60 protein-coding genes, 2 tRNA genes and 1 pseudogene (1 of these 63 running past the window's edge) are annotated in these 54,035 nt (G+C 61.4%); 50 read left to right on the top strand and 13 right to left on the bottom strand.

Annotated features, from left to right (window positions below; genetic code table 11):
* From C8N42_RS10725 to C8N42_RS10695, 7 genes are all read left to right on the top strand, one after another.
* A protein-coding gene (locus C8N42_RS10725; RefSeq protein ID WP_107816570.1) for a TRAP transporter small permease crosses the window boundary here: on the top strand, positions 1 to 181 show its 3' end. 305 nt of this gene lie to the left of the window's left edge; 181 of the gene's 486 nt are visible here — the last part of the coding sequence; its start codon lies off the left edge, out of view; it ends in the stop codon at positions 179 to 181.
* Positions 181 to 1,482 carry a TRAP transporter large permease gene (locus tag C8N42_RS10720; RefSeq protein ID WP_107816569.1) on the top strand — a complete coding sequence of 434 codons (1,302 nt, stop codon included), beginning with the start codon at positions 181 to 183 and terminating at the stop codon, positions 1,480 to 1,482. The genes C8N42_RS10725 and C8N42_RS10720 overlap by 1 nt, the downstream gene beginning before the upstream one ends.
* Positions 1,483 to 1,501: 19 nt before the next feature.
* Positions 1,502 to 2,515, top strand: a complete 1,014-nt coding sequence (locus C8N42_RS10715; protein ID WP_107816568.1) for a TRAP transporter substrate-binding protein — start codon at positions 1,502 to 1,504, stop codon at positions 2,513 to 2,515.
* A 109-nt stretch (positions 2,516 to 2,624) separates the two neighbouring features.
* Complete coding sequence (locus C8N42_RS10710; RefSeq protein WP_107816702.1) at positions 2,625 to 3,617, top strand: VOC family protein; 993 nt, start codon at positions 2,625 to 2,627, stop codon at positions 3,615 to 3,617.
* Between the two features lie 2 nt (positions 3,618 to 3,619).
* Entirely contained in the window at positions 3,620 to 5,113 is a 1,494-nt protein-coding gene (gene mhpA / locus C8N42_RS10705) for a bifunctional 3-(3-hydroxy-phenyl)propionate/3-hydroxycinnamic acid hydroxylase MhpA (protein WP_107816567.1), read from the top strand.
* 3 nt (positions 5,114 to 5,116) lie between these two features.
* Positions 5,117 to 5,959, top strand: coding sequence for a fumarylacetoacetate hydrolase family protein (locus C8N42_RS10700; protein ID WP_107816566.1), 843 nt, complete (start codon positions 5,117 to 5,119; stop codon positions 5,957 to 5,959).
* 49 nt (positions 5,960 to 6,008) lie between these two features.
* Complete coding sequence (locus C8N42_RS10695; protein ID WP_107816565.1) at positions 6,009 to 6,797, top strand: DNA-binding transcriptional regulator; 789 nt, start codon at positions 6,009 to 6,011, stop codon at positions 6,795 to 6,797.
* A 12-nt stretch (positions 6,798 to 6,809) separates the two neighbouring features.
* On the opposite strand, the gene C8N42_RS10690 is transcribed toward C8N42_RS10695, so the two are convergent.
* Complete coding sequence (locus C8N42_RS10690; RefSeq protein WP_107816564.1) at positions 6,810 to 7,349, bottom strand: carboxymuconolactone decarboxylase family protein; 540 nt, start codon at positions 7,347 to 7,349, stop codon at positions 6,810 to 6,812.
* Between the two features lie 158 nt (positions 7,350 to 7,507).
* Here C8N42_RS10690 and C8N42_RS10685 point away from each other — a divergent pair, with 158 nt between their 5' ends.
* Positions 7,508 to 8,107, top strand: coding sequence for a glutathione S-transferase family protein (locus C8N42_RS10685; RefSeq protein WP_107816563.1), 600 nt, complete (start codon positions 7,508 to 7,510; stop codon positions 8,105 to 8,107).
* A gap of 334 nt (positions 8,108 to 8,441) precedes the next feature.
* Here C8N42_RS10685 and C8N42_RS21380 read toward each other — a convergent pair whose 3' ends face one another.
* Both C8N42_RS21380 and C8N42_RS10680 read right to left on the bottom strand, forming a co-directional pair.
* The gene (locus tag C8N42_RS21380; RefSeq protein ID WP_146168258.1) at positions 8,442 to 8,630 is read right to left on the bottom strand and encodes a hypothetical protein; all 189 of its coding nucleotides are present in this window, start codon (positions 8,628 to 8,630) and stop codon (positions 8,442 to 8,444) included.
* Between the two features lie 225 nt (positions 8,631 to 8,855).
* Positions 8,856 to 8,945: transfer RNA gene (locus C8N42_RS10680), tRNA-Ser, on the bottom strand.
* 207 nt (positions 8,946 to 9,152) lie between these two features.
* Between C8N42_RS10680 and C8N42_RS10675 the strand changes: the two genes are divergently transcribed.
* The 8 genes from C8N42_RS10675 to C8N42_RS10640 all read left to right on the top strand — a co-directional run bounded on the left by C8N42_RS10675 (position 9,153) and on the right by C8N42_RS10640 (position 16,054).
* Positions 9,153 to 10,046 carry a DUF2059 domain-containing protein gene (locus C8N42_RS10675; RefSeq protein ID WP_107816562.1) on the top strand — a complete coding sequence of 298 codons (894 nt, stop codon included), beginning with the start codon at positions 9,153 to 9,155 and terminating at the stop codon, positions 10,044 to 10,046.
* Between the two features lie 248 nt (positions 10,047 to 10,294).
* Positions 10,295 to 10,882 (top strand): 50S ribosomal protein L21, encoded by a 588-nt coding sequence (locus tag C8N42_RS10670; protein WP_107816561.1) that lies wholly within the window; start codon positions 10,295 to 10,297, stop codon positions 10,880 to 10,882.
* Positions 10,883 to 10,904: 22 nt separating this feature from the next.
* Positions 10,905 to 11,174 carry a 50S ribosomal protein L27 gene (rpmA, locus tag C8N42_RS10665; protein WP_066701542.1) on the top strand — a complete coding sequence of 90 codons (270 nt, stop codon included), beginning with the start codon at positions 10,905 to 10,907 and terminating at the stop codon, positions 11,172 to 11,174.
* Between the two features lie 307 nt (positions 11,175 to 11,481).
* Positions 11,482 to 12,030, top strand: a complete 549-nt coding sequence (locus C8N42_RS10660) for a GNAT family N-acetyltransferase (protein ID WP_170109271.1) — start codon at positions 11,482 to 11,484, stop codon at positions 12,028 to 12,030.
* A 39-nt stretch (positions 12,031 to 12,069) separates the two neighbouring features.
* Positions 12,070 to 12,579 carry a GNAT family N-acetyltransferase gene (locus C8N42_RS10655; protein ID WP_107816559.1) on the top strand — a complete coding sequence of 170 codons (510 nt, stop codon included), beginning with the start codon at positions 12,070 to 12,072 and terminating at the stop codon, positions 12,577 to 12,579.
* Positions 12,580 to 12,645: 66 nt separating this feature from the next.
* Entirely contained in the window at positions 12,646 to 13,692 is a 1,047-nt protein-coding gene (gene obgE, locus C8N42_RS10650; RefSeq protein ID WP_107816558.1) for a GTPase ObgE, read from the top strand.
* Complete coding sequence (gene proB / locus C8N42_RS10645; protein WP_107816557.1) at positions 13,680 to 14,792, top strand: glutamate 5-kinase; 1,113 nt, start codon at positions 13,680 to 13,682, stop codon at positions 14,790 to 14,792. The genes obgE and proB overlap by 13 nt, the downstream gene beginning before the upstream one ends.
* Entirely contained in the window at positions 14,789 to 16,054 is a 1,266-nt protein-coding gene (locus C8N42_RS10640) for a glutamate-5-semialdehyde dehydrogenase (protein WP_107816556.1), read from the top strand. The genes proB and C8N42_RS10640 overlap by 4 nt, the downstream gene beginning before the upstream one ends.
* A gap of 233 nt (positions 16,055 to 16,287) precedes the next feature.
* Here C8N42_RS10640 and C8N42_RS10635 read toward each other — a convergent pair whose 3' ends face one another.
* Positions 16,288 to 16,899, bottom strand: a complete 612-nt coding sequence (locus C8N42_RS10635; RefSeq protein ID WP_107816555.1) for a histidine phosphotransferase family protein — start codon at positions 16,897 to 16,899, stop codon at positions 16,288 to 16,290.
* A 53-nt stretch (positions 16,900 to 16,952) separates the two neighbouring features.
* On the opposite strand from C8N42_RS10635, the gene C8N42_RS10630 reads away from it, so the two are divergent.
* From C8N42_RS10630 to C8N42_RS10615, 4 genes are all read left to right on the top strand, one after another.
* On the top strand, positions 16,953 to 17,129 hold the full coding sequence (locus C8N42_RS10630; protein ID WP_107816554.1) for a DUF3553 domain-containing protein: 177 nt from the start codon (positions 16,953 to 16,955) through the stop codon (positions 17,127 to 17,129).
* A 266-nt stretch (positions 17,130 to 17,395) separates the two neighbouring features.
* Positions 17,396 to 18,175: an L-ornithine N(alpha)-acyltransferase gene (gene olsB / locus C8N42_RS10625; protein WP_107816553.1), complete on the top strand. Its 780-nt coding sequence runs from the start codon at positions 17,396 to 17,398 to the stop codon at positions 18,173 to 18,175.
* On the top strand, positions 18,172 to 19,029 hold the full coding sequence (gene olsA, locus C8N42_RS10620; protein WP_107816552.1) for a lyso-ornithine lipid O-acyltransferase: 858 nt from the start codon (positions 18,172 to 18,174) through the stop codon (positions 19,027 to 19,029). The genes olsB and olsA overlap by 4 nt, the downstream gene beginning before the upstream one ends.
* 9 nt (positions 19,030 to 19,038) lie before the next feature.
* On the top strand, positions 19,039 to 19,398 hold the full coding sequence (locus C8N42_RS10615) for a nuclear transport factor 2 family protein (RefSeq protein WP_107816551.1): 360 nt from the start codon (positions 19,039 to 19,041) through the stop codon (positions 19,396 to 19,398).
* Between the two features lie 34 nt (positions 19,399 to 19,432).
* Here the strand turns inward: C8N42_RS10615 and C8N42_RS10610 are convergent, their stop codons facing one another.
* Positions 19,433 to 20,059: a thiamine phosphate synthase gene (locus C8N42_RS10610; protein WP_107816550.1), complete on the bottom strand. Its 627-nt coding sequence runs from the start codon at positions 20,057 to 20,059 to the stop codon at positions 19,433 to 19,435.
* A 111-nt stretch (positions 20,060 to 20,170) separates the two neighbouring features.
* Here C8N42_RS10610 and C8N42_RS10605 point away from each other — a divergent pair, with 111 nt between their 5' ends.
* Positions 20,171 to 20,917 carry an RNA methyltransferase gene (locus C8N42_RS10605; RefSeq protein WP_107816549.1) on the top strand — a complete coding sequence of 249 codons (747 nt, stop codon included), beginning with the start codon at positions 20,171 to 20,173 and terminating at the stop codon, positions 20,915 to 20,917.
* A 33-nt stretch (positions 20,918 to 20,950) separates the two neighbouring features.
* On the opposite strand, the gene C8N42_RS10600 is transcribed toward C8N42_RS10605, so the two are convergent.
* A complete protein-coding gene (locus tag C8N42_RS10600) occupies positions 20,951 to 21,328 on the bottom strand; it encodes an SH3 domain-containing protein (RefSeq protein ID WP_107816548.1) in 378 nt (125 codons plus the stop codon).
* 159 nt (positions 21,329 to 21,487) lie between these two features.
* Positions 21,488 to 21,892: an SH3 domain-containing protein gene (locus C8N42_RS10595; RefSeq protein ID WP_107816547.1), complete on the bottom strand. Its 405-nt coding sequence runs from the start codon at positions 21,890 to 21,892 to the stop codon at positions 21,488 to 21,490.
* 178 nt (positions 21,893 to 22,070) lie between these two features.
* Here C8N42_RS10595 and ctaA point away from each other — a divergent pair, with 178 nt between their 5' ends.
* Positions 22,071 to 23,213, top strand: coding sequence for a heme A synthase (gene ctaA, locus C8N42_RS10590; protein WP_107816546.1), 1,143 nt, complete (start codon positions 22,071 to 22,073; stop codon positions 23,211 to 23,213).
* A gap of 15 nt (positions 23,214 to 23,228) precedes the next feature.
* Positions 23,229 to 24,713: a carboxypeptidase M32 gene (locus C8N42_RS10585; protein WP_107816545.1), complete on the top strand. Its 1,485-nt coding sequence runs from the start codon at positions 23,229 to 23,231 to the stop codon at positions 24,711 to 24,713.
* Between the two features lie 94 nt (positions 24,714 to 24,807).
* Here C8N42_RS10585 and C8N42_RS10580 read toward each other — a convergent pair whose 3' ends face one another.
* The 3 genes from C8N42_RS10580 to C8N42_RS10570 are packed head-to-tail and all read right to left on the bottom strand — an operon-like array spanning position 24,808 to position 26,922.
* Positions 24,808 to 25,986, bottom strand: a complete 1,179-nt coding sequence (locus C8N42_RS10580; RefSeq protein ID WP_107816544.1) for an HD domain-containing protein — start codon at positions 25,984 to 25,986, stop codon at positions 24,808 to 24,810.
* Between the two features lie 7 nt (positions 25,987 to 25,993).
* Complete coding sequence (locus tag C8N42_RS10575; protein WP_107816543.1) at positions 25,994 to 26,263, bottom strand: hypothetical protein; 270 nt, start codon at positions 26,261 to 26,263, stop codon at positions 25,994 to 25,996.
* Positions 26,264 to 26,268: 5 nt separating this feature from the next.
* On the bottom strand, positions 26,269 to 26,922 hold the full coding sequence (locus C8N42_RS10570; protein ID WP_107816542.1) for an alpha/beta hydrolase: 654 nt from the start codon (positions 26,920 to 26,922) through the stop codon (positions 26,269 to 26,271).
* Between the two features lie 354 nt (positions 26,923 to 27,276).
* Here C8N42_RS10570 and iscR point away from each other — a divergent pair, with 354 nt between their 5' ends.
* From iscR to C8N42_RS10485, 17 genes are all read left to right on the top strand, one after another.
* Positions 27,277 to 27,738, top strand: a complete 462-nt coding sequence (iscR, locus tag C8N42_RS10565; protein ID WP_107816541.1) for a Fe-S cluster assembly transcriptional regulator IscR — start codon at positions 27,277 to 27,279, stop codon at positions 27,736 to 27,738.
* 36 nt (positions 27,739 to 27,774) lie between these two features.
* Complete coding sequence (locus C8N42_RS10560) at positions 27,775 to 28,824, top strand: cysteine desulfurase family protein (protein WP_245890054.1); 1,050 nt, start codon at positions 27,775 to 27,777, stop codon at positions 28,822 to 28,824.
* 49 nt (positions 28,825 to 28,873) lie between these two features.
* Positions 28,874 to 30,403 (top strand): Fe-S cluster assembly protein SufB, encoded by a 1,530-nt coding sequence (sufB, locus tag C8N42_RS10555; protein ID WP_107816540.1) that lies wholly within the window; start codon positions 28,874 to 28,876, stop codon positions 30,401 to 30,403.
* 2 nt (positions 30,404 to 30,405) lie between these two features.
* Positions 30,406 to 30,699 carry a hypothetical protein gene (locus C8N42_RS10550; RefSeq protein ID WP_107816539.1) on the top strand — a complete coding sequence of 98 codons (294 nt, stop codon included), beginning with the start codon at positions 30,406 to 30,408 and terminating at the stop codon, positions 30,697 to 30,699.
* A gap of 79 nt (positions 30,700 to 30,778) precedes the next feature.
* Positions 30,779 to 31,090, top strand: coding sequence for a heavy metal-binding domain-containing protein (locus C8N42_RS10545; RefSeq protein ID WP_107816538.1), 312 nt, complete (start codon positions 30,779 to 30,781; stop codon positions 31,088 to 31,090).
* Positions 31,091 to 31,104: 14 nt separating this feature from the next.
* Positions 31,105 to 31,317, top strand: coding sequence for a hypothetical protein (locus C8N42_RS10540; protein ID WP_107816537.1), 213 nt, complete (start codon positions 31,105 to 31,107; stop codon positions 31,315 to 31,317).
* Complete coding sequence (locus C8N42_RS10535; protein WP_107816536.1) at positions 31,317 to 31,940, top strand: hypothetical protein; 624 nt, start codon at positions 31,317 to 31,319, stop codon at positions 31,938 to 31,940. Before C8N42_RS10540 ends, C8N42_RS10535 begins: the two co-directional genes overlap by 1 nt.
* A 90-nt stretch (positions 31,941 to 32,030) precedes the next feature.
* A complete protein-coding gene (locus C8N42_RS10530) occupies positions 32,031 to 32,585 on the top strand; it encodes a hypothetical protein (protein ID WP_107816535.1) in 555 nt (184 codons plus the stop codon).
* Between the two features lie 96 nt (positions 32,586 to 32,681).
* Complete coding sequence (locus C8N42_RS10525) at positions 32,682 to 32,951, top strand: hypothetical protein (RefSeq protein WP_107816534.1); 270 nt, start codon at positions 32,682 to 32,684, stop codon at positions 32,949 to 32,951.
* Positions 32,952 to 33,086: 135 nt separating this feature from the next.
* Positions 33,087 to 33,848: a Fe-S cluster assembly ATPase SufC gene (sufC, locus tag C8N42_RS10520; RefSeq protein ID WP_107816533.1), complete on the top strand. Its 762-nt coding sequence runs from the start codon at positions 33,087 to 33,089 to the stop codon at positions 33,846 to 33,848.
* Positions 33,848 to 35,143, top strand: a complete 1,296-nt coding sequence (sufD, locus tag C8N42_RS10515) for a Fe-S cluster assembly protein SufD (protein ID WP_211309175.1) — start codon at positions 33,848 to 33,850, stop codon at positions 35,141 to 35,143. The genes sufC and sufD overlap by 1 nt, the downstream gene beginning before the upstream one ends.
* 1 nt (position 35,144) lies before the next feature.
* The gene (locus tag C8N42_RS10510) at positions 35,145 to 35,627 is read left to right on the top strand and encodes a YIP1 family protein (RefSeq protein WP_107816532.1); all 483 of its coding nucleotides are present in this window, start codon (positions 35,145 to 35,147) and stop codon (positions 35,625 to 35,627) included.
* A gap of 1 nt (position 35,628) precedes the next feature.
* On the top strand, positions 35,629 to 36,846 hold the full coding sequence (locus C8N42_RS10505) for a cysteine desulfurase (RefSeq protein ID WP_107816531.1): 1,218 nt from the start codon (positions 35,629 to 35,631) through the stop codon (positions 36,844 to 36,846).
* A gap of 267 nt (positions 36,847 to 37,113) precedes the next feature.
* Positions 37,114 to 37,190 (top strand) — tRNA-Arg (locus tag C8N42_RS10500).
* A gap of 681 nt (positions 37,191 to 37,871) precedes the next feature.
* Entirely contained in the window at positions 37,872 to 39,098 is a 1,227-nt protein-coding gene (gene dcm / locus C8N42_RS10495; protein ID WP_054303649.1) for a DNA (cytosine-5-)-methyltransferase, read from the top strand.
* A gap of 31 nt (positions 39,099 to 39,129) precedes the next feature.
* On the top strand, positions 39,130 to 39,567 hold the full coding sequence (locus C8N42_RS10490; protein WP_281261414.1) for a very short patch repair endonuclease: 438 nt from the start codon (positions 39,130 to 39,132) through the stop codon (positions 39,565 to 39,567).
* Positions 39,498 to 40,934, top strand: a complete 1,437-nt coding sequence (locus tag C8N42_RS10485; RefSeq protein WP_107816529.1) for a type II restriction endonuclease — start codon at positions 39,498 to 39,500, stop codon at positions 40,932 to 40,934. Before C8N42_RS10490 ends, C8N42_RS10485 begins: the two co-directional genes overlap by 70 nt.
* Positions 40,935 to 41,232: 298 nt before the next feature.
* On the opposite strand, the gene C8N42_RS10480 is transcribed toward C8N42_RS10485, so the two are convergent.
* Both C8N42_RS10480 and C8N42_RS10475 read right to left on the bottom strand, forming a co-directional pair.
* Positions 41,233 to 41,850 carry a plasmid pRiA4b ORF-3 family protein gene (locus C8N42_RS10480; protein WP_107816528.1) on the bottom strand — a complete coding sequence of 206 codons (618 nt, stop codon included), beginning with the start codon at positions 41,848 to 41,850 and terminating at the stop codon, positions 41,233 to 41,235.
* Positions 41,851 to 41,865: 15 nt separating this feature from the next.
* On the bottom strand, positions 41,866 to 42,183 hold the full coding sequence (locus C8N42_RS10475) for an H-NS histone family protein (protein ID WP_107816527.1): 318 nt from the start codon (positions 42,181 to 42,183) through the stop codon (positions 41,866 to 41,868).
* Between the two features lie 361 nt (positions 42,184 to 42,544).
* Here C8N42_RS10475 and C8N42_RS10470 point away from each other — a divergent pair, with 361 nt between their 5' ends.
* The 9 genes from C8N42_RS10470 to C8N42_RS10430 all read left to right on the top strand — a co-directional run bounded on the left by C8N42_RS10470 (position 42,545) and on the right by C8N42_RS10430 (position 49,590).
* On the top strand, positions 42,545 to 43,507 hold the full coding sequence (locus C8N42_RS10470; protein ID WP_107816526.1) for an ArdC family protein: 963 nt from the start codon (positions 42,545 to 42,547) through the stop codon (positions 43,505 to 43,507).
* Positions 43,504 to 43,899: a DUF2958 domain-containing protein gene (locus C8N42_RS10465; RefSeq protein ID WP_107816525.1), complete on the top strand. Its 396-nt coding sequence runs from the start codon at positions 43,504 to 43,506 to the stop codon at positions 43,897 to 43,899. Before C8N42_RS10470 ends, C8N42_RS10465 begins: the two co-directional genes overlap by 4 nt.
* Positions 43,900 to 44,013: 114 nt before the next feature.
* Positions 44,014 to 44,502: a RadC family protein gene (radC, locus tag C8N42_RS10460; RefSeq protein ID WP_107816524.1), complete on the top strand. Its 489-nt coding sequence runs from the start codon at positions 44,014 to 44,016 to the stop codon at positions 44,500 to 44,502.
* A gap of 116 nt (positions 44,503 to 44,618) precedes the next feature.
* Entirely contained in the window at positions 44,619 to 46,745 is a 2,127-nt protein-coding gene (locus C8N42_RS10455; RefSeq protein WP_107816523.1) for a ParB/RepB/Spo0J family partition protein, read from the top strand.
* A gap of 96 nt (positions 46,746 to 46,841) precedes the next feature.
* On the top strand, positions 46,842 to 47,147 hold the full coding sequence (locus tag C8N42_RS10450; RefSeq protein WP_107816522.1) for a hypothetical protein: 306 nt from the start codon (positions 46,842 to 46,844) through the stop codon (positions 47,145 to 47,147).
* A 415-nt stretch (positions 47,148 to 47,562) separates the two neighbouring features.
* Positions 47,563 to 47,727 carry a hypothetical protein gene (locus tag C8N42_RS10445; RefSeq protein WP_009573755.1) on the top strand — a complete coding sequence of 55 codons (165 nt, stop codon included), beginning with the start codon at positions 47,563 to 47,565 and terminating at the stop codon, positions 47,725 to 47,727.
* Between the two features lie 200 nt (positions 47,728 to 47,927).
* Entirely contained in the window at positions 47,928 to 48,476 is a 549-nt protein-coding gene (locus C8N42_RS10440; protein ID WP_170109270.1) for a hypothetical protein, read from the top strand.
* Positions 48,477 to 48,536: 60 nt separating this feature from the next.
* Positions 48,537 to 48,953: a hypothetical protein gene (locus tag C8N42_RS10435; RefSeq protein WP_107816520.1), complete on the top strand. Its 417-nt coding sequence runs from the start codon at positions 48,537 to 48,539 to the stop codon at positions 48,951 to 48,953.
* Positions 48,946 to 49,590 (top strand): antitoxin of toxin-antitoxin stability system, encoded by a 645-nt coding sequence (locus tag C8N42_RS10430; protein ID WP_107816519.1) that lies wholly within the window; start codon positions 48,946 to 48,948, stop codon positions 49,588 to 49,590. The genes C8N42_RS10435 and C8N42_RS10430 overlap by 8 nt, the downstream gene beginning before the upstream one ends.
* 11 nt (positions 49,591 to 49,601) lie before the next feature.
* On the opposite strand, the gene C8N42_RS10425 is transcribed toward C8N42_RS10430, so the two are convergent.
* The gene (locus C8N42_RS10425; protein WP_107816518.1) at positions 49,602 to 51,146 is read right to left on the bottom strand and encodes a Fic family protein; all 1,545 of its coding nucleotides are present in this window, start codon (positions 51,144 to 51,146) and stop codon (positions 49,602 to 49,604) included.
* 235 nt (positions 51,147 to 51,381) lie between these two features.
* Between C8N42_RS10425 and C8N42_RS10420 the strand changes: the two are divergent.
* A pseudogene (locus C8N42_RS10420) lies at positions 51,382 to 53,916 on the top strand (strawberry notch-like NTP hydrolase domain-containing protein); the annotation flags it as partial.
* Positions 53,917 to 54,035 lie beyond the last annotated feature (119 nt).

Here is a 54,035-nt window from a genome sequence, read left to right as displayed (position 1 = left end):
GCTTCTGCTTTGGATCGTCGGCGAGAACGCCATCGAGAAGATCGGCTCACCAGAGACCACGGCGGATCTGGGTCTGCCGACGCCGGTCCTGATCATGATTGTCGCTTTCGCATTGACCGCCTGCATGTTCGCCGCCTTTGCGGGGCTGCGTTTTGCGCTACGCAATGAGAGGGACTGGTAATGAGCGGACTTCTTTTGGGCGGCCTCGGCTTTGTCGCGGCCATTTTGATGATTTTCCTCGAAGTTCCCGTGGCGGTGGCGCTTGGTCTCGTCGGCATTCTCGGTTCGGCCATGATCATTGGCATGGATGGGGCCATGGCGATCGGAGCGACGACCACCTGGGACAGTCTGACGAACTACACGCTGACCATGCTGCCGCTCTTCGTGCTTATGGGAAACGTCGCCGCGCGCTCGGGCCTGTCGGCAAAGCTCTACCAGTCGATGTCCGTTCTGATCGGGCATCGTCGCGGTGGGCTGGCGCTTGCGACCATCGGGGCCTCTGCGGGTTTCGGGATGATTTCCGGCTCGTCTCTGGCAACCACCGCCACAATGGGTCGGATCGCCATGCCGGAGATGCAGGAGGCGGGCTATTCGCGGTCGCTTTCCGCTGGCTCCGTTGCCGCCGGTGGTACGCTCGGCATCCTGATCCCGCCCTCGACCGTGCTGGTGATCTATGCCTTCATCGCCGAACAATCCATTCGCGATCTTCTGCTCGCCACCGCCGGGCCGATCTTACTGGCCGTGCTGCTTTATTGCCTCGCGATCTGGGTGCCGATCTGGTTCGGCTGGTCCTCCGCACCGCAACGCGCCCGCGCCACGACACACGAACGCAATCTTGCGCTCAAGGAGCTTCTGCCGCCGGTGGGCATCTTCGGTCTGATCATGGGCGGGCTTTACACCGGTGTGTTCACCGCCAATGAGACCGCCGCCATCGGAGCCTTTGTCGTGCTCATGTACGGTTTTCTGTCGCGTCGTCTGAACCTGTCGGGGATGATGTCGGCGCTGATGGACACGGCGATGACCTGTGGCGCGCTCTACCTCGTGTTGATCGGGGCGAACCTGTTCAACTTTTTTCTGGCGCTTTCGGGGTTGCCGTTTTCTCTCACCGGAATGTTTTCGGGCATCCTCGATCAGCCGCTTCTGGTGATCCTTCTGATGCTGGTGATCTATCTCGTACTGGGCACGCTGATGGACAGCCTTGCCATGCTGCTGCTTACCGTGCCGCTTTTCGTGCCGATTGCACAGGCCGCCGGGATCGACCTCGTCTGGTTCGGCATCTTCGCGGTGATGGTCGTCGAGATGGGGCTGATCACGCCGCCGGTAGGGATGAACCTCTTCGTGCTCAAAACCGTCCAGCCGGATGTCCAGCTCACCGAGCTTTGGAAAGGTGCGACGCCTTTCGTGATCGCCGATTTCATCCGCGTCGCCATCATCATCGCGCTTCCGGCGTTGGTCATCTGGCTGCCCTACAACGCTTTTTAAGAACATAAGGGAGGAAACCATGTTCAACCGACTGCACATCAAGAAACTTCTCGGGGCCAGCGCTCTGGCGCTTGCGCTGACCGCTACCGCGACGCAGGCCCGCGAATTGCGTGTCTCCGTACATGAACCGGCTCAGGGATTTTATTCCGCGAAAATCCTCCAGCCCTGGATCGACGAGATGAATGCGAAACTGTCGAAGAAGACCAGTTTCAAACTCTATCCCGGCGCGATCCTCGGTGCGCCGCCTGCGCAGGCCGAACTGGTGAAAGCCGGTGTCGCCGATGTTGCGCTGATCGTGCCGACCTATACGCCGGGTCTCTTCCCGATGACCGGCGTGGTCGAAGTGCCGGGTGTCGCCCCGACTTCCACGCAGGGGGCGAAGGTGCTGAACGCCTTGCTCGAAGAGGGGGCGCTCGATGCGGAATATGCCGATTACAAGGTGCTGGCGCTGTTCTCCACGCCCGGTTATCGCTTTTTCATGACCGATGCGCCGGCCGAGACCCCCGCCGATCTCAAGGGGCTGAAACTGCGGACACCGTCGAAATTCGGCTCAACCCTGTTCGACATGCTTGGGGCGTCGGGCGTATCCGTGCCGGCGCCGCAAGTCTATGAGAACCTCGAACGCGGCGTCGTTTCCGGTGCGGTCTGGGTGATGGACGCCTACCGTACCTTCCGCCTCAACGAGGTTGCGCCCTACATCACCAACACGCGCTACACCGCCTCGCCCATGGCAATCCTGATGAACAAACGCAGCTATGACAGCCTGTCCGACGAGGACAAGGCGGTGCTCGATGAGATGACCGGGCGCAGCATGGCGGAGTGGATCGCTTCCGTGGTCGATGAGGCCGATGCGGAGATCGAGGCCAGCTATCGCCAAGACGAAAAACTCACCTTCATCGACCTCGACGAGGCGGGGCTTGCGCCGTGGAAAGAGGCCTTGGCCGGTGCGTCCGCCGCGTGGGTTGCCGAACAGGTCGACCCGGCGGCGGCACAGGCGGTGCTCGATCACGCGATGCAGATCAGCGCGGAATAATACCACCTCTCTCTCCGTCCGCCCAGTGGACGGGCGGAGAACGCTCCTCGGGGTCGTGCAGCAACCCGGTTAAAAAGGAGCATTCCGAATTCAACCAATGGAGACAACCATGGCGATTATTGCTCTGGGCTATCTCGGTGTGCGCTCCGACAAGCTCGACGACTGGTCCGATTTTGCCGGCAAACTCTTGGGGATGCAGAAGATCGACCGCGGCGGCAAGGCGCTGGCCTTCCGCATGGACGATAAGATGCAGCGACTTCTGATCTCGGATGAACCGGGCGAGACGCTGGCCTTCATAGGGTTCGAGGTGGCTGAAAAAGACGATCTTCAGCTTTACGCCGCACGTCTCGACAAGGCGGGGGTGACGGTCAATCTCGGAACCCGTGAACTGGCGGACCGGCGTTTTGTCGGCGATCTGATCTGGTTCGAGGATCCGGGCGGCAACCGGGTGGAACTGTTCCATGCGCCGATGATCGCTTCCGATCCTTTCGTACCGGGACGTCCCATCGACGGGTTCAAGACCGGGCCTCTGGGCATGGGGCACGCGGTGTTGCATGTGAAAGACATCGAGGTGATGATGCCGTTCTACCGCGACCTGCTGGATTTCCACGTCTCGGATTACGGGCTGAAACCTTACGGGTTGTATTTCTTCCATCTCAATCAACGTCACCATTCCTTCGCGATGGTCGGCTCAGGTCAGCTTGGGTTCCATCATTTCATGGTCGAATTCCAGAACCTCGACGATGTCGGGCAGGGTTACGATCTGGCCCAGCTCGAAGAGGGGCGCGTCGCCTATACGCTGGGGCGGCACACCAACGATTACATGACCTCGTATTACGCCAATTCGCCCTCCGGCTTCTTTGTTGAAAATGGCTGGGGCGGACGACTGATCGAGCCAGAGACATGGGAGCCGCATGAAACCCATGACGGACCGAGTTTCTGGGGGCATGAGCGTCTTTATCTGACCGAGGAAGGTGGACGCAAACGTCTGCGCGATATGCGGCTGGATGCTGCTGCGCGTGGTGTGCGTGCGCCGCAGGTGGCGGATTGCCCCTGGCTTTTCGGTGAATTGGCGAAACAAACGGGTTCCGGGGGAAAATGACTATGGAACAGTATGACGTTGCCATCGTGGGCTACGGGCCCGCAGGGGCCACGCTGGCGCATCTTCTGGGTCAGTGCGGATTGAAAACCATCGTGCTGGAACGTGAAAGCGCGGCCTATCATCTGCCGCGCGCGGTACATTTCGACGCCGAGGTGATGCGGGTGTTCCAGTGGATCGGCATCGCCGAGGAGATGGAGCCGAAAACCGCGAAACATCCGGGGATGCGCTTTGTCGATCCGGCTGGCAAGCTGCTGTTGGATTGGCCGCGACCGCAGGGCGAGGGGCCACAGGGTTGGCGTGCCAATTACCGCTTCCACCAACCGGACCTCGAAGATGTGTTGCGGACACATATGGCAGAGCGTGAAACGGTCACTGTCCGCACGCGCTGCGATGTTTTCTATATCGAAGACAAAGGTGAGGAAGTCGAACTACGGTTCGAGGACATGTCTCGCGGCAAGGTCGAACGGATCGGCGCGAAATATGTCGTTGGCTGCGATGGCGCGCGCTCTCTGGTGCGGCGCTATATCGAGAGCGGTATGGAGGATTACGGCTTCCATGAGCGCTGGCTCGTGGTCGATGTGATCCTGAACGAGGAGAAGCCGGAGCTGGGCGAACATTCGATCCAGTATTGCCGCCCGGAACGACCCGCGACCTATGTGCGGGTGCCGGGAATGCGGCGGCGTTGGGAGATCACCGTGCGGCCCGATGAGGACAGCGCCGAGATTTCGAAACCCGAACGCGTTTGGGAGCTCTTGTCCGACTGGCTCAAACCGGAAGAGGCGGAACTCGAACGGACCGCGGTCTACACCTTTCACTCTCTGGTCGCCGAAGACTGGCGCAAGGGGCGGTTGCTTCTGGTCGGGGATGCCTGTCATCAGACCCCGCCCTTCATGGGGCAGGGGATGTGTGCAGGCACGCGCGATGTGGCGAACCTCTATTGGAAGCTTGCGCTGATCTGTCAGGGCAAGGTTGCGGGAGAGGCCGCAGAGGCGTTGCTCGACAGCTACGAAAGCGAGCGCAAGCCCAATGCGCGGGAATATATCCAGACGGCAGTGCGTCTGGGGGGGCTGATCAACACGGTGGGTACGGAAGCGGCGTTACGCGCGGCTCTGCCCTCCGGTGATGGCACGGCCCGGATGGAAAGCATCGCGCCGCCTCTGGGGCCGGGCCTTGGGATCGGAGACAAGGCCGGGCGGCTTTTCGGACAACCGCGCCTGGCTTATAGCCGTCTTATGGATGAGGTTTATCCGCATCAATTCGTGGTTGTCGCCGAGGACGAGATCGTCGCGGGGCTGAGTTTGCCCGAGGGCGTGGGGCTTGTGACCACGAGCGCGTCCAATGCTGCCGATCACCTTGCTCGCCTCGGTGCGCGGGCCACAGTTCTGCGTCCCGACCGTCACACGCTGGGCGGGGCCGACACGACACAGGAACTTGAGGCGCTGATTGCCCTCATCCTGCCCAATCCACTCGAAACGCAACAACCGGAAATGGCTTAACTCATGAAACTTTGCTCTTTCACCAAAGACGGCGTGTCCTCTTACGGCCTCGTCAACGACTCTGGCATCGTCGATCTCGGCAAACGTCTCGACGCGCCGACGCTGCGCGATTTCCTTGCCTCGGGCGATATGGCCGCGGCCGAGAAGCTCGTCTCTGCCGATGCCGACTATGCCTTTGACGATGTCAAACACGATCCGGTCATCCCGAACCCGGACAAAATCATTTGCGTCGGCCTGAACTATCACGCCCACATCGAAGAGACCGGCCGTGAAGAGACCCCGAACCCGGTGCTCTTTGCCCGCTACCAAGGCTCCCAGATCGGCCACAACGAGCCGCTGATCAAGCCGCTTGAATCCGATATGTTCGATTACGAGGGCGAGGTCGCGGTGATCATCGGCAAGGAAGGCCGCCGGATTTCCGAAGAGGATGCGATGGATTATGTCGCGGGCTATGCCTGCTATAACGACGGCTCCGTGCGCGACTGGCAGAAGCACACGCACCAGTTCATGCCGGGCAAGACCTTTGCCGGCACCGGCGGTTTCGGCCCGTGGATGACCACCGCCGACGAGATCGCGGACCACACCAAGATGCGCCTGCAAACGCGTCTGAATGGTGAGACCGTTCAGGACACCACGCTCGATATGCTTGTGTGTTCGATCCCGCGCCTGATTGCCTATTGCTCGACTATCCTGCCGCTTCTGCCGGGCGATGTGATCGTCTCCGGCACGCCGGGCGGGGTCGGTGCGCGTCGCAATCCGCCTTTGTTCATGAAGGACGGCGATGTCTGTGAGGTCGAGGTTTCCGGGGTCGGCATCTTGTCGAACCCGGTGAAAGCGGAAGCCTGACCTGCGTCGTTGGCTTTCAACCCGGTGTGACTTGTGAGATGCTTGTCCCATGAGCATGCAGGTCACACCGAAACTGTCACAAGGCTCCGTGCGATCCCTCGCGCGGGGCCTTGCCATCCTGCGTTACGTCAACAGGGTCGGGGAGGCACGCCCCGGCGAGATCGCCAAGGCTCTCGATCTGCCGCGTCCGACGGTCTACAGGCTTTTGGAAACGCTGGAAGAACTGGGCTATGTCGCGTTTTCGGCGACGTCCAACTATGTCCGAGTCACCCGCTTTGCCGCTGCTTTGGGGGACGGAACAGCCCTGACATCCGAGATCACCCAGGCGGCGGGGCCGATCTTCGGTGACTATGCCAAGCGGCTGGTCTGGCCGCTCGATCTCAGCATGTATAATAATGCCGCGATGGTCATTCAGGAGACGACGCACGGACGCTCGCCCCTGTCCATCGACCGGGGGATGACCGGGTTTCGGATGCCGGTGCTGCGTACCTCTGCGGGACGGGCCTATATTTCCTTTTGTCCCGAGGAAGAGCGCAACCTGATTCTCGATCACCTGCGCCGTCTCGACGTCGAGGAAGACCGGCCATTTCTCGAAGAACCTATGCTGTCGCATCTGATCGAGGAAACCCGCAACCGTGGCTTTGCCGTGCGCGACAGTGGTGAGTTTCGTCTGGAAACCGCCTCGATTGCCGTGCCGATCCTTTTGCGCGGCGCGGTGCTCGGGTGTGTTTCGCTGATCTGGATCCGAAGTGCGATGACGACGCGGCGCGCTCTCGATGAATATGGGCCGCCTCTCAGGGAAATTGCCGACAAGATCGCGGCCTCTCTGCCGGATTGAAGAGGTGTTGGATCAGAGCGGGTTCGCTTCGATCTCCGCTGCGATCCTGTCATCGACAGGCACGTCATAGGTCATCAGGATCGTGCCGAGAACCGTGTAGAACCCGACCGTGGCGATGATGTCGAACACGGCCTTTTGACCGAAGGTTGCTGCCAGTTGGCGTTCCAGTGCCGGGGAGAGCTTCTGGTGGTCGATGATGGAATCGACGGCTTGCACAAGAAGCGCGTCTGTCCCTTCGGGTGTTGCCAGAACGCCCTTGATCCGGGCATCGTCCATGCCAAGTGCGCGCGCCCGCGAGACGTGATGCGCCCACTCGTAGGACGAGCCGAGCCGCACACCGGTGCGCAGGATCACGATCTCCGAATTCACCGCGCCGAGCACGCTGTCCTTGACGATATGTTGTCGCAAGGGCGCCCAGGCGCGCAGCAGATCGGGGTGATGCGCCATGGTGCGATAGACGTTCAGAGCGCCGGCAAACCCTTCGCGCAGGTCTTCAATCTGCGATGGCCAGTCCTCGTCGCGAAGCGGACCGATCTCTGTACCTTGCGTCATGAATTTTCCCCTTTTCGCCGACCAGATACCCGACCGTTTTCCCGTTGCAAGATGTGGTCATGAAGTGTCCATAGGTCGGACATGTTGCGATCGTGATTTGATATTTCTTCTTCCGGCTGTGCGGTTTGCCACATGCGATAACGGGTCGAGAGTAAACCATGAAGCTTTTCCATTCTCCGGGGTCTTGCTCCGAAGGCATTCGCTTTTTGTTGGACGAGGCTGGCGCGGAGTACGAAGTGGTCACAACCGATCTGAAATCGGGTGCCCATCGTCGTTCCGAGTATCTGGCGATCAACCCCAAAGGGAAAGTCCCCGCGCTCATGTTGCCGGATGGTTCGGTGCTGACGGAGTTTCCCGTTATCGCATATTGGATCGCCAGGAGCTTTCCGGCCGGGAAACTTTTGCCGGAGGCCTTGCAAGACGAGGTGCGTGTCATGGAACTGACCGAACATATCGTCTCGGGCCTGCACATGCGCGGTTCGGTTTTCGCCATGATGCCGCAGAAATTCCTGTCCGATGCACAAGCCCAGCAGGAATTGCGCCAGCATGGACAGGCGGTCGTAAGAGCCGGTTTCCTTGCGCTGGAAAAGCAGCTCGGTGATCAGGAATTTCTCTTTGGAGACTTGTCGATTGCTGATGCTGCGGCCTACTATCTCCTGTCATGGATGGACCGAATTGACATAGATATGCCGGCAAAGCTCGCCGAATACCATCGGCGGCTCCGGAATAGACGCTCGGACCTGTCGGCAATTCCCTGAGCAGGCAGTCCGTTTACCACATCATGCATCATGACCGGTTCTTTCAGACAAGATAAGATCAAGGTTTGCGGCTGTTTTAACGCGTCATACCTCTGATAGGTAACAGCGTGCGTTGCCGAAGTGCAGGGGTGCCCTGTGGTGCTGGACCGAGCCGTGATCGGCCTGCCGCTCTATACGATGCTTCCCGGCGTGGCGATGAAGCTGCGACCGATGTTGCCGGTGCGCTGACCTTCGAATTCGGGCGGCATGGCCCGTCTGCCCGATGGCCGTTCGTTCTTCGGGATTGTTCCGAACGGCTTTGCCCCGGCGCTTTACCGCGTCGGGGCTTTTTTGTTCACCGCAGTCGCACAGTATAGCCCGGATGATTTTCGTCGCTGAACAACGAAGTGTCAGGATGTTTGCGCCGAAACGCTGCGATAGCCTTGCTGAACAAAGTGGCTAGGTCTCCGTCTTGTGTCACGTTTGCGTCTTCGGAAATTATCACGACGCCTTTGTTATCAATGATTTCTGCTGTTACTTTCATTTTTTTCTCCTATAATTTTTCCGCAACATTTTCGCGTTGCACATCTATTTATGCTTTGGAGTATCTTAGAAGGTCGTCGCGATGTTCACGTTTTCGTGATTGCTTGCGTCCCTTCCGGGCTTCAAATCGGCCTGATCTAGCCTTTCCCCAAACATGCAACGCGACATGCAAAGGTGATTGATCTGGAGAAATTTCCAAATAAAATCAATTACTTGCAAGGGTAAGTGGCGGAGAGACAGGGATTCGAACCCTGGGTCCCCGTGAAGGGACAACGGTTTTCGAGACCGCCCCGTTCGACCACTCCGGCACCTCTCCGCGGGGGTCTGGTGGCGGGTGATTTATCCGTGCTGCGCGTCGCGTGCAACCCCTTTTCGTGACATTCTTTTGAGCAATCGTTGCGACAGGTATTGCGAAATCGGTGCGAAATTTCGCCGGGGCGGAAGATTTCGATGTCGTGACTTGTTCCTTCCTCAACTCTTTGTTTAGCTGCTGTCCAGCACAGTGCTTCGGGAAAGGATCAGCATGACTGCTCTGAAACGCGCCAAATCCATGGAAATCGACCTGCGCGCGGGCCTGCGCGCCGGGTTGGCTGGGCTGGTTTGTGCAATCATGGCGATGACCCTTCCTTTGGCTGCCAAGGCGGAGGTCGACGAGGCGCAGCTTGAGCAGTTGATGGATGCCATGCTGTTCGACGAGGTGGTCACGGTCCTAGCCCGGGAGGGGCAGGATATGGTCGGCGATTTCGTCGATGCGGGCTATGGTGTGCCAAAGCCTGCGTGGAAGGATATGCTGGACCGCCTCTATGATCCGGAGGTTATGTCGAAGGCTTTCCATGACGAGATGGCCGAGGCTTTGAAAGGGTGCGATCTTGCCCCGATGGTGGCGTTCTTCTCTACCGATCTGGGGGGGCGTATCGCACGGCTCGAACTGGACACGCGCAAGGCGATGTCCGACGACGCGGCACAGGCCGCAGCGGGGCAAGCGTGGGCGGAACTCGACCCGGATACGGAGCGGGCGCGGCTGATTGAGGATTACGTGCAGGTCAACGATCTCGTCGAAATGAACGTCGTCGGTGCGATGAACAGCGATATCGCCTATTACAGCGGTCTCTGGAGCGAAGGCTTTGAGGCCGAGGAGGGAATGAGCGACAGCGATCTCCTGAATGAGATTTGGGCCAGCGAACCGGAGGTGCGCGCCGATGTGTCCGAATGGGTCTACGGGTTTTCGACGCTGGCCTATGAGCCGCTGACCGATGACGAGTTCGAAGCCTATATCGACTTTGCCCGGACCGATGCGGGGCAGGACCTGAACCGTGCGCTTTTCGCCTCCTTCGATGCGGTCTATGAGCACCTGTCGCGGGGCCTGGGCGCGGGCACGGCCATGCTGATGCAGAAATACGAGGGCGAACAGCTCTGAGGCCGTTGTTCGGGGCACTGCGGACTTGACTTTTCGGCGATGATTCCCGATATACCGCGCACCCGGCGGTCCCTTGGGCTCGACCGGGTGATGTCTTTTTGTCGGAACCCATTCCGGGACAGGGCATCTTTCATGACAATCTCGTCCCCTCCGAGGGGCGCGCCGTTCGAGGCATCAAACATCGGAACGCTTTGAAAATCAAAGCAAGCCGGGGCCACAGGACGCGGGTATATCGAAAGGAAGACTGCATGTTTGCGGTTTTGAAAACTGGCGGCAAGCAATACAAGGTGCAGGCGGGTGACGTTCTGCGCGTTGAGAAACTCGCTGCCGATGCTGGTGAAAAAGTCCAGTTCAACGAGATTCTGATGGTCGGCTCCACCATCGGCGCGCCCTTCGTGGCCGGCGCCGGCGTACAGGCCGAAGTCATTGACCAGATCAAGGGTGAGAAACTCATCCACTACGTCAAACGTCGCCGTAAGCACTCTTCGCAGCGCACCAAAGGCCACCGTCAGCAGCTCACGCTGCTCCGCATCACCGACATTCTCGAAGCGGGGGCGGACAAGACCGGTGTGAAAGCCGCCATAGGCGCAGGCTCCGTGTCTGCCGCCCCGGCTGCTGCCGCCGCTCCGAAGAAGGCCGCGAAAGCCGAAGCTCCGGCTGCTGCGGGTGCGGACGATCTGACCGCGATCAACGGTGTGGGCCCGGCTGCTGCGAAGAAACTGAACGAGGCCGGGATCACCACCTTCGCTCAGCTCGCCGCTGTCGACGCCGACGCGTTCGATGCCGTCAAAGTGAAGCCCGAATGGGTTGAACAGGCCAAAGAACTGGCCAAGTAAGACACGTTAAGGAGAGAACACCATGGCACACAAGAAAGCAGGCGGTTCGTCCCGTAACGGTCGCGACTCCGCAGGTCGCCGTCTCGGCGTCAAACTCTACGGCGGCCAAGAGGCCATTGCCGGTAACATCATCGTGCGTCAGCGCGGCACCAAGTTCTGGCCGGGCGAAGGCGTGGGGCTGGGCAAGGATCACACCATCTTTGCGACCACCGACGGTAAGGTTTCCTTCCGTAAGGGCCTGAAAAAACGTACCTTTATCGACGTGCTTCCGGTGGCGGAGGCCGCTGAATAAGCCGACCTCGATCAGGTTTGAACATCAGGGGGATCGGCGCAGGCCGGTCCCCTTTTTCCATTTGGCGCTCAGGTGTCCGGTCACGGATGACTTGAAATGAAACAGAAAACTGAGCCAAATGTGTCTTCGTGCTACCGCAGCTTTCATCTGTGGTTAATACGACTGTCGTAGAACGCGGATACCCTGCACCTCTGGGCGCAGATCGCCGATACGACAGGCCCGCTTTCCGGCCCTCTGCGCAGGAGCATCGGAAGCCGCCTTTGGGAGAGAGGCGCGTGGCAGCAGATTTGGAGGAAGAGAGATGAGAATGGACTTGGTTGACGACAGGCTGGACCACGGCGCACAGGCTGTGATTGAGACGGAGCGCTTCGTGCTGCGCCCGCCGCGCCACTCGGATGCGGGTCTCTTGAACATGTATGTCAGCGACGAGCGCGTGGCGCGCAATTCGCGCTCCCTGCCGCATCCGATGCCGCCAGGGGCGACGGAGGCTTTCGTGGCCCGTTCGCTGAAACCCGAGACCGAGGAAAAGGTGTGGATTCTCGATGGGTCTGCCCACGGCCTTTCCGAGGTGCTGGGGGTGATTTCGCTCAAACCGCTCGACCGCGATCAGTGCGAAGTGGCCTTCTGGGTCGCTCCCGCGTTCTGGGGCACGGGGCTGGCCCGCACCGCGCTTGCTGCGATTGTTGAGGCCAACCCGATGAAATCCAAAACAATGTTCGCGGAAATTTTCCAGGATAACCAGGCCTCTGCGCGTGTGGTGACCGCCTGTGGTTTCGAATATCTCGGCGATGCGGAAACCTATTCCGTCGCGCGTGGGGCGCATGTCCCAACCTGGACCTACCTGCGCAAACTCTGAAAGACCCCAAAATCGGGGTCGCCACCAAGGAAGACCCCGATGACCGATACGATCCTCACAACCGACCGCCTGATCCTGCGTCCGTATCAAGCGACGGATGCGCCCGATATTGTGCGCGTGCTCAATGACATTGAGGTGAGTAAATGGCTGACCCGCGTTCCCTATCCGTATTCTGTCCACGATGCGAACTGGTTCGCCCGAAGGGTGGCGGCGAAAGCCTTTGTCTTCGGGATCGAGTATAAGGGCCGGATCGTCGGCACCATCGGTTGTGAAGGCGAGTTCGGTTATTGGCTCGGGCGGGCGTACTGGGGGCAGGGGATCATGCCCGAGGCGGCGGGGGCGGTTCTGTCCGCTTGGTTTGCCACCGGACAGGACCGGATCGAGGCCGGGTATTTCGCGATGAATGTCCGCTCCTCCAAGGTCTTGCGCGCCATGGGCTTTGTCGAGACCGGAACGTCGCGGTCCCCATGCCTTGCGCGAGGTCATGAGGTCGACCGGATCGACATGATCCTGACCCGCGCGGCGTTTGAGGCGCGAAACGGCAATTGAGTTTAACGCATGGGCAAGATACATCTGCCCGAAAGCCTCAAAACGGGGCAGCAAAGGACAAGAGTTATGAAATTCCTCGATCTTGCCAAGGTTTACATCCGCTCCGGCTCCGGCGGGAACGGCTGCGTTTCCTTCCGGCGTGAGAAATTCATCGAATTCGGCGGGCCGAATGGCGGCGATGGCGGCAAGGGCGGCTCGGTGATCATCGAGGTGGTCGACGGGCTGAACACGCTCATCGACTTCCGCTACCAACAACATTTCTTTGCCCAGAACGGTCAGGCCGGTATGGGCAACAACCGCACCGGCAAGGATGGCGACGATATCATCCTGCGGGTGCCCGAGGGTACGGAAGTGCTCGACGAGGACGAGGAAAACGTGATTGCCGATCTGACCGAGGTCGGGCAGAAATTCGTGCTTGCCAAGGGCGGCAATGGCGGCTGGGGCAACGCGCGGTTCAAAACCTCGACCAATCAGGCGCCGTCCAAGGCCAATCCCGGCCAGCCCGGGATCGAGCGCACCATTTGGCTGCGTCTCAAACTGATCGCGGATGCTGGGCTTCTGGGCCTGCCGAACGCGGGCAAATCGACCTTCCTGTCGGTGACTTCGAATGCCCGTCCGAAAATCGCGGATTATCCCTTCACCACGCTGCACCCGAACCTCGGCGTTGTCGGCATCGACGGGGCGGAATTCGTCGTGGCTGACATTCCCGGCCTGATCGAGGGGGCGTCCGAGGGGCGTGGTCTTGGCGATCTCTTCCTTGGCCATGTCGAACGCTGCGCGGTGCTTCTGCACCTGATTGATGGTACGTCCGAGGATGTGGTTGCGGATTACGAGACCATCATCACGGAGATCAACAATTACTCGCACATCCTCGGCGACAAGCCGCGCGTGACTGTGCTCAACAAGATCGACAGCCTTCTGCCCGAAGAGGTGGAGGAGAAACTGGCGGCGCTTCAAGAGGCTTCCGGTGGGCGCGTCTACACCATGTCCGGCGTGTCGCGCGAGGGGGTCGATACGGTGCTCCGGGCGCTCAAGGCCGAGATTTCCATGGACCGTCTTCGGATCAAACAGGCCGAAGAGGGCGATGAGGAAGACGAAGCGTGGCACCCCTGACCGCCTCGCTCGACGGAGCGAAACGCATCGTGATCAAGATCGGCTCGGCGCTTCTGGTGGAGCGCGGCGAGTTGCGGTCGCATTGGCTCGAAGGTCTGGCGCAGGACGTTGCCATGCTCAAATCCCAGGGCGCGGATGTGATCCTTGTGTCCTCGGGTTCCATCGCCCTGGGGCGGGGAATTTTGCATCTGCCTGCGGGAGAGTTGCCGCTGGAACAGTCGCAGGCGGCAGCGTCCGTCGGGCAAATCCGCCTCGCGCGTGCCTATCAGGAAGTGCTTGAGCCGCATGGCATCACCACGGCGCAGATTTTGCTGACGCTGGAGGACAGCGCGGATCGCCGTCGCTACCTCAATTCGCGGGCCACGCTCGATGCTCTGCTGTCTTTGGGGGCGGTGCCCATCGTCAACGAGAACGACACGGTGGCGACGGATGAGATTCGCTATGGCGACAACGATCGTCTGGCCGCCAGCATCGCCGTGACCATCGGCGCGGACCGGCTGGTTCTTTTGTCCGATGTGGACGGGCTCTATACCGCGAACCCCTCGCTCGATCCGGATGCCGTGCATCTGCCCGTGGTCAAGGAGATCACGGCGGAGATCGAGGCCATGGCGGGCGATCCGGTTTCCGGTGTCTCGAAAGGCGGCATGAAGACTAAGGTGATGGCCGCGAAAACCGCCACGCTTGGTGGCTGTACCATGGCGATCACCGAAGGGTCGAAAGACCGGCCTCTGAAGGCGCTCGAACACGGTGCGCGGGCGACATGGTTTCTGGCCGCAGAGGACCCGGAACACGCCCGCAAGCGCTGGATCGGCGCGATGAAGCCCAAGGGCGAGATTTATATCGACGCGGGCGCGGTCACGGCGCTTTCACGCGGAAAATCCCTGTTGCCCGTCGGCGTCGAGGAGGTTGTTGGCCATTTTGGCCGCGGCGAACCAGTCGTCGTGCTCGGGCCTGACGGGGCGCGCATCGGGCTCGGGTTGTCGCGCTACACCTCGGATGAGGCGGAAGCCATTAAGGGCGCGCATTCCGAAGACATACAGGCGATCCTCGGCTATCCTGGCCGGGCCGCCCTGATCCATAGAGACGATTTGGTGACATGACCGATATTGACGTGAAAGAGATGATGAAAGAGCTGGGCCACCGCGCGAAAGAGGCGGCCCGTGCGCTTGCGACGGCCTCCTCCGAGGCCAAGGAAAAGGCGCTTTTGGCCGCCGCAGACGCGCTTTGGGAAAGCCGCTCAGAGATCATCGAGGCGAATGAAAAAGACCTTGCCTTTGGTCGTGAAAAGGGCCTGACCGAGGCAATGATGGACCGGCTCAAGCTTGATGAAGCTCGTATCCAGGGCATGATCGACGGTTTGAAAGCAATCGCAGCGCAGAAAGACCCGGTGGGCGATGTGATTGCCGAGTGGGACCGTCCGAACGGGCTCCATATCAAACGTGTGCGCACGCCGCTTGGGGTAATTGGCGTGATTTACGAGTCCCGCCCGAACGTGACGGCGGATGCCGGTGCGCTGTGTCTCAAAGCGGGCAACGCGGTGATCCTGCGTGGCGGTTCGGAGAGCTTTCACAGCTCCGGCGCGATCCATGCCTGTCTCAAGGCCGGGCTCCGCGCGGCGGGGCTTCCCGAGGACGCAATCCAGCGCGTGCCGACCCGTGACCGGGCGGCGGTGACCGAAATGCTGCATATGACCGATTACATCGACGTTATCGTGCCGCGTGGCGGCAAGGGCCTGGTTGGCCTTGTGCAGCGTGAGGCCCGCGTGCCGGTGTTCGCGCATCTCGAAGGCATCGTGCATATTTTTGTCGATGCCTCCGCCGATCCGGAGAAGGCGATGAAGGTCGTGCTCAACGCGAAAACCCGTCGGACGGGGATTTGCGGTGCGGCAGAATGTCTGCTGATCCACAAGGACATCGCCGGGACACTGGGCCGCGACCTGATCGCCGCGCTGATTGAGAAGGACATCGAAGTGCGGGGCGACGCCGCCGTGCAGACCATGGTCGAAGCGGTGACACCCGCCACGGAAGAGGACTGGGGTCGCGAGTATCTCGACAGCATCATCGCGGCGAAGGTTGTGGAGGATGTGGATGCGGCGATCGCGCATATCCAGCGCTATTCCTCCTCGCACACAGATTGCATCATTTCCGAGACGCCGGAGAGTGTGGAGAGCTTCTTCTCCCGCCTCGACAGCGCGATTCTGATGCACAACTCCTCGACGCAATTCGCCGATGGCGGCGAGTTCGGCATGGGCGCGGAGATCGGTATCGCCACCGGCAAGATGCACGCGCGCGGGCCTGTCGGCGCCGAGCAATTGACGAGTTTCAAATATCTCGTGACCTCTGAGGGTGCGGTGCGGGCCTGATCGCAGGGCCGGAGTATTTGATCTGCAATGAAAAGGGCGTGCGGGGAGACCGGCGCGCCTTTTGCTCTCCGGAGCCTTGTGCGGTGGCGTTAAGGTTAACGCGGGGACAAACGCGCAACTTGACCGCAATGTGACGGATGCGACGCGAGATGTTGTGTGGAACGCAGAGCAAGATATGAGCATTGCCACGCACTCCGCCTTTATCTGATGGCTCAGGTTAAAGGCGGGGCGCTTTAGGCAAAGAGAGAGATCATGCCATCGCCCGCACAGTGGGTGATGCGGCGTCGCAAAGCGGCGGCCTGCATGGGGGCGAGCAGGAATTGCACATCGGAGGGTTTAAGACCTTGCGGTCCGGTGACCGATCCGAGCCGGGCCCAGAGATCGGGGGTGGGTTCCAGCCGCTCAGCCGAGGCACGCAACTGCCACTGACCGTTGGTGTAGCCGATCTTGATCGCACCGCCACGGGGCAGGGCGGTTTCCAGACACATGAGCATGAGACAGGCCAGCTTGACCTCCTCGCGCGGAAGATCCTCCGCGGGCGTCCAGTCATAGGTCAACCGCGCCGTCGAGACCGCTTTGAGGATGCCGGAGATTTCCGCACGCGAGGTCATCTGGCCGCTTGAGGCCATTCCAAAAGCGATGCGAAAGAATTTCACGCGGGCGTTTGCATTCTCCACGCTTTCGGAGATAAGGCTGAACTCAGGGCCGGAACCGGCACCGGACATCGCCAGCAACTCCACACCGTTCGAGATCGCGCCCACCGGGCTGATCAGATCGTGACAGATGCGGGAGCCGATCATGGCGGCGATGTCTCGGGTCAGGTCTTGAGCTGGGTTTGCGGTCATGGGGTCTCCGGGAGTGGCGAGGCTGAGAGTTTTGTCTGGAAAGGTGCGAAGGCATGGAAGATCTGAATGCGATGTTGGAACCGGGGCAGATGGTGCGCCATCCAACAGAGACCGAGTGGGGTCTCGGTCAGGTGCAGTCCAATATCAATGGCAAGATCACGGTGATGTTCCAGCATGCGGGCAAGATCGTGATCGACAGTCGGCGTGTTGCGCTCCTCCCCGTATTTTGAAAGCCCGTGTCCGATGAGGTCCGTGCTCTTCGATGGTCGCAAAAGCCGCAGTGGCTTACAATCTTTGCGTGAATATTCCCGTGCGGGTTATCGGCAGTCTGTTGCATTGAAATCAACAAAATCTTAAAACCCGCCCACCGAAGGCCATGCAAACCGCGTCCAGCATGTCGGCAAGCGGCCAGAAGGTATAAACATCAGCCCTTGCAGGTGGTGCCGAAAGCTGTCCGACAGGTTTCGTGACGCCCTTGCCGAGCAGTGAGACTCCCATGAGCGCCGCCAAGCCGCCGTTTCAGTTGAGATTTGCACGCGATGCGGCGGACCTGCGGGCGGCGCAGCGGCTGCGCTATCGGGTGTTTGTCGAGGAACTGGGCTCGGATGGTGAAATGGTCGATCATGTCGCCCGGCTCGAAGCCGACCGGTTCGACCCGGATTACGAGCACCTGATGCTGATCGACCCGAGCCGGTCCGAGGACCCTTTGGAGCAATGTGTGGCGGTCTACCGGCTTCTGCCGGGAGAGAAGGCGGAAAAGCTCGGGCGGTTCTATTCCGAAGGAGAATACGATCTCACGCCTCTGAAGACCTCGGGCAAGCGGCTTCTGGAGCTGGGGCGGTCTTGCGTCGCGAAGGAATATCGCGGCGGCATGGCACTGTTCGAAATGTGGGCGGGGCTGGCGAAATACGTGATCGAGGAGCGTTATGATGTACTCTTCGGCACGGCTTCCTTCTTTGACGCCGATGTGAGCCGTCATGCAGAGGCATTGTCCTGGCTGCATCACAACCATCTCGCACCCGAGGCCATGCGCGCGCGCGCCCTGCCTGAGCATTTCCAGAGCATGGATCTGATGCCTCTGGAGGAGATCGACCGTAAGCGCGCCATGCTAGCGATCCCGGCGCTGATCAAGGCCTATCTGCGTCTGGGCGGTACGGTGGGCGAGGGGGCATTCGTCGATACGGAGTTCAACACGGTCGACGTGCTTTTGATCCTCGATACGGAGATGATCTCGCCGCGGCAACGCGCGATGTACACGAAGGGGAGCAGGGTATGAGCGACAGGCAGAATGGCCCGCTCTGGGAAAGCCGTATCCCGCCCTCTGACCCGAAACCGGTCAAATGGGGCACATGGCGCGCGCTGCGACGTGGTGTGCCGATTGTGCTGATGATCGTGATCTGCATGGTGCTGATGCTGCTCACCCGCGCGGTCGAGGCGCTTCTGGTTGGCAAGCGCCGCCCATGGTCGTCTTTTTTCCCGCGTTTCGTGTCACGCACCGCGCTGCGATGTCTCGGCATGAAACTCACGGTCAAGGGCCGCCCGATGACCCATCACGGCGCGGTGGTGGCGAACCATTCCACCTGGCTCGACATTTTCGTTCTGAACGCCGTGCAGCGGATTTTCTTTGTTTCCAAGGCGGAGGTTGCGAACTGGCCGGGGATCGGCACCATGGCCAAGGCCACCGGCACGGTTTTCATCAACCGCGACCGCAAGGAAGCCGCCGCGCAGAAACGCCTCTTCGAGGAGCGGCTGCACATGGGGCACAAGCTTCTGTTCTTTCCGGAAGGAACGTCCTCGGACAGCCTGCGGGTGCTGCCGTTCAAGCCGACATTGTTCGCCGCCTTTTTCACGCCCGAGCTGCGTGACGAGGTGTGGATTCAGCCCGTGACCGTGCATTACATCGCGCCCGAGGGCGAGGATGTGCGGTTTTACGGCTGGTGGGGCGATATGGAGTTCGGGCCGTCCTTGGTGCAGGTGTTGAAAGCCAGTCCACAGGGCGCGGTGGAGGTGGTTTTCCACGACCCGATTGCGGTGAAGGACGTGAAGGACCGCAAGGAGATGGCGCTGCGCTGCGAGGCGGCGGTGCGGTCGGGACTGCCGGAGGTACCGGCGGAGTATGTGGATGTGTGAGGAGCTTTTATGTCTGTGATTGAACAATACATTAAAAGCTGGAAGGTGCGTGACGTGGAAGCAGTACTTTCATGTCTCACAGATGATTGTGAAATCGTGGAATGTTATGGCCCTGTTTATCGGGGAAAGCAGACTGTTGAAAACTGGATGATCAAGTGGTTGGAAACTGGTCACGTTCAGCGATGGGACGTAACACGATTATGGGTGAGAAAAGAGTTTGAAGCTGCTCAATGGTCTTTCATCTGCTTGTTTGATGGTATGCGCCATGAATTTGAAGGAGCTTCAATTTGTGATCTTAAAGCTGGAAAAATTAGATACTTACGTGAGTTCACCACTACAGCGCCACTATATGATTGGCACGGAGAGTAGCGATGATACGCGTAATCTAAGCTTGCCTGTGCCTTCACCCCATCGCCGCAATCAAATCCCCAAGCGCTTTCACCGGGTCCTCTGTCGACCAGATATCATCCCCCACGGCGAAGAAATCCGTCACCGGGGCGAAGTCCTTGACGATCTCAACCGTCAAAGCGCCTTCGGCCACGACCGGCACCTCGATCATCTGCGACCACCATTCGAACAGATCGCGCGGCGCTTTCGTGCCGTCGCCGAGACCGGTGTCACCGACCGGGCCGAAGGCGACGTAATCCGCGCCGATCTCGCCCGCAGTCAGCCCGTCGTGACGTGATGCACCGCAATACGCGCCGACAATCGCGTCATCGCCCAGCACCTTGCGCACCTTGCGGATCGAGCGCGCGCCGTCGGTGAGATGCACCCCGTCAAGCCCGTGCCGTTCGGCCAGAGCCACATGGCTCTCGATCACGATGGCGACATCGCGGGCATGGCAGACCTCGCGGCAGGCATCCGCCGCGCGGCCCAGCACATATTCGTCCTTCGAGGCCAGCGCGAGGCGGACACAGGCAACCTCATGGGCGTCCAGAACCGCCGCCAGTTTCGGCGCGAACTCTTCGGGATCGAACGCGGTCGGTGTCAGCAGGTAAATCTGCGGCAGTTCTTTTTGCGGCTCGGACATGGAATACCTCACGGAGTTTCGCCCCCTATAGCGCAGCTTGGGGCCGGGCGGAAGCCTTGCGAGCAGGGACAAATGCCGCTATTGCGCGCGGAACCCTAAAGGAGCGCCTGCATGTCTGAATTGAAAGGCCCGACACCCGCCATGATCCTCGTTCGCCCGCAGATGGGCGAGAACATCGGGGGCGCTGCGCGGGCGATGTGGAATTTTGGGCTGGACCGGATGCGGGTCGTGGCGCCGCGTGACGGTTGGCCCAACCCGAAGGCGGTGGCGATGGCCTCCGGTGCCGGGCGTTTGCTCGACGAGGCCGGACATTTCGAAACGGTACGCGAGGCTGTTGCGGATTGCGATTACGTTTTCGCCACCACGGCGCGGATGCGCGGGATCACAAAGCCGGTGATGACACCCGAACGCGCCATGGAACATGCCCGCGCCCTGATCGCCGAAGGGCGCAAGGTCGGCGTGATGTTCGGACCGGAGCGCGCGGGGCTTGAGAACGAGGATGTGGTGGAGGCCAATGCCATCGTCACCGTGCCGGTGAATCCGGAATTCGCCTCGCTCAATCTGGCGCAGGCGGTTCTGCTGATGTCCTATGAATGGGGGCGTCAGACCACGGACGCCGTGCCCGAGGTCATGGAAATGGCGAAAACCGAATGGGCTGGTCATATCGAGGTCGAGAAGCTTGGCGATCACTACGAGACGGTGCTCGACGAGGCCGGTTTTTTCTTTCCGCCGGAGAAAGCCGACGGGATGAAACTGGTTCTGCGCAATCTCTGGTCGCGTATGCCGCTGACGAAATCCGATGTGCAGGTGTTTCACGGCATGATGCGCCAGATGAAGCGTTGGAAAGAGCGCGGATAAGCTCCGCGCTCTCGGGTTGCTTGCGTCAGATCGTTACGGGCGCGGCGGTTGCGGTTGTTGTGGTTGCGGCGCAGGTTTGCCCGGTTGCGGGGCGGCCTTCTGGGCCTGCGGCGTGTTTTGCGTCAGGTAGTTCAGAAACACCCACAACAATGTGCCATTGCCGGTTTTCACCTGCGCCCAGTCGCCCTGTTTCTTGACGATCTGCAATTGAGTGCCGGGTTTCAGCGCGGTCACCTTGCCGTATCCCGTGCCGGGGCCCGAACGTGCGTTCAGGGTGACGCCGGGTTTGACGTAATACTGACCTTGACCTTGTTGCTGCGGCGGCTGGCTTTGCGCAAAGCTCGCGACGGGCGCGGCCACCATCAGTGCGCTCAGCGCTATGGCTGTGAGGGATTTCATGGAGAATTTCATGGCTTATGTCCTTTTCTGCTCATACCGCACATCATACCGAATGAAGAACGGTTCCTGATCTCAAACGGCCATGGACTACGGTTCCGTCGCAGAATGTGGGAAAAGCAGGGCCGGAGCCCTGCTTTTCCCAAGTCGTGTGTGTAAATCTGCCTTCTGGTTTTACTGGCGGATGACCAGCGGGTAATCCCCCTCGAACGCGGGTTTGCTCGGGTCGGGTTTCGCCTGCGGGATCACCTTGAGACCCTGTTTGAGACTCTGTGGCTGGTTGATCGCATCGAGATAGGCACCGGAGACCCAGAGTGGCGCGCCTCCATGGGCCGTAACTTTCACCCAGCCGCGGGAATGGTCCAGCGCCTTCAGGGGGGTGCCGGGGGCAAAGGACGTCACTGCGCGGTAGCCGGTGCCGGGGCCGCTGCGGGCGTTGAGCGTCACGCCGGGTTTGACCACGTAATCCGCCTGAACCGCTGCCTGGGGGGCGGCGTGAGTTTGGGCTGTGGCCACCATCGGGGCACCGATAAACGAAGCCGTGATTGCGGCGGCGAGAATATTGCGTCGGGCTGTCATGAGACATCTCCTTTCCGTCGTTTTGCAGGATCAACCGACCGGACGGGGGCAAGGTTCCAAACGTTGCACGCGCATTTCCGTGATGAGGTGGGTTTTCGCCAATGGATCGGCGCTATCGCGCTTGCCCTTCGGCGCGTGGCTGCCTAGGTTCTGGCTCAGGCAACGACAAGAGGCACCCATGGCCGGAAAACGCAGCATTTTCGAGGAAGTCGGCACGAGCGAGAAGCCGAAGGAGACGCCCAGGGGCGGGCTGATCGAAAAGGGCAGCAAGGGCGCGCGCAAGGGGATTCGCATCTGGCTCATGGTGATTTTCGCACTGGTCATGGCCATGATCGCCGTGGGCGGGCTGACCCGCCTGACGGACAGCGGGCTGTCGATCACGGAATGGAAACCCGTCACCGGCGCGCTGCCGCCGATGAACGCCGCCGACTGGCAGTCGGAGTTCGAGAAATATCAGCAGATCCCCGAATACCAGTTGCAGAACGAGGGCATGAGCCTTTCCGAGTTCAAATCGCTCTACTGGTGGGAATGGGGGCATCGCAACCTCGGTCGGGTGATCGGGCTTGTATGGGCGCTTGGCTATGCGGGCTTTGCGCTGGCGCGCAAGGTGCCGACCGGCTGGCACAAGCGGCTGATCTTCATCGGGGCTCTGGGCGGGCTTCAGGGGGCGATCGGCTGGTGGATGGTGTCCTCCGGGCTTGCGGGCGAGAGGCTCGATGTGGCGTCTTACCGGCTGGCGGTGCATCTCGGACTCGCCTTCGTCATCCTCGGCTTCATCGCTTGGTATGTGTTCCTGCTTGGGCGCACTGAGCCCGAACTGATGCAGGCGCGCCGGGCCAAGGATGCCAAACTCTTCGGCATGTCTACCGGCCTGCTGCACTTCGCCTTCCTGCAAATCCTTCTGGGTGCTCTGGTCGCGGGTATCGACGCGGGACGGGGTTATACCGACTGGCCGCTGATGGGCGGGCAGGTGCTGCCGCCCGATCCATTCTACATCACGCCGATCTGGCGCAACTTCTTCGAGAACCCGGCGCTGGTGCAATTCCTGCACCGCATGGCGGGCTATCTTTTGTTCATCTATGGGCTGGTGACCTGGCTCAAGGGCCGCAAATCCGCCAACCGGGCGACCGCAAGTGCCTTCACGCTGATGATGGCGGTGCTGTTTCTGCAGGTGATCCTCGGCATCACCACGCTGGTCCATGGTGCACCTCTGGCGCTGGGGCTGGCCCATCAGGTCGGCGCGGTGGCGCTGTTCGTTGCGATTTCGCGCGCCCGTTTCCTGTCGCATTACCCGCAACCCCAATCCGTCCGTTCCGCTTAACCTGTGAGGCAAATCATGAGTGCTTTCGACGACCTTCTCGCCTATGTGCGCACCACCGAAGCCCTTGGCCAGATTGCCGGGCGGCTGAGCTGGGATCAGGAAACCGTCATGCCGCGCGGCGCCGTTGAGCAGCGGGGCGAGGAATTCGCCGCCATCGAAAGCGTGCTGCACGCCCGCCGCGTGGACCCGAAACTGGGTGACTGGCTTGCCGCCATCGACGAGGACAGCCTCGATGACTTCGGCAGGGCGCTCGTGCGTCACACGCGTCGCTCTTATGCGCGCAACACCAAGGTGCCCGCCGATCTCGCCGCCGAACTGGCGCGCGTCACTTCGGTGGCGCAGGGCATCTGGGCAGAGGCGCGGGCACGCGACGATTTCAACCATTTCGCCCCCACGTTCGAGGAGGTGGTGAAGCTGCGCCGCGAAGAAGCCGCCGCTCTTAAGGAAGGCACGGAACACGCCGATCTCTGGGACGCGCTGCATCAGGACTACGAACCGGGCTCGTCGGGGGCGGAACTTGAGGCGATGTTCGGGGCGTTGCGTCCGCGTCTTGTGGCGCTACGCGACAAGATCATGGGCGCGGCCCAGCCGAAGGGTCTCACCGGCACCTTCGATGAAGACAAGCAAATGGCGCTGACCGGTATGCTGGCGGGGACCTTCGGCTATGATTTCGACCATGGCCGGATCGACAAGGCGGTGCACCCGTTCTCAAGTGGCTCCGGCCTCGATACCCGGATCACCACGCGCACCAACCCGGAGGACCCGTTCAACTCGATCTATTCGACTATCCATGAGGTCGGGCATGCCTGTTACGAACAGAACATTTCCCGCGACTACCTTCTGACGCCTCTGGGCGCGGGAGTCTCCATGGGGGTGCATGAAAGCCAGTCGCGGATTTACGAGAACCAATTGGGCCGTTCGCGCGCCTTCACCGAATATCTCTTCGGCCAGATGCGCGACACGTTCGGGGATTTCGGGATCGACACGGCGGAGGCTTTCTATGCCGCCGTCAACCGTGTCACGCCGGGGTATATCCGCACCGAGGCGGACGAGGTGCAATATAACCTGCACGTCCTTCTGCGCTTCGATCTGGAGCGCCGGATCATCAACGGCTCCCTCGACATCGCCGACCTGCCGGAGGCCTGGGACAGCCGCTTCGAGGCGGATTTCGGTGTCAAGGTCGACAGAATCTCCAACGGCTGTTTGCAGGATGTGCACTGGCCGGTGGGGCTGTTCGGCTATTTCCCGACCTATTCTCTGGGCAATGTCTACGCTGGCTGCCTGCACAAAGCGCTGCGGGGCGATATTCCCGATCTCGACGCGCAACTTGCGCGTGGCGACACCTCGGGCGCGACCGGGTGGCTCAAGGAGCATTTGCAGCAATACGGTGGCCTGCGCGAGCCGCGCGCCACCATCTTCCATGCCTGCGGGTTCGAGCCGACAGAAGCGCCGCTGCTCGATTATCTCGAAGAGAAATTCGCGGGGATTTACGGATTTTGAGGTCTGATGAGTATTGAGGGCCAAGAAGAAGACAGGACGAAGAAGATTGGGCGCCCTTTCGTCTTCTTCTTGGCTCAAATACTCAAAAGCGGCGTCACAAAGCGTTCCGCGAGACGAACCACGGCTCGCACTGGCTGCGGATATAAGGCCAGAGTTTCGGGCAGCCGCGGGCGATCTTGACGCCGACGCGGGCATCGAGTTGATGCAGCTTGACGTCATAGGTGCGCCATGAGCCGCCGTCGTCGGACAGGTTGTGCAGCACGGGCTGGGTGCGGTCGATGGATTTCGCATAAACGGCGGTGGGTGTCTCGGCGGCTTCGAACTCTTCCCAGATCGCGCGGAACATCGCGCCCTGATCTTCGGGCAGGAGGCCGAAAAGCCGGTCGGCGGCTTTGATCTCGGCCTCTTCCTGAGCTTTCAAAGCCTCGGGCGTTACCGCGCCGTGGATTGGCGTGTCTCCCGCGTCCACTTCGACGATGTCGTGCAGCAGGAGCATCTTGAGCGCCAGCGCGATGTCCACGCCAGCCTCCGCGTGATCGGCCAGTGTCAGCGCGTAGAGCATGATGTGCCAGGAGTGCTCGCCGGTGTTCTCCTTGCGCGAGCCGTCCGCGATGGGGGTGGCGCGATAGACGGATTTGAGCTTGTCCGCTTCGCACCAGAAGGCGAAACGCCTAGCAAGTGTCGGATCGGTATCCTCGCCCTCGAACGCGGCGCGGGTGAACTCGAACAACTCCGGCAAGATGCCCTTTGCCTTCACGGCCCGGCCCCGGCGCAGGTTGCCGCCGACGATGTCGCGTTCCTCGTCGATCTGCTCCGGCGCACCGATGCTTTGCAACGCGGGCGCGAGGTAATCGACCGCCTTGGCAAACCGCGCGGTCGGGCTGTCCATCGCTTCGAATTCTTCCCATGTGGCCCGGAACCGCGTCCGGAGATCGTCGGGTAGAAGCCCGTAGATCCGGTCGGCGGCGGCCTGTTCCCGCGCCACGATCTGATCGGTGTCGTAGAGGATGTGGATCGGATGATCGCCCGCGTCCACCTCGACGATGTCATGCAGGATGAGCATTTCGAGGACGCGGTCGATGTCCACGTCGGAGCCTGCGAGCGGCGCACAAAGAAGGGCAAGGAGGCAGGCATGCCAGCTATGCTCGGCGGAGTTCTCGAAGCGCGAACGGTCCATGAGCTGATTGGCGCGCTCCACCGTCTTGAGCCGGTCGGCCTCCATCAGAAAGGCGTATTGGGCGTCGAGGCGGAGGGCGGCGCTGTCTTTGGGCATGTTCTTCCTAGTATTCTATGTCGTCTTCCGCTCCGGGCGGCGGCGCGGAGGCTGCACGGCCGCCCTTGGCCTCGGCAATGCGTTTTTGCAGGTAATCCCGTGCGCGCTTTTCAGCCAAACGCACACGGGCGGCGGTCATGAAAGCCTCCTGCGTGGTGACCGAAGAGGCACCGATGACGCGTGAAACGTCCTGAATGAGCTGCTCATCCTGAATGATGTCGAGCGCTGCAATCGTGTCCTTGGCCAGATCGTCGGCGAGATCCTCCATGATCCCCATGGCGCTTACCTCGTGTTTTCGGTCAGGCGTCGGCGGACATATGTATCCACATGGCCGATCATCTCTTCCATATAAGGGTCTTCGAAGAAATGCCCGGCACCTTCGATTTCTGTATGGGTGATGGTGATTCCCTTTTGCTCGTGCAGCTTGTTGACCAGCGCATGGGTGTCCTTCGGTGGTGCGACCCGGTCGGCGGTGCCGTTGATGATCAGGCCCGAGGACGGGCAGGGCGCGAGGAAGGAGAAATCGTACATGTTGGCGGGGGGCGCGACGGAGATGAAGCCGGTGATCTCCGGGCGGCGCATCAAAAGCTGCATGCCGATCCAGGCCCCAAAGGAGAAGCCCGCGACCCAGCAATGTTTCGCATTCGGGTTCATCGACTGTAGATAGTCGAGCGCCGAAGCCGCATCGGACAGTTCGCCCACGCCCTGATCGTATTCGCCCTGCGAGCGGCCGACACCACGGAAATTGAACCGCAGCACGGTGAAACCCATGTTGTGGAAGGCGTAATGCAGGTTGTAGACCACACGGTTGTTCATCGTCCCGCCGAATTGCGGGTGCGGATGAAGAATGATGGCGATGGGTGCGTCTTTTTGCGGTTGCGGGTGGTAGCGGCCTTCGAGCCGGCCCTCGGGGCCGGGAAAAATCACTTCGGGCATCTTGTCCCTGTCTCCTCATTGGATGCCGACGGGCAAATCGCCCCCGGCACCAGTCGCGGCAGTCTGTTGGGCGCGGGGCGCGGGACCTTTCGGGTCTGGCCGCTTCGCGCGCATGATGTGTCCGGGCGCGGTTTATAGTTGACGAAATTGCTCAGGCTATTTAGAAGCATTCTAAATTGACCGAAAGCAATGCACGCGCGGGTGGTATGGAGGTAAGGCTCTCACGCGGGCACGTCAATGTTTTTGCGACTGTTTTCGTCGTCCCGTGGCAAGGAATCGCGGGGAAGGGCGGCAAGAGTGTGAAAACCGGGGCGTCCGTGTGGCGATAAGGTCGTGTTGAAAAGGGGAAAGACGATGAAGCTGTCGACGAAAGGGCGTTATGCCATGGTGGCCCTCGCGGATCTGGCCTTGCAGCCGGAGGGCGGGCTTTTGTCTCTGGCGGAGATTTCCAAGCGTCAGGATATTTCACTGCCCTATCTTGAGCAGCTTTTCGTCAAGCTGCGGCGTGCGGAACTCGTGACCTCTGTTCGAGGGCCGGGGGGCGGTTACAAGCTTGCCAAACCTGCCTCGGAGATTCGCGTCTCGGACATTCTCGGTGCGGTGGATGAAACCGTGTCGGCGATGCACACGGGCGCGGGGGCCTCTGGCGGTGTATCGGGATCGCGCGCCCAAAGCATGACCAACCGGCTCTGGGAGGGGCTATCGGCGCATGTCTATGTCTTCCTGCATCAGACGCGGCTTTCGGACGTGGTACGCAATGAACTGCGCCCATGCCCGGCGGTGCCGAGCCTCTTTGCCGTGGTCGATGAAGACTGACGGATATTCATGAGTATCTGAGCCAAGAAGAAGACCGTGAACAAGACGCGTACATATCTCGACTGGAACGCCACAGCTCCGTTGGCTGAGGCGGCGCGTGAGGCGATGATTGCGGCCATGGATGTGGTCGGCAACCCGTCATCGGTGCATGGCGAGGGGCGAGCCGCCAAGGGTCTCATGGAGCGCGCCCGCGCGCAGGTGGCCGAGGCTTTCGGGGCGCAGGGTGTGGATATCGTGTTCACCTCCGGGGCGACCGAGGCGGCGGCTTTGGCGCTTGCGGGCAAAGGGATGCATTGCGCGGACATCGAACATGAAGCGGTGTCTTCGTGGTGTGCAGCGGATTTGCCGGTCGACCGCTCCGGGCGGGTGACGGTGACGGAGCCCGGCCAGAGCGCGCTTCAGATCGCCAATTCGGAGACCGGCGTGATCCAGAGCCTGCCCGAAGGCCTTGCGGTCTGCGATGCGACGCAAGGGTTCGGGAAAATTCCGCTGGCCTTCAACTGGCTGGGCTGCGATATGGCGCTTCTTTCGGCGCACAAGCTGGGCGGGCCGAAGGGCGTGGGCGCGTTGGTGCTCAAACAAGGGCTCGATGTCGAGGCTGCGATCAGGGGCGGCGGTCAGGAAATGGGGCGCCGGAGCGGCACCGAGAATCTGATCGGTATTGCTGGTTTCGGGGCTGCGGCGGAGCGGGCGGCAAAGCAACTGGCCGAGGGCGTTTGGGAAGAGGTCGCGCAAAAGCGCGATTATCTCGAAGCGCTGTTGGCGGAGGGGGTGCAAGACCCCATCTTTGTGGGCAAGGGCGCGGTGCGCTTGCCCAATACGATGAACCTGATCACGCCCGGCTGGAAGGGCGAGACGCAGGTGATGCAGATGGATCTGGCAGGGTTTGCCGTATCGGCGGGCTCGGCCTGTTCCTCGGGCAAGGTCAGGGCGTCGAAGGTTCTGACCGCGATGGGATATTCCGATGAAGATGCGGCAAGTGCGCTTCGGGTGTCCATCGGGCCGGAGGTGACAAAGGAAGACTTGGAGCGGTTCGCCAGTGCCTGGCTTGCCGCCTACGGACGTTGGCGCAAACGCGCCGCATGAAACAAAAGGCCAAAAGGCCAGCAGACGACGCACATGAAGGAGTGATCCGATGATGGATGACATTCAGGTCAAGGAAGGTGTCGAGGAGGAAACGGTTGCGGCCGTGAAATCCCTCGCCGGGAAATACAAATACGGTTGGGATACCGATATCGAGATGGAATATGCCCCGAAAGGGCTGACAGAAGATATCGTGCGCCTGATCTCGGCAAAGAACGAAGAACCGGAATGGATGACCGAGTGGCGTCTTGAGGCCTATCGCCGCTGGATCACGCTGGAAGAGCCGGACTGGGCGATGCTCGATTATCCGGAGATCGACTTTCAGGAGCAGTATTATTACGCGCGCCCGAAAAGCTTTGAGCACAAGCCGAAGTCTCTGGATGAGGTCGATCCCAAGCTTCTGGAAACCTACAAGAAACTCGGCATTCCGCTCAAGGAGCAGATGATCCTCGCCGGTGTCGAAGGCGCCGAAGAGGTTGCCGCCGACGGTGACAATTCCGAGCGCAAGGTGGCAGTCGATGCGGTGTTCGATTCCGTTTCCGTCGGTACGACCTTCAAGAAGGAGCTTGAGAAGGCAGGGGTGATCTTCTGTTCCATTTCCGAGGCGATCAAGGAACACCCGGAACTGGTGAAGAAATATCTCGCCTCCGTGGTGCCGATCTCCGACAACTACTATGCGACGCTGAACTCCGCCGTGTTCTCCGACGGGTCTTTCGTCTACATCCCGCCGAACACGCGTTGTCCGATGGAGCTGTCCACCTATTTCCGCATCAACGCGGAGAACACCGGTCAGTTCGAGCGCACGCTGATTATCGCCGACAAGGGCAGCTACGTATCCTATCTCGAAGGCTGCACGGCGCCCCAGCGCGACACGGCGCAGCTTCACGCCGCCGTCGTTGAGATCATCATCGAGGAAGACGCCGAGGTGAAATACTCGACGGTGCAGAACTGGTTCCCCGGCGACGAAGAGGGCAAGGGCGGCATCTACAACTTCGTGACCAAACGCGCCGATTGCCGGGGCGACCGGGCGAAAGTGATGTGGACGCAGGTCGAGACCGGTTCCGCCGTGACGTGGAAATACCCGTCCTGCGTGCTGCGCGGCGACGACAGCCAGGGCGAATTCTATTCAATCGCCATCACCAACAACATGCAACAGGCCGACACCGGCACGAAAATGGTGCATCTGGGTAAAAACACCCGCTCGCGCATCGTCTCCAAAGGCATCTCGGCGGGCAAGGCGCAAAACACCTATCGCGGTCAGGTCTCCATGCACCCGAAAGCGAAAAACTCGCGCAACTATACCCAATGCGACAGCTTGCTGATCGGCTCCGAGTGCGGCGCACATACCGTGCCTTACATCGAAGTGCGCAACAACTCGTCACGGGTCGAACATGAAGCGACCACCTCGAAGGTGGATGACGAACAAATGTTCTACTGCCGCCAGCGCGGCATGGACGAAGAAGAGGCCGTGGCGCTGATCGTCAACGGCTTCGCCAAGGAAGTGCTTCAGGCGCTGCCGATGGAATTCGCCATGGAAGCGCAGCAGCTTGTGGCGATTTCTCTGGAAGGGTCTGTGGGGTAAGCATGCGTATTCGGCGTGACAATGAGCATACTGAACAGCTTCATGTCGCGCCGGGCGTGTGGGCATATGTGGACCCGAAGAATGCGCGCGTCCTTAAGTTCGGAGGCTATTTTGCCTTGGGGTTCGGGCTTGTCGGGGGCACGCTTTTGATGGGGCTCATGGACCTCTCGCGTGTGAAAGATCCGTTTATCATATTCTCGATTGGCTCCGGTGGAGCCGGAGCTGTCGGGATGATCGTGGGGCTTGTGACAGGTGCCGTTTTGCCAGCCAAGACTGATGGGAAAGAAAAGCAATGATGATCCGATCTGATCATGAGTGCGACGCGCCTGACATCTTTAGTATGATCGGCGGCGATATTTTGAAGGAAGCGAAGCAATGATCGTGACCACGACCCCCTCGATCGAGGGAAAAAAGATCACCGCCTATCGCGGCATCGTCACCGGCGAGGCGATCATGGGGGCCAATATCGTGCGCGATCTTTTCGCGCAGGTGACCGACATCATCGGCGGGCGCTCGAACGCCTATGAATCGAAACTCGCCGAGGGGCGGGAGACCGCTTTGAGCGAGATGGAGGACAAGGCGCGCGCTCTGGGGGCGAATGCTGTTATCGGTGTCGATCTCGATTACGAGGTGATCGGCCAGATGCTGATGGTGTCCGCTTCCGGCACCGCCGTGATCGTGGAATAAGGACAGGTTAAATCATGCATTTCGAACTTTTGCCCTATTTCCTGATCAAATCCTCCGGCATCGGCGTCGGCATCTTCATCGGTCTGCTGATCGGTCTCGGCATGCGCGCCAAGGGCGGCAATCGGGAAGGGCTGATCGGGAATTCCGTTGTGGTGACGGCGCTCGTGGTCGGGCTCGCGGCGCTGGTCTTCACCGCGCTGATCCGCATGGTGAGCTATTCCGGCTGATGATCCCGCAGAGCGCACATAGCACCTCTTTAGGCCCCGGTGGGCCTGAGCTGACCTTCCCGGAGGAGGTGGCGGACTATGTCTGTGCGCAATACGACCGGGCGGAGCGGATTGTCGAATACGGTTCGGGGGGCTCCACCGCTTATGCCGCGGCGCAACCCGGCAAGGTCATCTGGTCCGTCGAAGGGGCGAAAGACTGGCATGCCGCCATGGTGACGCATTTCGAACGCCACCCGCCCAAGGCCGAGTTGCACCTCATCCATGCCGATATCGGTCCGACCAAGGGCTGGTCCTACCCGTCGAACAACAGCAAATGGTTCCGCTACCCGGATTACTGTTTCGGGGTCTGGCAGCGTGACGATCTGATCGCGCCCGATCTCGTACTGATCGACGGGCGGTTCCGGGCGGGGTGTTTCCTTGCGACGCTGGTGTCCATCACCAGACCGACACGCGTGTTGATCGACGACTATGTCGGGCGCGAAGACAAATACGCGGGAATCACGCAATTCGCCGAACCGACCGGAGTTCACGGTCGCATGGCGCAATTCGATCTGGCCCCCGTCGACAACCTGCCCGCAGCGTCGCTTTACACGGTTCTCAAACTGTTTCAGGGGAAAGCGTGATGATGACGTCCTTCCCTGCCATAACGCCTGATTTTTGCCACGATCAAATGGTAAACGCCCCGTTTATACAGTGTGGTAAAGGGTGTTTTGATGGATCAGCGCGAAGAATTCTACAACCGTCTGGAGCGTGTGTCGCGCCCGTCGCAGGGCGTTCTGCACAGGATGGGCCCCAGCCAGACGCGCACGCATGGCCGCAACCAGCACCTCAAGGAGATGCTGGCCCGGCACAGGGCGCAGGGCGTGCATGGCGCTTCCGCGATGGAGCCACGACTGAAACTCACGCAGGTGCTGTGCTATCTCTTGGCCTTCGCCATGGGCGGTCTGGCGGCGGTGATTGCGCGCTGGCTGCGCTTTCAGCTTTCAGATGGCGTGATATCGGTCTCGGCGGATCTCGATCTGGCGCTCGATGTGATCTTCGCTATCGTGATCGCCTTCATCCTGCGCGAGGCTGTGTCTCTCTCCGCGGTCAAACACATGGGGGCGCAATTCGCCGGTATCCTTCTGGCCATGGTGACCATGCACAATGTGGTGCACGAAATGCCGGACGTGTTTTCGCGCCTGTTCTCGCCGCAATGGGTCGCGCATGTGACCGACACGACGGAGCCGGGCACGCTGTCCTTCCGGGGGCACAGCTACCCGATCTGAGGGCCGCAACAATTCCCGGCACTTGCCACGATCTTTCCCCATTTCCGGATCAATCTGGACCCGTCCGGAACAAGAAACGGGAAGAGGGGCAAGAGGATGCAGGATGGGCAACAGGCACAATTCGCGGATCGCATCCGGCGCATTCAGGCGGGAGGGCCGAACACCTTTGCGACGGTCTACACCGGTTTGCAGGATGTCGACACGCCTGCGGGCAACAAGGTCTCCGGCGTGCAGCACAAGGCACCGGTCATCGAGGGCCGTTTGTCGGTTGGAGAGCTTTTGAGCCTCGGGCTGAAATCCGGTATGCTCAAGCTGGTGGCTCTGGGCTCCGGTCTGCTTCTGTTTTTGCACTTCGCGGGGGGCTGAGCGGCCTCGCTTCGTCCCGCGATGATCTCATCAGCGCCGCGCGGGTCGCGGTGCCCCATTCGAACATAACAAACGCACATGTGCCTGCCGGGGTTTCGATCTCGCGTGGGCTCTCTTCCGTGAAAGGACAATAAAATGTTGGAAATCAAAAATCTCCACGTCAAACTTGAAGAAGAGGACAAGCAAATCCTCAAGGGTGTGAACCTCACCGTTGGCGAAGGTGAAGTGCATGCGATCATGGGGCCGAACGGCTCTGGGAAATCGACCACCTCCTATGTGCTCTCGGGCCGCGACGGTTATGTGGTGACCGAAGGCGAAGCGACGCTCGATGGAGAGGACATCCTTGAGATGGAACCCGAAGAGCGCGCTGCCGCCGGTCTGTTCCTCGCGTTCCAGTACCCGGTCGAAATCCCCGGCGTGTCCAACATGACCTTCCTGCGCACCGCCGTGAACGCCCAGCACAAGGCGCGCGGCGAAGAGGAACTGTCGGCCACCGATTTTCTCAAACTGGTCCGTGCCAAGGCGAAAAGCCTTCAGATCGACGCCGACATGCTGAAACGCCCGGTCAACATGGGTTTCTCCGGCGGCGAGAAGAAACGCAACGAAATTCTGCAAATGGCGATGCTGGAACCGAAGCTCTGCATCCTCGACGAGACCGATAGCGGGCTTGACGTGGACGCGATGAAACTGGTGTCCGACGGCGTGAACGCGCTGCGCGACGGCAAGCGGTCCTTCGTGGTGATCACCCACTACCAGCGCCTTCTCGATCACATCAAACCGGATGTGGTGCACATCATGTATGACGGGCGTATCGTGAAATCCGGCGGGCCGGAACTGGCGCTTGAGGTCGAGCATAATGGCTATGCCGATCTTCTGGCCGAGGTGGAGAAGGCCTGATGAAACGTGCGGAACTGAAACAGAAGAAACTGGACGCGACGGCGGCGCGAGTGGAGGGGATGACCTTTCCGGCTGGTGCGCCCTGGGCCGAGGCCCTGCGTCAGGACGCTCTCAATCGGCTGCTCACCATGGGCTTGCCGCAGGGGCGGGACGAATATTGGCGTTGGACCCGACCTGACAGCCTGAATGCAACCGAGGCTCCAAAAGCTGCGGTCTTTACGGCGGGGGAGGCTCCAGTCTTCTCCGGCCTCGACCGGATCAAACTCGTGTTCGTCGACGGTGTGTTCGACGCCGAGGCGTCCGATGCGCTTGAGGGCGAAAATCTTGAGATCATGCGTCTCTCGGATGCGCTTTCCTCCGACATCCACTGGGTGAAGGACGCTTACGGCGTTCAGGAGAAAAAGGCGCAGGTGCCAGTGGAGCGCCCGTTTGCGACGCTCAACACCGCTTTTGCGACCGATGGCATGGTGATCCGTGCCACTGGCAAAGTCGCCAAACCGGTGTCGTTCGTCTACCTGCACAAGGAGGAAAGCTCCGACGCCATTCTGCACCACGTCATCCGCGTGGACGAAGGTGCCGACCTGACCGTTCTGGAGAACGGTCCGGCGGCGGCGCGGTTCAACAAGGTGATGGAGATCGAGGTCGCCGACAAGGCCGCCTTCCACCACGTCCGCGCCCAAGGCCGTGATCATGAGCGTCGTGCGGTGACTCATATCTTCGCGACCGTCGGTCAGGAGGCGCTGTTCAAGAGCTTCACCATGACCGCCAACGGCGTCCTGACCCGCAACGAGGTGTTCATCGACATCATCGGCGACGACTCGGTTGCCCATGTCGCGGGCGCGGCCATGGGGGATGGCGATTTCCACCATGACGACACCGTGTTCATCACCCATGACGCGGAGCGCTGCGAAAGCCGTCAGGTGTTCAAGAAGGTGCTTCGGAATGGTGCTAAGGCGGTGTTCCAGGGCAAGATCCTCGTCAAACCCGATGCGCAGAAAACCGACGGTTACCAGATTTCACAAGGCCTGCTGCTGGACGACAACAGTCAGTTCCTCGCCAAGCCCGAGCTGGAAATCTACGCCGATGATGTTGCCTGTTCGCATGGTTCCACTGTGGGGGCGATCGACGAGGAGGCGTTGTTCTACCTGCGCTCGCGCGGTGTGCCGGCCTCTGACGCGACCGACCTTCTGACGCTGGCCTTTCTGGCCGAAGCCATCGAGGAGATCGAGGATAAGGCAATTGCCGAAGATATCCTGCATCGCCTCGAAGGCTGGCTGAAACGGCGTCGGAAATAACATGGGCGTCGTCACCGACATCGCGAAAAGCTACCGCGCTCCGCGGACCGTGCTCCGGCACCGGCTCGCGGGCGAAAGCGAGGGCGGCGCGCTCGTCACCCTCATGCTCGCCTGCGGGCTGATTTTTGTCGCGCAATGGCCGCGGCTGTCGCGTGTGGCGTTTGAGACGGGCCAGGAGGTGCAGATGCTCATGGGCGCGACGCTCCTGAGCTGGCTCTTCATCATGCCCTTGGTGTTCTACGTGCTTTCCGGGGTCGTGGGCTTTGCCCTGCGTCTCACGGGCGCGCAGGCCACCGGATTCGAGGTGCGTCTGGCGATGTTCTGGGGACTTCTCTGTGCCGCGCCTTTGTGGCTCCTCTGGGGGCTGACGGCGGGGTTTGTCGGGCCGGGAGCCACGACCAATGGCGTGGGCGTTCTCGCCCTCGGCGCCTTGATATACTTCTGGGGCGTAATGCTTGCGGAAGTCGTGAAGAAAGAGAGCTGACATGTTCGATGTCGCAAAAATCCGGGCCGATTTCCCGATCCTCGCGCGCGAGGTCAACGGCCAGCCGCTGACTTATCTCGACAATGGCGCCTCCGCGCAGAAGCCGCAGGTAGTGATCGACGCGATCACCCAAGCCTATACGTCAGAATATGCCAATGTTCACCGTGGGTTGCACTTTCTTTCCAACCTTGCGACCGACAAGTACGAGAATGTGCGTCAGATCGTGGCGAAGTTTCTGAACGCGGGTCATGAGGATGAGATCGTCTTCACCTCCGGGACGACTGAGGGGATCAACCTCGTATCCTATGGCTGGGGTGCGGAGCATCTGGGGGCGGGCGATGAGATCGTGCTGTCGGTGCTCGAACATCACGCCAATATCGTGCCCTGGCATTTCCTGCGCGACCGTCAGGGTGTTGTCCTGAAATGGGTCGATTGTGCCCCCGACGGATCGCTCGACCCGCAGGCGGTGATCGACGCCATAGGGCCGAAAACCAAGCTTGTCGCGATAACCCAAATGTCCAACGTCACCGGCACGCGGGTCGATGTGAAAACCATCTGCCATGCCGCGCGCGAAAAGGGCGTGGCGACGCTGGTCGACGGGTCGCAGGGGGCGGTGCATGGTCCGGTCGATGTGCAGGACATGGGCTGCGATTTCTATCCGATCACCGGGCATAAGCTCTATGGCCCGTCCGGCTCCGGGGCGATCTACATCCGCGCGGAGCGTCAGGCCGAAATGCGCCCCTTCCTCGGTGGTGGCGACATGATCGACACGGTGACAAAAGACGCGGTGACCTATGCCAAGCCGCCGCTCAAGTTCGAGGCCGGCACGCCGGGGATTGTTCAGACCATTGGCATGGGGGTGGCACTCGATTACCTGATGCAAATCGGCATGGAAAACATCGCCGCTTATGAGGCTTCGCTTGCGGCTTATGCTGCCGAGCGGTTGCAAAACCTCAACTGGCTCAATGTGCAAGGCACGGCACCGGGCAAGGGTGCGATCTTCTCATTCACCATGGAGGGTGCGCACCCGCATGACATCTCCACCGTTCTCGACAAAAAGGGCGTTGCGGTGCGCGCGGGAAGCCATTGCGCCATGCCGCTCATGCAGCATCTGGGCGTCACCGCCACCTGCCGGGCGTCGTTTGCGATGTACAACACCCGCGAAGAGGTCGACCGTCTGGTCGGGGCGCTGGAACTGTGCCGGGAATTCTTCGGCTAAAGCCTTCTGCCGGGCGTGAAAACCGATTGCACGCCCGGCATGCATCGCCTATAGACAGGCGCACTGACGCGGTCAGCCCGCGCACCCATAGCTCAGCTGGATAGAGCGCTGCCCTCCGAAGGCTGATGTCAAGGGGATGCCGTGATGAAGAGGACTAAGAAAGATACGTGATACCAAGCTCTTGCCGAGCAGATCGTTTTTCGATTTAAAGGCTGGAGAAGTCGCGTAAGCACTGCGTAAGCAGTCAGGGCCTGACGGTTCTACTGCGCACCCATAGCTCAGCTGGATAGAGCGTCGCCCTCCGAAGGCGAAGGCCTCAGGTTCGAATCCTGATGGGTGCGCCATTAACCTCGAAATTCCAAGCTGTTGGGTTGGTCTGATCGCCTGGGAGGGCGAGGACGCGCCTTCTGGCGCGATGCAGGCATGCAATTCAACCACGCCACTGCATTTGGGTTGCGAGGCTCAGTGGTGCCGTTCGGAAGGTTTGCCAGATTGGCGAGCAATGCCAGACGAAACGGAGGAGAAGGTCTGCTCCCACATCGGATCAAGGTCCGAAGCAAGAGCTTACTGTGCTCGTCGCTGAAACTCCCCGAGGTTCTCCCTGAAAACCGGACAGTGACGGAAGCCGCGATCTGATCTCTGCTGGTCGCCAAGAGGGATGAGATGAGAACATGTCGAAACGCCGGAAGCATGAAGTGGTCTCAGCCACTATCATCTGTTGATATCCTGAGAATCGTGCGATCCTTACCGTATCCTTCACGCAGATTTTCTGGCTGCCGCAGCAGATTTCGTGCCGCCTTCCGTCACACCCTTAACGTGGCGAGAAACGGTCGGACCGCAGTCAACAGGCCTACCGGCCGGACGTAGAGCCAAGGGTCCGTCGCGTGTCAGAAGGACAGCGCCCTGAGCGAAAAAGCTAGCTTACCGGATAGGCGAAAAAAGCCATCATGTTTCGTCGTTTGTTCTTGATTAAGGTGACTCATATAGACATTGTGTCAGAAAAATTCCCAGAGGCGCGTTGACACATGCAGGCTGACTTTTCCACACTTCTGGCGCAAGCCGGATACTCTGTGCCCGAGGCCGCGCGCGTGCTTGGCTATTCAGAAGGCCACATCTATCGCTGGAAGCGCGGTGAGGAAATCCCCCGTGACAGCGTGATCCGTCTTCTGAACATGGAGATCGAGCGGCGGCGCGATGCAGGCGATGCGGAAAAGACCTTTACTTTCATCGACCTGTTCGCGGGGATCGGCGGCCTGCGGCGGGCAATGGAGAGCGCGGGTGGTCGCTGCATCTTCACCTCTGAATGGGACAAGTACGCCCAGCAGACCTATATGGCGAACTTTCCTGACAACCGGCTTCCGGTGGGCGACATCCGGGAGGTAGACGCCGAAGACATCCCCGCGCATGACGTGCTGGTTGCGGGCTTTCCCTGCCAGCCCTTCTCGATCGCCGGGGTGTCCAAGAAGAACGCACTCGGCCGCGCGCATGGCTTTGACGATGAGACCCAGGGAACGCTGTTCTTCGATGTGCTACGCATCCTCATGCACCACCGTCCTGCGGCCTTCATGCTGGAGAACGTCAAGAACCTGAAAAGCCACGATAAGGGCCGCACCTTCGAGGTGATCCGCCGCAAGCTGACCGAGGAACTCGGTTACACGCTGGAGACCCGGATCATTGATGCCGGGCATTTCGTGCCGCAACATCGCGAACGGATTGTGATGGTCGGCTTCCGTGAAGCGACCGGGTTCAGCTTCGATGACGTGCATCTTCCGACTTACGGGACCAGGCGGATGCGCCATGTTCTGCACCCTGAAAATGGCACGGAACAACCCGAGGGGCATTTTACCGTTGGGCCGGATGCTGTGGTCAGCGATAAATACACCCTGACCGACAAACTTTGGGCCTATCTGCAAGGCTATGCTGCAAAGCATAAGGCCAAGGGGAATGGGTTCGGCTTTGGCATGGTCGATGGTGACAGTATCTCGCGCACGTTGTCGGCCCGCTATTACAAAGACGGTTCCGAGATTCTGATCAGTCGGGGCGAAGGCAACAATCCGCGACGCCTCACGCCTCGTGAATGTGCGCGGCTGATGGGCTACCCCGATGACTTCCGGATTCCGGTGTCTGACACTCAGGCCTACAAGCAATTCGGCAACTCGGTGGCCGTGCCTGTATTTGCCGAGGTGGCAAAAGTCATGGCACCACATATCCTCGCACTGACGAGAGCTGAACCGCTTAAGAAAGTTGGCTGACGTTCACGACAGCAGAACCCGCAGCCGAAACATGGCGGCAATCAAGGGGGCTGATACCAAACCGGAAATGCTGATCCGGCGCGGGCTTCATGCACTTGGTTACCGCTACCGTCTCCACGACCGGAAACTGCCGGGTAGACCAGACATAGTGCTGGCAAAGCATGATGCGGTGATCTTTGTGAACGGCTGCTTCTGGCATGGGCACGCTTGCCCACTTTTTCGATGGCCTGCAACACGGCAGGATTTTTGGCGCGCCAAGATCACCGGCAACATCGAGCGGGACGCCCGGAATATCGACATGCTGATTGTTGCCGGCTGGCGTGTTGCGACGGTCTGGGAATGTGCGCTGAAGGGGCGCGGCAGGTTGCCGTCGGAGGCGGTGATTGACTCCCTCGCCCTATGGATATGTTCTGGCGACCAACGGCTGGATCTCGAAGGTCAGCATACAGAAACAGGCGGCCAGATTTGAGCGAGCAGGGTATTTTCGATTTTGACGAGGACGGCGGCGGTCAGGCCGGACTTCTGACGGACCTGCTGAGCCGGGCTGAGCGGGTATTGGTCAAGAAGCTCTCGAACAATGACCGTGACTGGGCGCGTTATGCCAATAAGCACCAGGCCGGGGTTTATATTCCGGCGGAACAGCGCGAGAGCGGGTTTTTTCCACCGCTGGAGGTCAAACCGCGCAAAGACCCGGATGCGGCCCCGATCCGGGAGGCCTGGTTCGATACGCTCTGGCCACAGGCTTCAGGCGATGAGCGCAATAAACATACCCGGATCGTACACTACACGAGTAAGGGCCCTGAGACGCATATGACACGCCTGCCGAAAGAGTGCTTTGAGCATCTCTCGCCGGCTTCTTTCCTGATGATGGGGCGGTATCGGCAGGGCAAAGATACTGTCTACGAATGCCTGACCATTGATTCCGCCAGCGAGGAAGCGGATCTGCTTCTCCTGCAGCTCGACATCACACCGGATTTCCTGATTGGTGAGTTTGAACCCGCTGAGGTCAGGGCAAAGGAACAGGACCGGGTTCTTGATTTCGCGGAAGAACTGATCGCGGCCTGGAAGGCTGGTACGATCGTCGAGTTCGGCCTCGCCCGTGCTGCCATGCCGAAAACCGAAGAACTGGCCGGGCTGGCGCGCGACCGTTACCTCGAGATCTACGGACTGAACAGCCTCGATCCCTTCGCCATCGAACGCCCGGGTGATGCGCTCCGCGAGATCAGCCGCAGTATCGAATGGGATATGTTCCGAGACTTTCAGCGCCGCGAGCGGGCCGTCGAGCTGGTACGCATCGTCCTTGGCGACGCACCGCGCGACATGACCATCGCAGAGATCATCCGGCAGCTGATCAATGAACTGCCCCGGATCGACGCGCTGATGCTGTCGGCCAGCCAACAGAGGAAATCCAGGGCGGGCTATTCCTACGAACACCATATTGAAGCGATGCTGAGCGGGGGAAAAATCCCGTTCGAAAAACAGGTCGTAATCGAGGCGAAGAAGCGCCCCGACTTCATTCTTCCCTCACTGGCCTTCATCAGCAGCGGCGAAGTCATCGCCGCAACCGGTCTGATCCTGAGTGCGAAGACCACCCTGCGCGAACGCTGGAAGCAGGTTGAGCGGGAGAAAGGCGAGCGCAGGCTTTACCTGACCACGGTCGATGAAAACATCGCGGGCAATGCCATTCAGGATATGGCAGGCATCGGCGTGCAACTGGTGATCCCGGAAAGCCTGATGGACGCCAAAGAGACCGAATACGCCGGACACGCGAACGTGCTGACCTTCCGGCGGTTTTGCGATGAAGTCATTCTGCCGAACCTCAAAGTATGGGTTTAGCAACGAGATCGGTTTTCTGGGATAGGGTCTGCAAGTGGCCGCCCATTGCGCAGCGGAGAAATCGCTGCGCCGCGTCGTATGTATGCCTCAGTCGCGAACGGCTTGATCTGTGATGCCGTGTCTGCTTTCAGGGTGGCAGCTGCTGAATGTGGGTACGGCGTAGCCCTGGTTAGTTAAGCACTGTTACATCCCCACCTGATGGCAAGGTATGCCCGGAGGCGCTATCACTCTGACGATGCCGGCAGGAGGAGGGTCATCCAGGCCCGCGGCACCGCCTTGAGGGCCGGGCCCTCTGCGCTCACCGATCAGAAGGCTTTGTCCTGGGCTGATGCATGCGTCGGCTGGTGTTCTTGCGGAAGGTGTTGCGGAGATCCTTGTTGATCAGCTCGATGTCGAACCAGTCCGGATCGAAATGCCCGCCGGCCCAGCGAAGGTTGGAGCTGTGGTCCTCGTGGTTCGGATCGCGGATGGTCTCGAGGAAATCGGCATAGGACCAGGGGCCACCGACGTCCTCGGGCGGCCGGGCACGGGCACCTTCGGTGCATTCTGCGTGGTGGGGCAGGGGATCGAGGGACAGCCACTCCTCAATCCGGATCACATGGGTCCAGTCATCGCCAAAGTCGTAGAGGTAAGTGAAGGTCAGATCCTGGCCGGAGAAATCCGCCAGCCTGACCCCGGTGTAGTCGAAGGTCTGCGGCCCGCTGAAGCCATCCTCAAGCTGATCGGGGTCGCCATAGCGCAGCCCGCCGATCCGGAACTCATGCAGATGGCTGTCGGTCCAGCTGAACGCGGCCTGCAGCACCAGATGCAGCCTGTCGAGCGTCCAGTCCGACGGCACGACAAGTCGCCGCCAGATTGGCGGGTCAATCTCCGCCAGAAAGACATGCAGGCGGATGGCATTCGCGGGCTGGTACAAGGCAGGTCTCCCCGATCAGATCGCAAAATCCTCGAGCGATTTTCCCGAAGCCAGCGCCTCGGCGATCCAGGCCGGTTTGCGCCCACGGCCGGACCAGGTGATTTCGGCGTTTTCCGGATGGCGGTACTTGGGCGCAGACGCCGCGCGTTTCCGGGTGGGAGCGGCTTCCGCAAGTTCGTCTAAACTGAAACCGAGTTCGCGGGCCAAGTCGTCAACCTGGGCGCGGGCCTCGGCCTTGCGACGGTCCTCGAAACTCGCGATGGCCTTCGCAACATTCTTTTGCAACTGCTTCAGCTCGGGAAGCGACAAGGCGTTAAGATCGATATCCGTCATTTGGTCCTCATTTGTTGCCCGGTGGATTTGAGCCCGAGCCTTGGGGAAGAAAGGCGTCTGGCGCTGGAAAGCAGGCACCGCGATTGCGTGTCAGATAAGCGCAGATATCCTGGGGATTACAACACGTCGGGGATTGGGGCTCGCGAGTGTTGGCTTTTGCCTTTTTCACGCTTGGCTCGGCTGAATGCGAGGATCGTCTGGGGGAAAGCCTTCCCCTTGGTCGGCACTGGCGTTGCCGACGCACCCCCATCAGCGGGGAGACCCCGCAACGCCCCCTGAGAGTGAAAGTGCGGGCGGGTTTTCCGTGACGGGTTGAGGGCTGGAGGAGAGGCCTCCGGCGCCCGTCGCGGAGATCATTCCGATGGCCAGAGAGCATCGCGCGGCCCGCAAGAGCGGCCCGCGCACGAACCTTTATGACGACATCACCGACAAGATCATCGCCGAGTTGGAGGAAGGCCGGTTGCCCTGGGTCCAGCCCTGGGGGGCGGCGGCGGCGCAAGCGCCGCTCGCCATGCCGCGCAACGCCAGCACGGGTCGGCAATATTCCGGGATCAATGTCCTGATCCTTTGGGGCGCCGTGATCCAGCAGGGCTATCCAACCCAGCACTGGCTGACCTTCCGCCAGGCGCTGTCGCTCGGCGGCAATGTCCGCAAGGGTGAGCGCGGCACGACCGTCGTCTATGCCGACCGTTTCACGCCTGAAGACGAGAAGCGCCGCGCCCGGGAGACCGGGGAGGATGCAAACAGCATCCCGTTCCTGAAGCGCTTTACCGTGTTCAACGCGGCGCAATGCGAGGGTCTGCCCGACGACATCGCCGTCGAAGCACCGCCACCGCCGCCCGGGCTGATCGAGCCGCGGGTCGAGGCATTGATCGCGGCGACCGGCATCGACTTCCGGATCGGTGGCAACCGCGCCTTCTATGTTCCCGCGCTCGATTATGTACAGGTGCCACCTCCGCAGGCCTATTTCGAGCCGATCAACTGGCACCGGACCGCCCTGCACGAGATGGGGCACGCGACAGGACATGCCTCACGGTTGGGGCGGGACTTCTCGGGCGATTTCGGCACGAAGACATACGCCTTCGAGGAACTGATCGCCGAGATTTCGAGTGCGTTCTGTTGCGCCTCGCTCGGGATCGTCCCGACTGTGCGCCACGCCGATTACATCGGCTCCTGGCTGGAGGTGATGCGCGAGGATGCCCGCGCGATCGTCCGTGCAGCCTCGCAGGCCAGCAAGGCGGCCGACTGGCTGCTGGCCCATCTGCCCGACGACAGCACCGATGTTGAACGGCAGACCCCGACGAAAGGGAGGGCTGCGGCATGATCCGCCTGACCGACACACAGCGTGACCGTTTGCTGGCGAATGGCCGTGATCGCGATCAGGATCACATTCCGGTCGTGAAGTTCTTCAATCCCTTTGGCGCCGGTGTCTGGCTTGCGACCGAGCTCGACGAGGACGGTGACATCATGTTCGGCCTGGCCGACATCGGCTACCCCGAGCTTGGCTCCTGGAGTCTCAACGAACTGCGCTCCATTCGGCTACCCTTCGGCATGGGCATCGAGCGGGATCTTCTGTTCACGGGGGATTTCCCGATCTCGGTCTGGGCCAAGGCCGCCCGCGAAACCGGCAGCATTCGCGATGCCGAGCGCCTGCTTTATCGCTCGGGCCGTCTGCCAGGCGGAACACGCCCCGATGCGGAGCCCCCGCGTTCCTGAGATCCACGCCCTGCAGCTTTCGCGCCGCTCTCTTCGCAGGAAGAGGGCGGCGCTTCTCCTCGTGACGCGGTGAAAGTTCGGCGCCCGGTCGGCTTCCCGTCGGAGAACAGCTCCATGACACGAAACACGAGAAAATCCGCCATCGAAGCGCAACCGCTCCGCTTCTCGGCCCAGGAGCAGGCCGTGGTCTACGAGGCCCGGCAGATCCTGCTGCGCCATCTCAACCAGAACCCGGTCCTGTCGTCCTGGCAGGCGGTGCTCGACTATTGCACCCTCACCATCAGGGGCGATGTGGAGCGCTTCCATGTCCTCTATCTCGACCGGAGGAACCGGCTGATCTCAGACGAATGCCTGGCCATCGGCACGGTCGATCATGTCCCGGTCTATCCCCGGGAGGTGCTGCGGCGATGCCTGGCGCTCAATGCCTCGGCGCTGATCATCGTCCATAATCATCCGGCCGGCGATCCCGAGCCCTCGGCCGCCGACCTCGCAATGACAAAAGAAATCCGGAACGCCTGTGCGTCCCTGGGGGTGATACTGCACGACCACATCATCACCGGGGCTGGCCGGGAGACCAGCCTGCGCGCCCGCGGCGAGCTCTGATGGGTCTGCGCGTTCATCTGCGGCTCGGCCATGAGAGTGAAAGGAGGGTGGGGGTTTCGTGACGGGCTGGTTGCCGGAGAGAGAGGCTCCCCGGCGTCCGTCATGGAGACCCTGACATGGCCACTGCCACTCAAAAGATCACCCTGTCGTCCTCGCGCGACATCCCCTTCAACAAGCTGCTGCTCAGCCAGTCCAATGTCCGGCGCGTGAAGGCCGGCATCTCGGTCGAGGAACTGGCCGAGTCCATCGCCCGCCGCGGGCTGATCCAATCGCTGCATGTCCGGCCCGAGCTCGATGCGGAGGGCAAGGAGACCGGCCTCTTCGAGGTGCCGGCTGGCGGCCGCCGCTTTCGTGCTCTGGAATTGCTGGTGAAGCAGAAGCGCCTCAACAAGACCGCGCCGGTGCCCTGTGTGGTCTCGGAGGCCGGAGACGATATCCTGATCGACGAGGTGTCGCTAGCGGAGAACATCGAGCGCGCGCCGCTGCATCCGCTCGACCAGTTCCGCGCCTTCCAGGTCCTTCGTGAGAAGGGCATGAGCGAAGAGGAAATCGCCGCCGCCTTCTTCGTCGACGCCAGGGTCGTGAAGCAGCGCCTGCGCCTGGTCTCGGTCTCGCCGTTGCTGCTCGAAACCTATGCCGAGGATGGTATGACGCTGGAACAGCTCATGGCCTTCACCGTTTCTGACGACCACGCCCGCCAAGAACAGGTCTGGGAGGCGATCAAGGACAGCTGGCAGAAGGAGCCCTATACGATCCGCCGCATGCTGACCGAGACCACGGTGCGGGCTTCCGACAAGCGGGCGCTCTTCGTCGGCATCGAGGCCTATGAGGCGGCGGGCGGCTATGTGCTGCGCGATCTCTTCCAGCAGGACGATGGCGGCTGGCTCCAGGACCCGGTGCTGCTCGACCGGCTGGCGGGCGAGAAGCTGAAGGCCGAGGCGGAGACCATCGCCGCTGAGGGCTGGAAGTGGATCGAGATCGCCGTGGACTTCCCCTATGGCCATACCAGCGGCATGCGCCGTCTGGCCGGCACCACCATCGACCTGACCGACGAGGAGCGTGCCGAGCGTGAGAAGCTGCGGGACGAGTTCGAGGCGCTGGAGGCGGAATATGCCCAGGCCGACGAGTTCCCCGACGAGGTGGATGCCCGTCTCGGCGAGATCGAGGAGGCACTGGAGGCCTTCGAAAACCGGCCGATGCGCTATGACGCGGACCAGATGGCCCGTGCCGGTGTCTTCGTCAGCATCCGCCATGACGGCCAGCTTGCCGTCGAGCGCGGCTATGTCCGCCCCGAAGACGAGGTGGTGGACGGCCAGGAAGGCGATGATGTCGATGGTGCATCTGTCGAAGGCGACGAAGACGGCAGCGTCCGGCGCGCCGTCATCACCGTGGGCGGTGCTGCGCCTGAGACCGACGAGGACGAAGAGGTCGAGACCATCCGGCCGCTGCCCGATCGCCTCGTCAGCGAGCTGACCGCGCATCGCACCCTGGCGCTCCGGGACGCTGTGGCGATGAACCCGCATGTCGCCATGACGGCGCTGCTGCACCGGCTGGTCACGGATTGTTTCCTGCCGCATTCCACCAGGGGGTGCCTGGAGGCCCATGTCCGGGAGGTTCACTTCCCGGCGCAAGCCGACGACCTCGGCGAAAGCGTCTCGGCGCGCGCCATCGCCGAGCGGCACGAACGCTGGGGCGATCATATCCCGGCCGACGATGCGGCGCTCTGGGACTGGCTCTCCGATCAGGACGACGACACCCGCATGGAGTTGCTCGCCCATTGCATCAGCTTCGGCGTCAACGCCTTGCACGAGAAGCCCAACCCCTATAGCGGCATGGGCGTCAGCCAGCACGGTCTCGACGTCCGCCTGTCCCAGGCCGAACGGCTGGCGCGGGCAACGGGCCTCGACATGGTGGCGGTGGGCTGGAGGCCGACCGTCGCCAACTATCTCGGCCGCGTGACCAAGCCGCGGATCATCGAGGCGGTGCGTGAGGGCGCCGGCGAGCGGGCGGCCCAGCTCATCGACCACCTCAAGAAGGGCGATATGGGCAAAGAGGCCGAGCGGCTGCTGGCAGAAACCGGCTGGTTGCCGGAGCCGCTGCGCATGGTCGATCCCGATGCGGATGTCGATGCGGACGCCGGGGGCGACACCGGGGCGGATGATCTGCCTGAATTCCTTGCCAGCGATGGCGAGGGTGAAGACGCCACGGAGGACGAGGAGCAGCCAATGGTCGCTGCCGAATGATCCTCAGGTGGGGCGGTGTTCGCTGCCCCGCCACATCCCTTCCTTTTCCCACTTCGCCCGGTCCTCGTGACCGGGCTTTTTCTTTGGAGAACCCTGATGCCTGGAACGATCGATATCGACCGAATATTCCGTGAGAACCGCGCCAGTCCACCATCCGAACGCACGCTGCCCTGGGAGGAAACCTGCGACGGCATCACGGTGGTGGTGGAGCCGAAGCCGCATTGGGCGGACGACATGCGCGCCTTCCGTCTCGAAGCCCGCGCATATTGCCGCTACGCCGATTGGACCGCGAACGGCGGTCATGCCCGCTTCTACGGTCATATCGACACCAGCGGTGACGACGTGATGATGAGAGCGCGCGCGATGATCGCCCGCGAGATCGCCGATGGGCTCTGGGACTGAAGGCCCGTCCACGTCCGACGATATCAGCGACCGTCGTCATGTCATCGGCCTACATGGCTCCAGTTCCAGCTTCATCATGCTGCCGCTCATCATGTTGGGCATCGGATTCCGCCCCCGGCCTGGAACACGCTTCTGATGCCGGCGTGGCTGCGAGGCTGGCACGGCGAAACATCTGCAGTGGGGGTCTCCGGCGCCTGTCGGATGCAGACACCACCCCCGCTTCCATTCGCTAACCTCGGTCTGATCCGTCTCTTTGACATTCAACCCCGGAGGGGTCGGCTTACGCACGCGTGCCGCCCTCGGGGCTTCGGAAAAAGTCCGAACGCCCGAGGGTGAGTGCAGATCCGGTCAGACACGTCGGGCGCCTGTCGCGCGGGGGATGGTCCCCCGCCTCCAAAGACAGGAGCCAATCCCGATGTCCTATGCAGATGCCACCGCTTTCGCCGCCAGCCTCGCCACCACTCTGATGGTCGTAATCGTCGTGTTCCAGGCCGGGGACGGAACCCACGGCGCCATGCCCGCCGACGAGTTCGACGGCGACGAAGACATGGTGAAGCTGGAACTGGATCCATGGGAGTAAGGCGCGAAAGCGCCTCACCCCAAACGGCCCGAGCGCGAAGACCCACGCTTCGGGCCTTCAGTGCCTCACAATGGTCCCCCATCGTCGGCAGCGGAACCGGGAACAAGCCCGGTCAGAGAGGAAGAGTGCGGGCCGTTCGGCAGTGACGGGTTGAGGGCTGGAGAGAGAGGCTCGCCGGCGCCCGTCATGGAGTGATCCCGATGACCTTTGCCCGTTCCAAAACCTTCCGCCCCATCGGCCAGATTCTGGCGGTTGATGTTCTGCCCACGCGTTATCGGTCGCAAAAGCTGCCGCTGCGCATCTCTTGCCTCGGTGTCGCCAGCTATGACGCCAGTGACGCGGCGAATAGCTTTGACCGCGTGATCCCGCTTGGGGAATGCCCGTCACCGGAGGAGGTCATACAGGCCGCGGCCTTGCGCCTGTCGCGCGGTGATATTTGCACGGGGCCGAATAGCTTTCCGTATTTTCAGCCGCGCATCATGATCATTCAGGATCGCGATCAGCGCCTGGTCCTCGCCGGCGAAATCCGCGCCGGCATTATCCTCTGGCAACAGCCGGTCGCATCTGATGCCGAGGCCCGCAGAATCGTGACCGAGGCCAGTCGCGTGCGCGGTATGGCGTTCCGGGCCTTGGATCCCGGGGACGCGAGACGGCTGCGTTACCGCGCCGCTGCACTGGAGGCACGGTTGGTTGATCCCTTCTGGCGCGAGACCGCGGCCGATCTGCTCCGCCTGCCACGGGCCGCCTGAGCTTCACCTTTTCAATCCCCTTCGGCTCGGTTTCACGCCGGGCCATGCCCGGAGACCATCATGGCCGACTATTTCACGCACTTTTCTTGCCTGCTTGACGTGGGCACCTCCGAAAACGCTGCCCGCGCGCTCGATCTCTACAACGCTCTGGCGGGTGACAATGCCGCCGAAGATCCGCCTTCGGACGGCTTCCTGCTCTCCATTCAGCCCGAGCATGGCGGAACCCAGCTCTGGATGCGTGACGACGTCACAGGCGATCCCGAGCATGTCATCCAGTTCGTCAAACGCTGCGCGAAGGAGTTCGGTCTGACCGGCCTTTGGGGGATGCAATACGCCAATACCTGCTCGAAGCCGCGTGTGGACGTGTTCGGCGGCGGGGCGCACGTCCTCGATCTCGCCACCGGCGAGACGGTGGACTGGATCTACACGGACGGCTGGCTTGCCATCGTTCTCGACGGAGGTGATCCCTATGCCTGATACTATCGAAACCGTCGTCTATCGGTTTGATGAGCTTCCCGAGGTGGCGTGGGACAGGGCCCGCGCTTGGTACCGGGAGAGCGGGTTCGACGATGACTGGTACGATGCCGTCTATGAGGATTTCCAGCGCGTCGCCGAAATCCTCGGGCTGAACCTCAAGACCCGAACCGTCCGGTTGATGGGCGGTGGCACACAGCAGAAACCCTGCATCTGGTTCCGCGGCTTCTGGAGCCAGGGCGATGGTGCCTGCTTCGAAACCTTCTATGCCTACCGCAAGGGCGCGCCGCGCCTGATCCGGGAATATGCGCCTAAGGACACCGAACTGCACTGCATCGCCGATGCCCTGCAGGCGATCCAGCGGCGCAATTTCTACCAGCTTCGCGCCGAGGCCAGCCGTCGCGGCCATTATTACCACGAATATTGCATGGGGATCTCGGTCGAGCGTGACAGTCCGACATTTCAGGACATGACCGCCGATGCCGAGGAAGGCGTGATCGAGGCGTTGCGCGATCTCGCCCGGTGGCTCTACCGCCAGCTCGAGCGCGAATACGATTATCTGTCCTCGGATGACGTTGTCGATGAGGCCATCATCGCCAACGGCTACACTTTCACCGAGGCGGGGCAGCGGTTCGGGTAAGGTGCAACGCCTCAGAACTCGTCCTGCAACTCTGCATAGATAGCTTCGATCCGGTCGGCCTCCCCGTCGGTCAGAGCGGAGAACTCCTTCGCTCTGGCACGTCCGGAGAGTCTGCCACCGTTCTGGTGCAGGAAGCGAAACAGCAGGTCGAGCACGCGGTCGGGCATGTCGATCAGGCCCGAGACGCGGGACTTGAACCCGTCATAGGCACGCAGGAACCGGGTCTCTGCTGGCAGGTCATGGTCGATTGTCTGGGCCACGCAGGCGAAGAGGAATTCGGCATGGGGCGTGGCATCGAAGAATCGATAGAAATCGCCGGTGTCGTTCAGCACCTCGACGTTTCCGCGATCGGTTGGGCGCCAGCTGACATGGGGCAGCAGCCGACGCGAATAGCTCTCGAGGACCTGCCGATAGGCTTCGATCCGTTCGAGGATCACCGCCGACACCGGGAAGACCAGCCCGGGCGGATTGAAGCCGCGTGCAGCAAGCACGTGATGGATCAGGTAGCGATGGAGGCGCCCGTTGCCATCCTCGAACGGGTGGATATAGACGAATCCGAAGGCGAGGCCGGCGGCAGCCAGAACAGGGTCGAGCCCCGGGGCGACGTCGCGGTCGAACGCTTCGAGCCCGGCGATCAGCGCGGGCAGGTCTTCGTGCCGGGCGCTGACGTGATCGGGGAGGGGGGCGCCGGTCGCGCGGTCGTGCTCGCCAATGAAGCCGCCCTCCTGCCGCAGGCCCAGATGGACGAAGCGGGCATCGCCGATGACGATGCGTTGCAGGCGTTCCAGCTCTGCCTGGTCAATCGGATGCCGCCCGGCTTCGCCGATGATCTGGCCCCAGCGCCGGATGCGATCCTGGGGCGGGTTCTCGCCTTCGATCTGGAAACTCGACCGTGAATCCTTGAGCAGCAGGAAGGCCGCCGTGCGCGCCAGCAGATCGGCGGGCACCTCGGCCAGCACCGCGCGGGCCTCGGCTGCCAGATCGCGGGCGATGAAGGCTTCGATTGCCGCTGTGCGGAAGATCATCGGGCAAAAATCCGGGGTGCCGGGCAGGTTGTTGCGGACCCGGTGGCGCGGCGAGGGGGCGCCCTCTGCGTCCCATTGGAGCCTGGTATCGACCACGGGCGCGTAATTGCCGCGCGTGGCGTCGGGCAGATCCAATTCCGCGCCGAGGAGCCACTCGTAGAGGAACCAGACCCTGCGCGCGTAGCTGCCCGTCGGGGCGGCCTCGACAATGGCCTGGACCGGCTCTGGGCCGGTTGCCTTGAACAGCCGCTTGAGAACCGTCAGATCCAGCCCCTCGTAGCGCAGCGCGAAGGTCAGGTGACCGATGAGGCTCGCCTCGGGTTCATGGCGGGGCGTGTAGAGGCGCCAGCCGTCGGCCGCGTAGACCTTGTGACGTGGGCCGATGGCGGAAAGTGTCCGGGGCAGGGGCGTTGCGAGCGCATAGGCATCGATCAGCGCAGCATAGCCAGCAGGTGTGGCCTCCTCGGGGAGCCAGCGCTCGTGAAAAACGGTTACGGCACCTGAAAATAGATTCTTTTGCGCCTGCTCCATGAAATTCAGTTCTTGGTCCCGATGATTGATCTTAAGTCGGTGTATCTCATGAATATCGATTACAATCAATGAGGTCTTGCGAAAGTTGATAGCGGAGCGCTGTTGCCCTCCGGTCTGCGAGGTGATGGGGCATGAGGGGCCGAGTCAGAGAGAGGCCGGGACAGGGTGAGTCCGGGTGGTTGAGAGAGAGCGCCGTCCGGGTCCTCCCCGTTCCCGCTCTCCGAGGTTCCCCGACATGAATATCTCATCTCCCGTGACCGATCCGGTCACGCCGCTGGCGGCTGCGCCAGCGATCCTGGCCGCCGCCAATCTCCTCCTTCCCCATCTCGAACGCGGTCAACGCGTCAATACTGTGGACCTCCGCAGTGCCATGGAAAGCGCTTTCGGCGCCTCCGACGCCAGCGGCGCGTGGGACTGGAAGCTCGCCTATGAGGCCTGCGAAGTCGCCACGGTTCTGTTCCTGCGCAAATACGGAAAGGCGCTTTTCCGCAAAGCCGGTTCTCCGGTTTCCCGGCTCGATGCTATGGCGAAGATCGCGGGCCTTCTTCCGACGCAGACCCGCCGCTCCGAGGAAAGCCAGAGCTTCCAGCAGTTCAGCACGCCTCTGCCTCTCGGTCTTGCCGCGCTGGCGGCGGCCGCGATCACGCCTGATGACGTGGTGCTGGAACCCTCGGCCGGCACCGGCCTGATGGCGATCCTGGCCCAGACCGCGGGCGGTTCGCTGATCCTCAACGAACTCGCCGAGACCCGTGCCGATCTTCTCTCGTCCCTCTTTCCGGCCTTTCCCGTCACCCGGTTCGACGCCGCCCAGATCGACGATCATCTGGCCCCGGAGGCCGTGCCATCCGTTGTGCTGATGAATCCGCCATTCTCGGTCATGGCCAATGTCGAGGGACGGATGGCGGACGCTGCCTATCGTCATGTCGCTTCGGCACTGGCCCGGCTCGCCCCCGGCGGACGGCTGATCACGATCACCGGCGCCAACTTCGGACCGGAAGCTCCAGCCTGGCGCGATGCCTTCATGCGCTTGCAGGTTCGCGGACGTGTGGTCTTCACAGCGGCCATCGATGGCGCGGTCTTTGCCAGGCATGGCACCAGCATCGACACGCGGCTCACCGTCATCGACAAGTTGCCCGCCGACGATCCGTCCGTCTTCCCGGCCTCGGCAGGGATCGCGCCTGATGTTGCCACGCTGCTCGGCTGGATCGAAAGCCAGCTTCCGCCGCGCTTGCCGGTCTCGCTGCCGAAGGTCTCTTCTCCCGTGCCGGCGGCTGCCCCGAAGACCGTGCGCTGTTATCTCGCTCACGCCGCAGCGTCCCGACCCGCCGCTGCACCAGCGTCCGATCCCGCGGTGGTGGAGCTCGAGTATGAGACCGTGGACTGGGCGCCGCCCGAGGGCGCGTGCCTGTCGGACGCGATCTATGAGGAATATGCGCTGCAATCGCTGCGCATTGCTGGTGCACAGCCGCATCCGACCAGGCTGGTGCAATCCGCCGCCATGGCCTCCGTCGCACCTCCGAAGCCCTCCTACCGACCGATGCTGCCCACCGACATCCGTACCCGGCTTTCCGACGCGCAGTTGGAGACGGTGATCTATGCCGGGGACGCCCATGCCGATCACCTCGCCGGCGCCTGGACTGTGGACGAGCATTTCGACAACGTAAGCGCCGCTGCCGAAGGCGCCGCCGACGCTGTCCGCTTCCGCCGGGGCTTCATGCTTGGTGACGGCACCGGCGCTGGTAAGGGACGCCAGTCCGCCGCCATCATTCTCGACAACTGGCTGCGCGGGCGCCGCAAGGCGGTCTGGATCAGCAAGTCCGACAAGCTGATCGAGGACGCGCAACGCGACTGGTCGGCGCTCGGAATGGAGCGACTCCTGGTCACGCCTCTGTCACGCTTCCCTCAAGGCGCAAAGATCACGCTCTCGGAAGGCATCCTTTTTACCACCTATGCCACGCTACGCTCCGATGACCGCGGCGAGAAGGTTTCGCGCGTGAAGCAGATCGTCGAATGGTTGGGCAGGGACTTCGAAGGGGCCATCATCTTCGACGAAAGCCATGCCATGCAGAATGCCGGAGGCGGCAAAGGAGACCGCGGCGACATCGCCGCCTCACAGCAGGGTCGCGCAGGCCTGCGGCTCCAGCATGCCCTGCCGGATGCGCGCGTGGTCTATGTCTCGGCGACAGGAGCCACGACCGTTCACAATCTCGCCTATGCCCAGCGTCTCGGCCTCTGGCATGGCGAGGATTTTCCGTTCCAGACCCGCGCCGAGTTTGTCGAGGCGATCGAGGCCGGTGGCGTGGCAGCCATGGAGGTGCTCGCCCGCGATTTGCGTTCTCTCGGCCTCTATACCGCGCGCTCGCTCTCCTACGACGGCGTCGAATACGAACTGGTCGAGCACAAGCTCACCGACGAGCAGCGCCGCATCTATGACGCTTACGCGGCCGCGTTCGCCGTGATCCATGGAAACCTGGACGCGGCGATGGAGGCGGCCAACATCACCGGCAGTGAAGGCACGCTAAACCGGCAGGCCAAATCCGCAGCGCGGTCGGCCTTCGAGAGCACCAAGCAACGCTTCTTCGGGCATCTGCTGACCTCGATGAAGACGCCGACGCTGATCCGCTCGATCGATGCCGATCTCGAGGCGGGCCATGCCGCCGTCATCCAGATCGTCTCCACCGGCGAGGCGCTGATGGAACGGCGGCTGGCAGAAATCCCCACCGAGGAATGGAATGACATTTCCGTCGATGTCACGCCGCGGGAATACGTCTTATCCCGAGCTCCGGATAAGACATAATATGCCGCGTCAGCATTATGCTGAGTTCGGGGCTTCAAGCTGTTGTTCTGGTGATTCATTTTCAGGTTTCCGCTTTGGATAATCATGATGCC

Origin of the sequence: Celeribacter persicus (assembly GCF_003050785.1) — a bacterium.
In the GTDB taxonomy this organism is placed as follows: Bacteria; Pseudomonadota; Alphaproteobacteria; order Rhodobacterales; family Rhodobacteraceae; genus Celeribacter; species Celeribacter persicus.
The sequence above is the reverse complement of the archived record's forward strand: the minus strand, read 5'-3'. Positions and strand labels throughout refer to the sequence as shown.

What these genes read in the sequence shown, in the direction of transcription:
- C8N42_RS10690 (WP_107816564.1), bottom strand. Translation starts at nt 7,349, where the DNA reads ATGACGCAAGGTACAGAGATCGGTCCGCTTCGCGACGAGGACTGGCCA.
- dcm (WP_054303649.1), top strand. Translation starts at nt 37,872, where the DNA reads ATGCAGGCTGACTTTTCCACACTTCTGGCGCAAGCCGGATACTCTGTG.
- C8N42_RS10610 (WP_107816550.1), bottom strand. Translation starts at nt 20,059, where the DNA reads ATGTCCGAGCCGCAAAAAGAACTGCCGCAGATTTACCTGCTGACACCG.
- C8N42_RS10700 (WP_107816566.1), top strand. Translation starts at nt 5,117, where the DNA reads ATGAAACTTTGCTCTTTCACCAAAGACGGCGTGTCCTCTTACGGCCTC.
- C8N42_RS10455 (WP_107816523.1), top strand. Translation starts at nt 44,619, where the DNA reads ATGGCCACTGCCACTCAAAAGATCACCCTGTCGTCCTCGCGCGACATC.
- C8N42_RS10720 (WP_107816569.1), top strand. Translation starts at nt 181, where the DNA reads ATGAGCGGACTTCTTTTGGGCGGCCTCGGCTTTGTCGCGGCCATTTTG.
- iscR (WP_107816541.1), top strand. Translation starts at nt 27,277, where the DNA reads ATGAAGCTGTCGACGAAAGGGCGTTATGCCATGGTGGCCCTCGCGGAT.
- C8N42_RS10505 (WP_107816531.1), top strand. Translation starts at nt 35,629, where the DNA reads ATGTTCGATGTCGCAAAAATCCGGGCCGATTTCCCGATCCTCGCGCGC.
- C8N42_RS10425 (WP_107816518.1), bottom strand. Translation starts at nt 51,146, where the DNA reads ATGGAGCAGGCGCAAAAGAATCTATTTTCAGGTGCCGTAACCGTTTTT.
- C8N42_RS10570 (WP_107816542.1), bottom strand. Translation starts at nt 26,922, where the DNA reads ATGCCCGAAGTGATTTTTCCCGGCCCCGAGGGCCGGCTCGAAGGCCGC.
- C8N42_RS10530 (WP_107816535.1), top strand. Translation starts at nt 32,031, where the DNA reads ATGGATCAGCGCGAAGAATTCTACAACCGTCTGGAGCGTGTGTCGCGC.
- mhpA (WP_107816567.1), top strand. Translation starts at nt 3,620, where the DNA reads ATGGAACAGTATGACGTTGCCATCGTGGGCTACGGGCCCGCAGGGGCC.
- radC (WP_107816524.1), top strand. Translation starts at nt 44,014, where the DNA reads ATGACACGAAACACGAGAAAATCCGCCATCGAAGCGCAACCGCTCCGC.
- C8N42_RS10525 (WP_107816534.1), top strand. Translation starts at nt 32,682, where the DNA reads ATGCAGGATGGGCAACAGGCACAATTCGCGGATCGCATCCGGCGCATT.
- C8N42_RS10475 (WP_107816527.1), bottom strand. Translation starts at nt 42,183, where the DNA reads ATGACGGATATCGATCTTAACGCCTTGTCGCTTCCCGAGCTGAAGCAG.
- C8N42_RS10450 (WP_107816522.1), top strand. Translation starts at nt 46,842, where the DNA reads ATGCCTGGAACGATCGATATCGACCGAATATTCCGTGAGAACCGCGCC.
- C8N42_RS10550 (WP_107816539.1), top strand. Translation starts at nt 30,406, where the DNA reads ATGCGTATTCGGCGTGACAATGAGCATACTGAACAGCTTCATGTCGCG.
- C8N42_RS10440 (WP_170109270.1), top strand. Translation starts at nt 47,928, where the DNA reads ATGACCTTTGCCCGTTCCAAAACCTTCCGCCCCATCGGCCAGATTCTG.
- C8N42_RS10630 (WP_107816554.1), top strand. Translation starts at nt 16,953, where the DNA reads ATGGAAGATCTGAATGCGATGTTGGAACCGGGGCAGATGGTGCGCCAT.
- C8N42_RS10640 (WP_107816556.1), top strand. Translation starts at nt 14,789, where the DNA reads ATGACCGATATTGACGTGAAAGAGATGATGAAAGAGCTGGGCCACCGC.
- C8N42_RS10430 (WP_107816519.1), top strand. Translation starts at nt 48,946, where the DNA reads ATGCCTGATACTATCGAAACCGTCGTCTATCGGTTTGATGAGCTTCCC.
- rpmA (WP_066701542.1), top strand. Translation starts at nt 10,905, where the DNA reads ATGGCACACAAGAAAGCAGGCGGTTCGTCCCGTAACGGTCGCGACTCC.
- C8N42_RS10660 (WP_170109271.1), top strand. Translation starts at nt 11,482, where the DNA reads ATGGACTTGGTTGACGACAGGCTGGACCACGGCGCACAGGCTGTGATT.
- C8N42_RS10635 (WP_107816555.1), bottom strand. Translation starts at nt 16,899, where the DNA reads ATGACCGCAAACCCAGCTCAAGACCTGACCCGAGACATCGCCGCCATG.
- olsB (WP_107816553.1), top strand. Translation starts at nt 17,396, where the DNA reads ATGAGCGCCGCCAAGCCGCCGTTTCAGTTGAGATTTGCACGCGATGCG.
- C8N42_RS10670 (WP_107816561.1), top strand. Translation starts at nt 10,295, where the DNA reads ATGTTTGCGGTTTTGAAAACTGGCGGCAAGCAATACAAGGTGCAGGCG.
- C8N42_RS10695 (WP_107816565.1), top strand. Translation starts at nt 6,009, where the DNA reads ATGAGCATGCAGGTCACACCGAAACTGTCACAAGGCTCCGTGCGATCC.
- C8N42_RS10445 (WP_009573755.1), top strand. Translation starts at nt 47,563, where the DNA reads ATGTCCTATGCAGATGCCACCGCTTTCGCCGCCAGCCTCGCCACCACT.
- C8N42_RS10685 (WP_107816563.1), top strand. Translation starts at nt 7,508, where the DNA reads ATGAAGCTTTTCCATTCTCCGGGGTCTTGCTCCGAAGGCATTCGCTTT.
- C8N42_RS10715 (WP_107816568.1), top strand. Translation starts at nt 1,502, where the DNA reads ATGTTCAACCGACTGCACATCAAGAAACTTCTCGGGGCCAGCGCTCTG.
- C8N42_RS10465 (WP_107816525.1), top strand. Translation starts at nt 43,504, where the DNA reads ATGATCCGCCTGACCGACACACAGCGTGACCGTTTGCTGGCGAATGGC.
- C8N42_RS10585 (WP_107816545.1), top strand. Translation starts at nt 23,229, where the DNA reads ATGAGTGCTTTCGACGACCTTCTCGCCTATGTGCGCACCACCGAAGCC.
- C8N42_RS10605 (WP_107816549.1), top strand. Translation starts at nt 20,171, where the DNA reads ATGTCTGAATTGAAAGGCCCGACACCCGCCATGATCCTCGTTCGCCCG.
- C8N42_RS10710 (WP_107816702.1), top strand. Translation starts at nt 2,625, where the DNA reads ATGGCGATTATTGCTCTGGGCTATCTCGGTGTGCGCTCCGACAAGCTC.
- C8N42_RS10600 (WP_107816548.1), bottom strand. Translation starts at nt 21,328, where the DNA reads ATGAAATTCTCCATGAAATCCCTCACAGCCATAGCGCTGAGCGCACTG.
- obgE (WP_107816558.1), top strand. Translation starts at nt 12,646, where the DNA reads ATGAAATTCCTCGATCTTGCCAAGGTTTACATCCGCTCCGGCTCCGGC.
- C8N42_RS10580 (WP_107816544.1), bottom strand. Translation starts at nt 25,986, where the DNA reads ATGCCCAAAGACAGCGCCGCCCTCCGCCTCGACGCCCAATACGCCTTT.
- C8N42_RS10485 (WP_107816529.1), top strand. Translation starts at nt 39,498, where the DNA reads ATGGATATGTTCTGGCGACCAACGGCTGGATCTCGAAGGTCAGCATAC.
- C8N42_RS10655 (WP_107816559.1), top strand. Translation starts at nt 12,070, where the DNA reads ATGACCGATACGATCCTCACAACCGACCGCCTGATCCTGCGTCCGTAT.
- C8N42_RS10470 (WP_107816526.1), top strand. Translation starts at nt 42,545, where the DNA reads ATGGCCAGAGAGCATCGCGCGGCCCGCAAGAGCGGCCCGCGCACGAAC.
- C8N42_RS10540 (WP_107816537.1), top strand. Translation starts at nt 31,105, where the DNA reads ATGCATTTCGAACTTTTGCCCTATTTCCTGATCAAATCCTCCGGCATC.
- C8N42_RS10675 (WP_107816562.1), top strand. Translation starts at nt 9,153, where the DNA reads ATGACTGCTCTGAAACGCGCCAAATCCATGGAAATCGACCTGCGCGCG.
- C8N42_RS10510 (WP_107816532.1), top strand. Translation starts at nt 35,145, where the DNA reads ATGGGCGTCGTCACCGACATCGCGAAAAGCTACCGCGCTCCGCGGACC.
- C8N42_RS10535 (WP_107816536.1), top strand. Translation starts at nt 31,317, where the DNA reads ATGATCCCGCAGAGCGCACATAGCACCTCTTTAGGCCCCGGTGGGCCT.
- ctaA (WP_107816546.1), top strand. Translation starts at nt 22,071, where the DNA reads ATGGCCGGAAAACGCAGCATTTTCGAGGAAGTCGGCACGAGCGAGAAG.
- C8N42_RS10575 (WP_107816543.1), bottom strand. Translation starts at nt 26,263, where the DNA reads ATGGGGATCATGGAGGATCTCGCCGACGATCTGGCCAAGGACACGATT.
- olsA (WP_107816552.1), top strand. Translation starts at nt 18,172, where the DNA reads ATGAGCGACAGGCAGAATGGCCCGCTCTGGGAAAGCCGTATCCCGCCC.
- C8N42_RS10595 (WP_107816547.1), bottom strand. Translation starts at nt 21,892, where the DNA reads ATGACAGCCCGACGCAATATTCTCGCCGCCGCAATCACGGCTTCGTTT.
- C8N42_RS10490 (WP_281261414.1), top strand. Translation starts at nt 39,130, where the DNA reads ATGGCGGCAATCAAGGGGGCTGATACCAAACCGGAAATGCTGATCCGG.
- C8N42_RS10435 (WP_107816520.1), top strand. Translation starts at nt 48,537, where the DNA reads ATGGCCGACTATTTCACGCACTTTTCTTGCCTGCTTGACGTGGGCACC.
- C8N42_RS10615 (WP_107816551.1), top strand. Translation starts at nt 19,039, where the DNA reads ATGTCTGTGATTGAACAATACATTAAAAGCTGGAAGGTGCGTGACGTG.
- sufD (WP_211309175.1), top strand. Translation starts at nt 33,848, where the DNA reads ATGAAACGTGCGGAACTGAAACAGAAGAAACTGGACGCGACGGCGGCG.
- sufC (WP_107816533.1), top strand. Translation starts at nt 33,087, where the DNA reads ATGTTGGAAATCAAAAATCTCCACGTCAAACTTGAAGAAGAGGACAAG.
- sufB (WP_107816540.1), top strand. Translation starts at nt 28,874, where the DNA reads ATGATGGATGACATTCAGGTCAAGGAAGGTGTCGAGGAGGAAACGGTT.
- C8N42_RS21380 (WP_146168258.1), bottom strand. Translation starts at nt 8,630, where the DNA reads ATGAAAGTAACAGCAGAAATCATTGATAACAAAGGCGTCGTGATAATT.
- C8N42_RS10545 (WP_107816538.1), top strand. Translation starts at nt 30,779, where the DNA reads ATGATCGTGACCACGACCCCCTCGATCGAGGGAAAAAAGATCACCGCC.